This is a genomic window from Xanthomonas bromi (genome assembly GCF_900092025.1).
Lineage (GTDB): Bacteria > Pseudomonadota > Gammaproteobacteria > Xanthomonadales > Xanthomonadaceae > Xanthomonas > Xanthomonas bromi.
This window is the reverse complement of the sequence record NZ_FLTX01000011.1, coordinates 57,672-113,687: the sequence shown is the minus strand read 5'-3', so window position 1 is coordinate 113,687 and position 56,016 is coordinate 57,672. Positions and strand designations below refer to the sequence as shown.

The 56,016-nt window shown below is 64.2% G+C and carries 51 protein-coding genes, 1 tRNA gene and 3 pseudogenes (2 of these 55 running past the window's edge); 34 read left to right on the top strand and 21 right to left on the bottom strand.

The annotated features are described in order from the left end of the window. Positions 1-146 carry the start of a GntR family transcriptional regulator gene (locus tag XBLMG947_RS04660; protein WP_003483692.1) on the bottom strand. Its footprint begins 217 nt before the window's first position, so the window shows 146 of its 363 coding nt (coding positions 1-146); its start codon is at positions 144-146; its stop codon lies off the left edge, out of view. Between the two features lie 2 nt (positions 147-148). After that, complete coding sequence (locus XBLMG947_RS21095) at positions 149-397, bottom strand: hypothetical protein (RefSeq protein WP_083992856.1); 249 nt, start codon at positions 395-397, stop codon at positions 149-151. 133 nt (positions 398-530) lie between these two features. Here XBLMG947_RS21095 and XBLMG947_RS04655 point away from each other — a divergent pair, with 133 nt between their 5' ends. From XBLMG947_RS04655 to XBLMG947_RS04610, 12 genes are all read left to right on the top strand, one after another. Then, positions 531-1,088 carry a glutathione peroxidase gene (locus tag XBLMG947_RS04655; RefSeq protein WP_065466607.1) on the top strand — a complete coding sequence of 186 codons (558 nt, stop codon included), beginning with the start codon at positions 531-533 and terminating at the stop codon, positions 1,086-1,088. Positions 1,089-1,123: 35 nt separating this feature from the next. Continuing rightward, entirely contained in the window at positions 1,124-1,309 is a 186-nt protein-coding gene (locus tag XBLMG947_RS23475; protein WP_245228103.1) for a hypothetical protein, read from the top strand. Next, a complete protein-coding gene (locus XBLMG947_RS04650; protein ID WP_245228102.1) occupies positions 1,227-2,150 on the top strand; it encodes an FKBP-type peptidyl-prolyl cis-trans isomerase N-terminal domain-containing protein in 924 nt (307 codons plus the stop codon). The genes XBLMG947_RS23475 and XBLMG947_RS04650 overlap by 83 nt, the downstream gene beginning before the upstream one ends. A 24-nt stretch (positions 2,151-2,174) precedes the next feature. Next, the gene (locus tag XBLMG947_RS04645; protein ID WP_065466605.1) at positions 2,175-3,524 is read left to right on the top strand and encodes a UDP-glucose dehydrogenase family protein; all 1,350 of its coding nucleotides are present in this window, start codon (positions 2,175-2,177) and stop codon (positions 3,522-3,524) included. Further along, positions 3,517-3,753 carry a SlyX family protein gene (locus tag XBLMG947_RS04640; protein WP_010380178.1) on the top strand — a complete coding sequence of 79 codons (237 nt, stop codon included), beginning with the start codon at positions 3,517-3,519 and terminating at the stop codon, positions 3,751-3,753. Before XBLMG947_RS04645 ends, XBLMG947_RS04640 begins: the two co-directional genes overlap by 8 nt. Positions 3,754-3,771: 18 nt before the next feature. Beyond that, positions 3,772-4,506 carry a DUF2058 domain-containing protein gene (locus XBLMG947_RS04635; RefSeq protein WP_343123839.1) on the top strand — a complete coding sequence of 245 codons (735 nt, stop codon included), beginning with the start codon at positions 3,772-3,774 and terminating at the stop codon, positions 4,504-4,506. 37 nt (positions 4,507-4,543) lie between these two features. Further along, a complete protein-coding gene (locus tag XBLMG947_RS23115; protein WP_181093096.1) occupies positions 4,544-4,696 on the top strand; it encodes a hypothetical protein in 153 nt (50 codons plus the stop codon). A gap of 143 nt (positions 4,697-4,839) precedes the next feature. Further along, complete coding sequence (locus XBLMG947_RS04630; protein WP_065466603.1) at positions 4,840-5,679, top strand: transporter; 840 nt, start codon at positions 4,840-4,842, stop codon at positions 5,677-5,679. Positions 5,680-5,817: 138 nt separating this feature from the next. Next, on the top strand, positions 5,818-6,993 hold the full coding sequence (locus XBLMG947_RS04625; RefSeq protein ID WP_065466602.1) for a LacI family DNA-binding transcriptional regulator: 1,176 nt from the start codon (positions 5,818-5,820) through the stop codon (positions 6,991-6,993). A gap of 13 nt (positions 6,994-7,006) precedes the next feature. Continuing rightward, positions 7,007-8,317: an L-fucose:H+ symporter permease gene (fucP, locus tag XBLMG947_RS04620; protein ID WP_065466601.1), complete on the top strand. Its 1,311-nt coding sequence runs from the start codon at positions 7,007-7,009 to the stop codon at positions 8,315-8,317. After that, complete coding sequence (locus XBLMG947_RS04615) at positions 8,314-9,300, top strand: carbohydrate kinase family protein (RefSeq protein ID WP_065466600.1); 987 nt, start codon at positions 8,314-8,316, stop codon at positions 9,298-9,300. Before fucP ends, XBLMG947_RS04615 begins: the two co-directional genes overlap by 4 nt. Further along, on the top strand, positions 9,297-10,502 hold the full coding sequence (locus XBLMG947_RS04610; RefSeq protein WP_065466599.1) for an AGE family epimerase/isomerase: 1,206 nt from the start codon (positions 9,297-9,299) through the stop codon (positions 10,500-10,502). The genes XBLMG947_RS04615 and XBLMG947_RS04610 overlap by 4 nt, the downstream gene beginning before the upstream one ends. A 367-nt stretch (positions 10,503-10,869) precedes the next feature. Here the strand turns inward: XBLMG947_RS04610 and metH are convergent, their stop codons facing one another. The 3 genes from metH to XBLMG947_RS04595 all read right to left on the bottom strand — a co-directional run bounded on the left by metH (position 10,870) and on the right by XBLMG947_RS04595 (position 15,990). After that, complete coding sequence (gene metH / locus XBLMG947_RS04605; protein WP_065466598.1) at positions 10,870-13,623, bottom strand: methionine synthase; 2,754 nt, start codon at positions 13,621-13,623, stop codon at positions 10,870-10,872. A gap of 241 nt (positions 13,624-13,864) precedes the next feature. Next, positions 13,865-14,998 (bottom strand): homocysteine S-methyltransferase family protein, encoded by a 1,134-nt coding sequence (locus XBLMG947_RS04600; RefSeq protein ID WP_065466597.1) that lies wholly within the window; start codon positions 14,996-14,998, stop codon positions 13,865-13,867. Beyond that, positions 14,995-15,990, bottom strand: coding sequence for an ArsR/SmtB family transcription factor (locus XBLMG947_RS04595; protein ID WP_065466596.1), 996 nt, complete (start codon positions 15,988-15,990; stop codon positions 14,995-14,997). Before XBLMG947_RS04595 ends, XBLMG947_RS04600 begins: the two co-directional genes overlap by 4 nt. Positions 15,991-16,078: 88 nt before the next feature. Here XBLMG947_RS04595 and XBLMG947_RS04590 point away from each other — a divergent pair, with 88 nt between their 5' ends. After that, positions 16,079-17,260 (top strand): acyl-CoA dehydrogenase family protein, encoded by a 1,182-nt coding sequence (locus XBLMG947_RS04590; RefSeq protein WP_065466595.1) that lies wholly within the window; start codon positions 16,079-16,081, stop codon positions 17,258-17,260. Positions 17,261-17,407: 147 nt separating this feature from the next. Beyond that, entirely contained in the window at positions 17,408-18,931 is a 1,524-nt protein-coding gene (locus XBLMG947_RS04585; RefSeq protein WP_181093095.1) for a platelet-activating factor acetylhydrolase IB subunit, read from the top strand. Between the two features lie 344 nt (positions 18,932-19,275). Here XBLMG947_RS04585 and XBLMG947_RS04580 read toward each other — a convergent pair. Then, positions 19,276-19,362 (bottom strand) — tRNA-Leu (locus tag XBLMG947_RS04580). 121 nt (positions 19,363-19,483) lie between these two features. Between XBLMG947_RS04580 and rnr the strand changes: the two genes are divergently transcribed. The 4 genes and pseudogenes from rnr to XBLMG947_RS04555 all read left to right on the top strand — a co-directional run bounded on the left by rnr (position 19,484) and on the right by XBLMG947_RS04555 (position 27,101). After that, on the top strand, positions 19,484-22,009 hold the full coding sequence (gene rnr / locus XBLMG947_RS04575; RefSeq protein WP_065466593.1) for a ribonuclease R: 2,526 nt from the start codon (positions 19,484-19,486) through the stop codon (positions 22,007-22,009). A gap of 268 nt (positions 22,010-22,277) precedes the next feature. Continuing rightward, positions 22,278-22,751 carry a GFA family protein gene (locus XBLMG947_RS04570; RefSeq protein ID WP_065466592.1) on the top strand — a complete coding sequence of 158 codons (474 nt, stop codon included), beginning with the start codon at positions 22,278-22,280 and terminating at the stop codon, positions 22,749-22,751. 303 nt (positions 22,752-23,054) lie between these two features. Beyond that, the gene (gene rlmB, locus XBLMG947_RS04560) at positions 23,055-23,804 is read left to right on the top strand and encodes a 23S rRNA (guanosine(2251)-2'-O)-methyltransferase RlmB (protein WP_065466590.1); all 750 of its coding nucleotides are present in this window, start codon (positions 23,055-23,057) and stop codon (positions 23,802-23,804) included. 262 nt (positions 23,805-24,066) lie between these two features. Further along, positions 24,067-27,101 (top strand): annotated as a pseudogene (locus tag XBLMG947_RS04555) (diguanylate cyclase domain-containing protein). 227 nt (positions 27,102-27,328) lie between these two features. On the opposite strand, the gene rnt reads toward XBLMG947_RS04555, so the two are convergent. The 9 genes and pseudogenes from rnt to XBLMG947_RS04510 all read right to left on the bottom strand — a co-directional run bounded on the left by rnt (position 27,329) and on the right by XBLMG947_RS04510 (position 36,317). Continuing rightward, positions 27,329-27,970 (bottom strand): ribonuclease T, encoded by a 642-nt coding sequence (gene rnt / locus XBLMG947_RS04550; protein ID WP_083992853.1) that lies wholly within the window; start codon positions 27,968-27,970, stop codon positions 27,329-27,331. Between the two features lie 287 nt (positions 27,971-28,257). Next, positions 28,258-28,677, bottom strand: a pseudogene (locus tag XBLMG947_RS04545) (RcnB family protein). Positions 28,678-28,808: 131 nt separating this feature from the next. Then, the gene (gene phoU, locus XBLMG947_RS04540) at positions 28,809-29,519 is read right to left on the bottom strand and encodes a phosphate signaling complex protein PhoU (RefSeq protein WP_065466588.1); all 711 of its coding nucleotides are present in this window, start codon (positions 29,517-29,519) and stop codon (positions 28,809-28,811) included. Positions 29,520-29,647: 128 nt separating this feature from the next. After that, a complete protein-coding gene (gene pstB / locus XBLMG947_RS04535) occupies positions 29,648-30,478 on the bottom strand; it encodes a phosphate ABC transporter ATP-binding protein PstB (protein ID WP_065466587.1) in 831 nt (276 codons plus the stop codon). A gap of 22 nt (positions 30,479-30,500) precedes the next feature. Then, positions 30,501-31,370 carry a phosphate ABC transporter permease PstA gene (gene pstA, locus XBLMG947_RS04530; RefSeq protein WP_065466586.1) on the bottom strand — a complete coding sequence of 290 codons (870 nt, stop codon included), beginning with the start codon at positions 31,368-31,370 and terminating at the stop codon, positions 30,501-30,503. Then, positions 31,370-32,344, bottom strand: a complete 975-nt coding sequence (pstC, locus tag XBLMG947_RS04525) for a phosphate ABC transporter permease subunit PstC (RefSeq protein WP_065466585.1) — start codon at positions 32,342-32,344, stop codon at positions 31,370-31,372. Before pstC ends, pstA begins: the two co-directional genes overlap by 1 nt. A 111-nt stretch (positions 32,345-32,455) precedes the next feature. Continuing rightward, positions 32,456-33,547 (bottom strand): phosphate ABC transporter substrate-binding protein PstS, encoded by a 1,092-nt coding sequence (gene pstS / locus XBLMG947_RS04520; RefSeq protein ID WP_065466584.1) that lies wholly within the window; start codon positions 33,545-33,547, stop codon positions 32,456-32,458. Positions 33,548-33,889: 342 nt separating this feature from the next. Continuing rightward, positions 33,890-34,909 carry a phosphate ABC transporter substrate-binding protein PstS gene (gene pstS / locus XBLMG947_RS04515; protein WP_065466583.1) on the bottom strand — a complete coding sequence of 340 codons (1,020 nt, stop codon included), beginning with the start codon at positions 34,907-34,909 and terminating at the stop codon, positions 33,890-33,892. A 157-nt stretch (positions 34,910-35,066) separates the two neighbouring features. After that, entirely contained in the window at positions 35,067-36,317 is a 1,251-nt protein-coding gene (locus XBLMG947_RS04510) for an OprO/OprP family phosphate-selective porin (protein ID WP_065466582.1), read from the bottom strand. A gap of 337 nt (positions 36,318-36,654) precedes the next feature. On the opposite strand from XBLMG947_RS04510, the gene XBLMG947_RS04505 reads away from it, so the two are divergent. The 3 genes from XBLMG947_RS04505 (at position 36,655) to XBLMG947_RS04495 (ending at position 39,351) form a co-directional block, all read left to right on the top strand. Further along, a complete protein-coding gene (locus XBLMG947_RS04505; protein WP_181093103.1) occupies positions 36,655-36,975 on the top strand; it encodes a hypothetical protein in 321 nt (106 codons plus the stop codon). A gap of 115 nt (positions 36,976-37,090) precedes the next feature. Further along, on the top strand, positions 37,091-37,771 hold the full coding sequence (locus tag XBLMG947_RS04500) for a carbonic anhydrase (RefSeq protein WP_065466580.1): 681 nt from the start codon (positions 37,091-37,093) through the stop codon (positions 37,769-37,771). Between the two features lie 11 nt (positions 37,772-37,782). Then, positions 37,783-39,351 (top strand): SulP family inorganic anion transporter, encoded by a 1,569-nt coding sequence (locus XBLMG947_RS04495; RefSeq protein WP_065466579.1) that lies wholly within the window; start codon positions 37,783-37,785, stop codon positions 39,349-39,351. Positions 39,352-39,560: 209 nt separating this feature from the next. Here the strand turns inward: XBLMG947_RS04495 and nth are convergent, their stop codons facing one another. From nth to XBLMG947_RS04480, 3 genes are read right to left on the bottom strand one after another with little or no spacing between them, the layout of a single operon-like run. Beyond that, complete coding sequence (nth, locus tag XBLMG947_RS04490) at positions 39,561-40,271, bottom strand: endonuclease III (RefSeq protein WP_065466578.1); 711 nt, start codon at positions 40,269-40,271, stop codon at positions 39,561-39,563. After that, a complete protein-coding gene (locus XBLMG947_RS04485) occupies positions 40,268-40,648 on the bottom strand; it encodes a hypothetical protein (RefSeq protein WP_065466647.1) in 381 nt (126 codons plus the stop codon). The genes nth and XBLMG947_RS04485 overlap by 4 nt, the downstream gene beginning before the upstream one ends. Before the next feature lie 8 nt (positions 40,649-40,656). After that, entirely contained in the window at positions 40,657-41,439 is a 783-nt protein-coding gene (locus XBLMG947_RS04480) for an enoyl-CoA hydratase/isomerase family protein (RefSeq protein ID WP_065466577.1), read from the bottom strand. A 163-nt stretch (positions 41,440-41,602) separates the two neighbouring features. Here XBLMG947_RS04480 and XBLMG947_RS04475 point away from each other — a divergent pair, with 163 nt between their 5' ends. From XBLMG947_RS04475 to XBLMG947_RS04460, 4 genes are all read left to right on the top strand, one after another. Continuing rightward, entirely contained in the window at positions 41,603-42,301 is a 699-nt protein-coding gene (locus tag XBLMG947_RS04475; protein ID WP_004429231.1) for an FKBP-type peptidyl-prolyl cis-trans isomerase N-terminal domain-containing protein, read from the top strand. Positions 42,302-42,413: 112 nt separating this feature from the next. Continuing rightward, positions 42,414-43,235, top strand: coding sequence for a CoA pyrophosphatase (locus XBLMG947_RS04470; RefSeq protein WP_065466646.1), 822 nt, complete (start codon positions 42,414-42,416; stop codon positions 43,233-43,235). Continuing rightward, positions 43,232-44,104, top strand: coding sequence for a sulfurtransferase (locus XBLMG947_RS04465; protein ID WP_065466576.1), 873 nt, complete (start codon positions 43,232-43,234; stop codon positions 44,102-44,104). Before XBLMG947_RS04470 ends, XBLMG947_RS04465 begins: the two co-directional genes overlap by 4 nt. An 88-nt stretch (positions 44,105-44,192) precedes the next feature. Then, the gene (locus XBLMG947_RS04460; protein ID WP_065466575.1) at positions 44,193-45,146 is read left to right on the top strand and encodes a DUF1684 domain-containing protein; all 954 of its coding nucleotides are present in this window, start codon (positions 44,193-44,195) and stop codon (positions 45,144-45,146) included. Between the two features lie 376 nt (positions 45,147-45,522). On the opposite strand, the gene XBLMG947_RS04455 is transcribed toward XBLMG947_RS04460, so the two are convergent. Continuing rightward, a complete protein-coding gene (locus XBLMG947_RS04455) occupies positions 45,523-46,098 on the bottom strand; it encodes an N-acetylmuramoyl-L-alanine amidase (RefSeq protein ID WP_065466574.1) in 576 nt (191 codons plus the stop codon). Positions 46,099-46,121: 23 nt separating this feature from the next. On the opposite strand from XBLMG947_RS04455, the gene XBLMG947_RS04450 reads away from it, so the two are divergent. The 9 genes and pseudogenes from XBLMG947_RS04450 (at position 46,122) to XBLMG947_RS04415 (ending at position 54,656) form a co-directional block, all read left to right on the top strand. Next, a complete protein-coding gene (locus XBLMG947_RS04450; protein WP_065466573.1) occupies positions 46,122-46,613 on the top strand; it encodes an MOSC domain-containing protein in 492 nt (163 codons plus the stop codon). Then, positions 46,610-47,137, top strand: coding sequence for an alpha/beta hydrolase (locus XBLMG947_RS04445; protein WP_065466572.1), 528 nt, complete (start codon positions 46,610-46,612; stop codon positions 47,135-47,137). The genes XBLMG947_RS04450 and XBLMG947_RS04445 overlap by 4 nt, the downstream gene beginning before the upstream one ends. A 40-nt stretch (positions 47,138-47,177) precedes the next feature. Beyond that, positions 47,178-47,684 (top strand): GNAT family N-acetyltransferase, encoded by a 507-nt coding sequence (locus tag XBLMG947_RS04440; RefSeq protein WP_065466571.1) that lies wholly within the window; start codon positions 47,178-47,180, stop codon positions 47,682-47,684. Positions 47,685-47,869: 185 nt separating this feature from the next. Beyond that, a pseudogene (locus XBLMG947_RS22455) lies at positions 47,870-49,446 on the top strand (ABC-F family ATP-binding cassette domain-containing protein). 14 nt (positions 49,447-49,460) lie between these two features. Then, the gene (locus XBLMG947_RS21080) at positions 49,461-49,652 is read left to right on the top strand and encodes a hypothetical protein (RefSeq protein WP_083992852.1); all 192 of its coding nucleotides are present in this window, start codon (positions 49,461-49,463) and stop codon (positions 49,650-49,652) included. After that, positions 49,649-51,784 (top strand): bifunctional 23S rRNA (guanine(2069)-N(7))-methyltransferase RlmK/23S rRNA (guanine(2445)-N(2))-methyltransferase RlmL, encoded by a 2,136-nt coding sequence (rlmKL, locus tag XBLMG947_RS04430; RefSeq protein ID WP_065466570.1) that lies wholly within the window; start codon positions 49,649-49,651, stop codon positions 51,782-51,784. Before XBLMG947_RS21080 ends, rlmKL begins: the two co-directional genes overlap by 4 nt. 216 nt (positions 51,785-52,000) lie before the next feature. Further along, positions 52,001-52,777 carry an NAD kinase gene (locus tag XBLMG947_RS04425; protein ID WP_065466569.1) on the top strand — a complete coding sequence of 259 codons (777 nt, stop codon included), beginning with the start codon at positions 52,001-52,003 and terminating at the stop codon, positions 52,775-52,777. A gap of 173 nt (positions 52,778-52,950) precedes the next feature. Next, entirely contained in the window at positions 52,951-53,916 is a 966-nt protein-coding gene (locus tag XBLMG947_RS04420) for a 5'-nucleotidase (protein ID WP_065466568.1), read from the top strand. Further along, on the top strand, positions 53,913-54,656 hold the full coding sequence (locus tag XBLMG947_RS04415; protein ID WP_065466567.1) for a spermine/spermidine synthase domain-containing protein: 744 nt from the start codon (positions 53,913-53,915) through the stop codon (positions 54,654-54,656). The genes XBLMG947_RS04420 and XBLMG947_RS04415 overlap by 4 nt, the downstream gene beginning before the upstream one ends. Positions 54,657-54,909: 253 nt before the next feature. On the opposite strand, the gene XBLMG947_RS04410 is transcribed toward XBLMG947_RS04415, so the two are convergent. Together XBLMG947_RS04410 and XBLMG947_RS04405 are read right to left on the bottom strand one after the other, a co-directional pair. After that, positions 54,910-55,476, bottom strand: a complete 567-nt coding sequence (locus tag XBLMG947_RS04410; RefSeq protein ID WP_065466566.1) for a DUF2939 domain-containing protein — start codon at positions 55,474-55,476, stop codon at positions 54,910-54,912. A 97-nt stretch (positions 55,477-55,573) separates the two neighbouring features. Next, positions 55,574-56,016, bottom strand: partial view of a DUF2461 domain-containing protein gene (locus XBLMG947_RS04405; protein ID WP_065466565.1) — the 3' portion only. The gene runs 244 nt beyond the window's last position; the window shows 443 of its 687 coding nt (coding positions 245-687); its start codon lies off the right edge, out of view; it ends in the stop codon at positions 55,574-55,576.

Here is a 56,016-nt window from a genome sequence, read left to right as displayed (position 1 = left end):
GGGTTGAGTTGGTAGTCGGCCGCCACTTGGCGCACCGAGGGCAGGGCATCGCCGGGCTTGAGGATTCCATCGAGCATCATGGCAATCACCCGTTCCTTGAGCTGGCGGTAGATGGGAGCGCCGTCGCTCCACTGAATGTCATTCATGATCAGCTCCGTGGGCGCAGCGCTTGCGCGAAGGAGAAATAGGGCATCGACAGCGAAGCGCGCACATGCCGGCCAGGCCGGTAACGCGCTTCGGGGGGAGTTGTCGCGTTTTCCGTAACCGCCTCCGACACGCCATAATCGGCGTCGGACTCCGTCACCTGACTGGAAGCGGCTCCCAGGCAACCAACGGCAAACAGGGTGCTGCCGAACAGCAGTAGCGGAACTGGTCGCGTGAAGCGTGTGCTGTTCATGCTTTCCCCTGCGTTGGATGACTGGTGTTGTATTCAACTATAACACCGACACGCGGGCAGTCAACTGTTTGTCGTCCCCAACTGATGGCACCCCTCACCGGGGCGCCGCCTCAACTATCGAAGGGCATTGCTCATGTTGCTCAATCGTCTGTTAGTTATTGTATTCACTGGATTTTTTGCAACATTGGCGCTCGCTGCCGGTGCGCCGGTGCTGGATGTGGACTATCGGCCGCTCGCCGGCAAGGCGCCCATCAACCTGAATCGTACCTACGGCGGCAAGGTGGTGATGGTGGTCAACACCGCCAGCAAGTGCGGCTTTACGCCCCAGTACGAAGGGCTGGAAGCGCTCAACCAGCGCTTCGGCAGCCGCGGCTTCACGGTGCTCGGTTTCCCGTCCAACGATTTCCAGGGGCAGGAACCCGGATCTGAGAAGCAGATCCAGGAATTCTGCACGCTGACTTATGGCGTCAAGTTCCCGATGTTTGAGAAGGTGCATGTGCTGGGTGCCGAGGCAACGCCGCTGTATCAGCGCTTGACCCAGGCCACCGGCGTGGCGCCGGGCTGGAATTTCCACAAGTACCTGATCAGTCGCGATGGTCGCGTGGTTGCGCAGTTCCCCAGCAAGATCAAGCCGGACGATCCGAGCGTGCTGGCAGCAATCGAACGCGAACTCAAGGCGCCTTCGCGCTAAGCGCAGCGCTCGCATCGCCGCGCGCACATGCGACAATGCGCATTCAGCGCCATCGGTGGCGTGTCTTTTCACTTTTGGGAAGTGCATCGAATGAAGATGGGAAAGCGCGGCGCGGCGGCGTCGTTACTGATGGTGGCAATGTCGGCATCGATGCCGGCGATGTCGCAGCAACCGGCCACAGCGGCCACCAAGGAGAAGCCAGCTTTGAATGCATCGTCTGAGAAGAGCACGCGCGACAATGTCAGCTACGCCATCGGTATGGACGTGGCACGTTCGTTCGAGCCGATCGCTCAGGACATCGATGCGAACGCGATGCAACGCGCCATCGAAAATGCATTCAAGGGTGGCAAGCCGCTGTTGTCGGACGAGCAGACCCAGGCCACCGATACCGCATTGCGCACCGCGCTCGCTGCCCGTAATGGCCAGAAGGTGCCGGGCATGGCGCCGGGCGCCGCGCCAGCCGCACCGTCCAAGGAAAATGTCGGCCTGATGCTCGGCGATCGCGCGGTTGGTCCGTCGCTGGCCGGCATCAAGGACGAAATCGACCTGTCGATCCTGATGGAGGCGGTGCGTACCGTGTTCGCCAAGGGCACCACGCGTCTGACCCAGCAGGAAGCCGCCGCGACCATGCAGGCGTTCGCCTCTGCCAAGCAGGGCGCCGCCGGTGCCAAGAACCGCGAAGAAGGCAATGCCTTCCTGGCCAAGAACAAAACCGAAAAAGGCGTGATCACCACCGCGTCCGGCCTGCAGTACATGGTGTTGCGCCAGGGTAGCGGCGAGCGTCCGATGCGGACCAACAAGGTGCGTGTGAACTACGAAGGCAAGCTGCTCAACGGGCAGGTCTTCGACAGTTCCTACCAGCGCGGCCAACCGGCCGAGTTTGGTCTGGATCAAGTCATTCCCGGTTGGACCGAGGGCGTCGCCTTGATGCCGGTCGGTTCGAAATATCGTTTCTGGATTCCATCCAACTTGGCCTATGGCCCGAACGGCACGCAGGGGGGGCCGATCGGACCAGACGCAACGTTGACGTTCGATGTCGAACTGATGGGTATCCTTCCCTGATCCCCCACAGGAGTACCCCCACCCATGCGAGTTGCGATCTTTGGTACCGGTTATGTTGGTCTTGTCACCGGAACCTGTCTGGCCGAAGTCGGTCATCACGTTATCTGTGTAGATATCGATCAGGCAAAAGTTGATGGTCTCAATCGTGGGGTGATTCCCATCTATGAACCCGGCCTGGAGCCGATGGTGAAAGCCAACCACGCCTCTGGCCGGTTGCGCTTCACCACCGACGCTGCCGAGGCGATCGCGCACGGCGAAATCACCTTCATCGCCGTGGGCACGCCGCCGGATGAAGACGGTAGCGCCGACCTGCAGTATGTGCTGGCAGTTGCGCGTACGGTCGGCCGCCATATCGATGGGCCCGCGGTTGTGGTCAACAAGTCCACCGTGCCGGTCGGCACCGCCGACAAGGTGCGCGTGGCGATCCAGGAAGAGCTGGACGCGCGCGGCGTGGACCATGAGTTCGACGTCGTTTCCAATCCTGAGTTCCTCAAGGAGGGCGATGCGGTGGCCGATTGCATGCGTCCGGACCGGATCGTGATCGGTGCCAAGAAGCCGGCCGCCATCGCGCGCATGCGTCGTCTGTACGCACCGTTCAACCGCAACCGCGATCGCATCGTGGAAATGGACGTGCGTTCGGCCGAACTGACCAAGTACGCGGCCAATGCGATGCTGGCGACCAAGATCAGTTTCATGAACGAGATCGCCAATATTGCCGAGCGGGTCGGTGCGGACGTCGAGCACGTGCGTAACGGTATCGGCTCGGATCCGCGGATCGGCTGGCACTTCATCTATCCCGGCGCCGGTTACGGCGGCTCGTGCTTCCCGAAGGATGTGCAGGCACTGGCCAAGACGGCCGAGCAGTACGGCATGCAGCCGACCCTGCTCAACGCGGTGGAAAGCGTCAACAACGCGCAGAAGGGCCATTTGTTCGAGCTGGTGCAGCGTCATTACGGCACCGAAGGCACCGGCAGTGTCGCTGGCAAGACCTTCGCGGTATGGGGCCTGGCGTTCAAGCCCAATACCGACGACATGCGTGCCGCGTCCAGCCGTCGTCTGATGGAACAGTTGTGGGAAGCCGGTGCTAGCGTGCGCGCCTACGACCCGGAAGCGACCCATGAAGCCAAGCGCATCTTCGGCGAGCGCGACGATCTGATCTTCTGCGACGACGCCTTTTCCGCACTGAACGGCGCCGACGCGCTGGTCGTGGTCACCGAGTGGAAGCAGTTCCGCAGTCCGGACTTCGGCAAGATCAAGCAGGCGCTGAAGGACGACGTCGTGTTCGACGGCCGCAATCTGTACGAGCCGGAGGAAATCGAAGCCGCCGGTCTGGCCTACTACGCCATCGGACGAGGCCGTTCGTTGCATGCATGAGCAACTCTCGCCGCGCGACCAGGCATTGGAAGCGCGGTTGGTGGAACTGGAAACGCGCCTCTCCTTTCAGGAGCAGGCGCTCAACGAACTGAGTGAAGCACTTGCGGACGCCCGTTTGACGGGCGCCCGCAATGCCGAACTGATCCGCCACCTGCTCGAGGATCTGGGCAAGGTGCGCTCCACGTTGTTTGCCGATGCGGCCGATGAACCGCCGCCTCCGCACTATTGATTGCAGATTGCCACCGCCATGAGCGATACCTTACGTGACCAGTTGCTTGGGTTGGGCTTCAAGTCCGCGCCCAAGCCCGAACGCAAACCCGACGCACGGCCTGCCGCGCGCGCGCATGGCAATGGTGGCAAGTCAGACCCCGGGAGCAACAGGCCGGGCCAGGGCAGGGGACCGCAGCGGCCGCATGCCGCTGCGGCGACCGACGGCAATGGCGAGCGCAAACCCAATGGCAGGCCCGGGCGTCGTCATGACGGCAAACCGGGTGCAGCGCCGCGTCCGCAGCATTCCGCTGCAGACCGCCGTGGCCCCAGGCCGGCACGCACGCGCGAAGATATCGATCTGGCCAAGGCCTATGCGATCCGCGCGCAGCGCGAGAAGGACGAGCGCATCGAAGCCGAGCGACTGAAGCAGGAAGAAGCACGCCTGCGTCGCGAAGCCAAGGCCAAGCTCGAAGAGCTGCTCAAGGACAGGGGTCTGAACCAGGCCGATGCCGACATCGCCCGGCACTTCCCTTATGGCGGCAAGATCAAGCGGATCTACGTTACCGCCGATCAGCTCAAGGCGCTCAACGCCGGCGAGCTGGGTGTGCTGCAACTCAACGGGCGCTACGTGCTGGTGACCGCCGAAGTGCTGGCCGAAGCCGAAGCGGTGTTCGCTCCCTCGGTCGCATTGAAGGTGGATCCCAATGCGCCGGCCGGCGATGACCCGTACGCGGACCCAAAATATCAGGTGCCCGACGACTTGGTGTGGTAAGGCTGCGCTGCCTGGTGTGTGTTGTGGATGGGCGCCGATGGGCGCCCATTTTTCTTTGTGTTTTCCACAAGCTCAGGACAGGTGCGGCAGCAGCGTCATCCAGATAGCGGGCATCGAAGTGTCGGATGCACAACGCCTACCGCTTTTTGATGATGGTTTTTTTCATGCAGCGCCATCAAGCGCGCCATGACCGCCAGCGCGGAAGACAGGACGCATAGCGCCGCTATACAAGCCGGTCACGGCTGGCGCGGCACCATGCGCGCCCTTACTGATCGAGGCAGGCGGGCTTGTCTTGCCGTGCCATCGTCCTCTGCTTGCTCGCCCCGTCCTGCAATGGTGCTGCCTATGTCCATATCGTCGAAATCCTTGAAACCCCAAGCCGGGGCGGCCGTCGAATCGCGTGGGCTTGGTGCTGCGCCTGCGCTTGCGACCTGCCGGACGGTCGCGGTATCGCTCGCGCTGTGCGTGGCCAGCGGCCAAGTCGCTGCACAGGCGGACGATCCACCGGCATTCGACCGCCCGGGCATTCCGTTCGCCGCGGAGGTGTTGCAACCAGGTGCGTTCGCCTGGGAACAGGGCTTGCCGGATGCGAGTACCGATCGCAGCGACGGGCAGCGCATCACCCAGTACACGGCCGATACGTTGCTGCGCCTGGGGCTGTTCCAGAACGTCGAGCTTCAGCTTGGGAGCGACAGCTACAACTGGCAACATGGCGGTGGTGCGCGGGTTCGCGGCGGTGGCGACAGCACTGTCGGGTTAAAGCTGGCCTTGCCCTCGCGCTCGGACAGTTTCCATTGGGCCGCGCTGGGTGCCTATCACGTGCCGACCGGCCGCCCGGCATTCAGTGACGGCTATGCGCGCGAACTCGGTGTGACGGCATCCTGGGATCTGGCGCAGCAACGCGCCATGGCGTTGTACGTCAACTACGCGCGCGACGATGATGGGCATACGTGGACGTTTTCGCCCAATTACACGTTCTTCTCGGGCGAACATTTCAGTAGCTATGTGGAAGCGGGTTTCGACACGGGAAGCGAGCATTCGCGCGTCGCCGGTGCCGGTGGCGCCTGGCAGCTGCCGCATGCAATGCAGCTGGACGTGTCGGTGTTACGTGGCCTCACCTCGGAAAGCCCGGATTGGCAGGGCGGAATCGGGCTGTCGATCGCGTTCGAATGAGTCCGCGAAGCTGCGGCAGCTTGATCGGCGGCCACTCGGCGCTTGCTCTGAATCTCTGCCCACTTGCGTGCGTGTCTTTGTTGCACTGCCGCATGCAATGGCTGCACGGAAAAGGCCTAATTGGATCGATCCAATTTGATGCCAAAGCATGCGTCTGCCATCCACCACAAGGCTTGCCACGTGACGCCAGCCAAGCCGACATCCGAGCTCACCGCGGATGGCGCCGCGCTACGTGCGCGGCGCGGCGCAGTGACCTTGCGCGATATCGCCGGCGCCATCGGTGTGTCGCGGGCGACGGTGTCGCTCGTGTTGCGCGGTAGCCCGCTGGTGCATGCGAGGACGCGCGCGCGCGTGGAGGCCGAACTGGATCGGCAGAATTATGTCTACAACCGAGCGGCGGCGAATTTGCGCCAACGCACTTCATCCAGCATTGCGTTGGTCATCAACGATTTATCCAACCCGTTTTTTGCCGAATTCGCCGCTGGTGTCGACGAGGCATTGGGCGCGGCAGGCTATGTGACCTTGCTCGGTAGCACCGGCGAATCGACGCAGCGTCAGCAGGCAGTGCTGACCTCGTTGATGGAGCACACGCCGGCAGGAATCATCCTGTCGCCGGCCGAAGGCAGCCAGGCGCAGGCGCTGACCCAGGTGCTCGGCCGCCAACGCAACGTGGTGCTGTTCAACCGCGAAGTGGAAGGCACGCAGTGGGATCTGCTGGCGTTGGACAACGCGCAGGGCGCGTTTCTGGCCTGCACGCATCTGATCGCGCAAGGTCATCGGCGCATCGTGTTTTTCGGTGGGCATGCTGCATCCAGTTCCTGCCGGCAGCGCCGCGCCGGCTACGCGTGCGCGATGCAGGAGGCTGACCTGGAAACGCGGTACGTCGAGTCGGCCCCCAATCGGCAGGACGCGGCACTGTGTGGCGCGCGGCTGCTGAGCAGTGCTGCACAGCGTGCGACCGCAGCGGTCTGCTACAACGACAGCGTTGCGCTGGGCTTGATGGCGGCGTTGGCCAAGCACGGCATCGTGCCGGGCCGCGACTTTGCGGTGACCGGCTTCGACGACATCGCCGAAGCGGCGCTGTTCATGCCTGCATTGACCACCCTGGCGGCAGACCCGCGTGCACGCGGCAGACAGGCCGCGCAGTTGGTGTTGCAGCGGATCGGCAGCCCCGAGCTGGCTTTGCAACAGTTGACCGCCGCAGTCGCTTTGAACATTCGCGCGAGCAGCGCCTGCGCGCCGACAGTGCCAGGTTCATCGCCTCTCTCAAGCAGTCCATCCGTTCATTCCCCCACCAAGGCCTCAGGCCGCTGACCAGGCAACTCCTATGGTTTCCCTTTCCACGCAATCCTCCGTGCCTAGCGGCAACAAGGCGCCCGTCAATAACGGCGTCGCGTTGTCGGTGGTCACTACGATTTTCTTCATGTGGGGCTTTCTGACCTGCCTCAACGACATCCTGATTCCGCATCTGAAAGCGGTGTTCCAGCTCAACTTCGCGCAGGCGATGCTGGTGCAGTTCACCTTTTTCGGTGCGTACTTTCTGATGTCGCTGCCGGCCGGTTGGTTGGTGAATCGGTTGGGCTACAAGCAGGGCATCGTGGCTGGACTGGCAGTGGCGGCTGTCGGTGCGCTGGGCTTCTGGCCCGCAGCGGAATTGCGCGTCTACGGCGCATTTCTCGGTGCATTGTTCGTGCTGGCCACCGGCATCACCATCTTGCAGGTAGCGGCGAATCCCTACGTCGCCTTGCTGGGCCCCGAGCGCAGCGCCTCCAGCCGCTTGACCCTGGCGCAGGCGCTGAATTCGCTCGGCACCGCGATCGCGCCACTGTTGGGTGGCTGGTTGATCCTGTCCAACACGGTGATGAGCGGCGACCAGCTGAAAGCCTTGCCGGAAGCCGAGCAACTGGCTTATCGCGTACAGGAAGCGCAGGCCGTGCAAGGCCCGTACATCGGGCTGGGCATTGTGCTGTTCCTGCTGGCGATCTTCGTGTTTCTGTTCCGTTTGCCGGCACTGACCGATGCAAGCGCGCAGAAAGACGACACCAAGCACTCCTTGCTCGATGCCTTGCGTCACCCCCACGTGCGCTTCGGTGTGCTGGCGATCTTTTTCTATGTCGGCGCAGAAGTGGCGATCGGCAGCCTGATGGTCAATTACTTCTCGTTGCCGCAAATCGGTGGTTTCACCGAGCGTGAGGCAACCACGTACGTGTCGGCGTACTGGACGCTGGCGATGATCGGGCGCTTCATCGGCTCGGCGCTGCTGGCTAAATTGTCGCCGCGTGTGTTGTTGTCGGTATTCGCTGCGATCAATGCGCTGTTACTGGGCCTGACCATGGCCAGCGGCGGCATGCTGGCGGTGTACGCGCTGGTGGCGATCGGTCTGTTCAATTCGATCATGTTCCCGACCATCTTCACCCTGGGCATCGAGCGGCTGGGTCCGCTGACCGGACGCGCGTCGAGCCTGTTGATCATGGCCATTGTGGGCGGCGCCATCGTGCCGTATCTGCAGGGATTGCTGGCCGACAGCATCGGCCTGCATGGGTCGTTCGTCCTGCCGCTGCTGTGCTACCTGTACATCGTGTTCTACGGTATCTGGGGCTCGCGGTTGCGCGGTGCACTGGCGGAGGTGCGCGCATGAGTGCGGTCAAGCATCAGGTGGTGTGTTTCGGCGAAGCGCTGATCGACATGCTGGCACTGCCGCAAGCCAGCCCCGACGAGGCGTGCACCTTCGCGCAATACGCCGGCGGTGCGCCGGCCAATGTCGCCGTTGCGGTGGCGCGCCTGGGGGGCGCTGCGCATTTCGTCGGCATGCTCGGGCGCGACATGTTCGGCGATTTCCTGCTGCAGAGCCTGCAGCAGTCCGGCGTGGTGACCGATGGCATCGTGCGCACCGATCAGGCCAAGACTGCCCTGGCCTTCGTCGCACTGGACGAAGCGGGCGAGCGCAGTTTCAGTTTCTATCGCCCACCGGCAGCGGATCTGTTGTTCCGTCCCGAGCACTTCGCTGCGGACGGGTTTACGCAGGCCGCGGTGCTGCATGTATGTTCCAACAGCATGACCGAGCCGGAGATTGCTCAGTGCACGCTTGACGGCATGCGCCGTGCCCGCGCCGATGGCGCCATCGTCAGCCTGGATCTGAATCTGCGCCCGATGCTGTGGCCGCAGGATGTGGACCCGGCGCCGTTGCTGTGGGAGGCGCTGGCGCTGGCCGATGTGGTCAAGCTCTCGCGCGAGGAGCTCGAGTATCTGGCAGGGACGCTCGAGAGCGATGCCAGTGCGGTGACGCACAAACTGTGGCAGGGCAAGGCCACTTGGTTGCTGGTCACCGATGGTGGCGGTCCGGTGCATTGGCAGACACGCACCGATTCCGGCCAGGTGCCGGCATTCCGCGTGCAGGTACGCGACAGCACCGCCGCTGGCGATGCGTTCGTCGGTGGCTTGCTGTATCAACTGGCATCGCGCGCGTCCTCGCTGGAGCAGCTATGCGGCGATCCGGCAGCAATCAACGAGGTGATTCGCTTTGCTGCCGCTGTCGGTGCGCTGGCGGTGACGCGCAAGGGTGCGTTCGCCGCCATGCCGAGCGTCGATGAAGTCCATTCTTTGATCCAGGAACAATCATGAGCCGTTTGCCTGCAACACCTGCACCCGATTTCCGTTCGGCTGACGTCTTGCGCCAGCACATCTCCGATACCATGGCGTTCTATCATCCGCGCGCAATCGATCCGGCGGGCGGGTTCTTTCAGTATTTCCGCGACGATGGGTCGATCTACGATGCCGGGCATCGGCACCTGGTCAGCAGTACGCGCTTCGTCTTCAATTACGCGATGGCATATCGCGAGTTCGGCGATGCCGCGTATCTGCAGGCGGTGCGTCATGGGCTGGACTATCTGCGTGACGTGCACCGCAATCCGCAAACCGGCGGTTATGCGTGGACGCTGCGCGATGGCGTAGTCGACGACGACATGAATCACTGCTATGGCGTGGCCTTCGTGCTGCTGGCCTATTCGTGTGGTTTGAAGGCCGGCGTCGATGAGGCGCGTGCGTGGATGGACGAAACCTGGCAGTTGCTGGAAAAGCACTTCTGGGAAGCGGAGTTCGGGCTGTATCGCGACGAAGCCGACGCGCACTTCAACTTCACCAGCTACCGCGGCCAGAACGCCAACATGCATATGTGCGAGGCGATGATCGCTGCGTACGAGGCCAGCGGCGAGCAGCATTATCTCGATCGCGCACTGGTGCTGGCCGCTAACATGACCCGGCGCCAGGCGGCCAAGGCCGATGGGTTGGTGTGGGAGCATTACGACCTGCAGTGGAATATCGACTGGGACTACAACCGCGACAATCCCAAGCACCTGTTTCGCCCATGGGGTTTCCAGCCTGGCCATCAGACCGAATGGGCCAAGTTGCTGATGCTGCTGGATCGTTATGCGCCGGCCGAGTGGTTGCTGCCGACCGCGCAGCATCTGTTCGACGTGGCAGTGGAACGTTCATGGGATGCGCAGCGCGGTGGGTTGTATTACGGCTTCGATCCCGACGGCAAGGTCTGCGACGACGACAAGTATTTCTGGGTGCAGGCCGAGTCGCTGGCCGCTGCCGCATTGCTGGCCAAGCGCAGTGGCGACGATCGCTACTGGCAGTGGTACGACAAGCTGTGGGCCTATTCGTGGGCGCACATGATCGATCATCAGTATGGTGCGTGGTATCGCATTCTGGATGCGGACAACCGCAAGTACAGCGATGAGAAAAGCCCGGCTGGGAAGACCGATTACCACACCATGGGCGCGTGCTATGAGGTGTTGAACGTGTTGCGGCCGGTTGCGTGATGCGGTGAGTTCGGCGCGTTTTGCCGAGCTTTGGGTTTGGATCGCCGGGTTTTGCCCGGCGATCTGTTATTAGCACCCACAGTTGCACTATGCGCATCCGCTCGCGTGTCGTGCGTGACTGCTCTAACTTCTGTGGATCGCCCGATACAGTCAAAAGCGCGAGTCAAGAGCCTGGTCATTTGAGGGCGCGATGCCCTCACCGCTTGCGGGATACGCCGTGAACCCATCCCGGGGGGCTCGATGGCGGCAGCCATGCCGCCACCGGTCCCGCAATCGGCGAGGGCCCCGCGCCCGATAGGTTGCTGGTTGGTTTGTTGGAAGCGATGTACAACGATGGTACTTGCGGCTAGCTATACGTCGGTTGCTCTTATTCCGGGTCGTAATCCAGGTTGGATGCCAGCCAACGCTCGGCCAATGCCAGCGTGATGCCTTTGCGCTTTGCGTAATCGGCCACCTGTTCCTTCCCCAGCCGCCCGACCACGAAGTACTGGCTCTCGGGATGGCTGAAGTAATAACCGGAGACCGCAGCGGTGGGTAGCATCGCGAAACTTTCGGTCAGCGACATGTCGGCGTTGCGTTCTGCATCGAGCAGATCGAACAACGTGCGTTTTTCGCTGTGTTCCGGGCACGCCGGGTAACCCGGTGCCGGGCGAATGCCGCGATAGCGCTCGGCGATCAATGCTTCGTTGTCCAAGGTTTCGTCGTCGACATAACCCCAGAACTCGGTGCGCACGCGTTGATGCAGGCGCTCGGCCAATGCTTCTGCCAGACGGTCGGCCAATGCCTTGAGCAGGATGGAGTTGTAATCGTCGTGGGCGGCTTCGAAGCGAGCCACATGCGGGTCGATGCCAATGCCGGCGGTGACTGCGAATGCACCGATCCAGTCCTGCTTGCCGCTGCTTTTCGGAGCGATGAAATCTGCCAGGCAGAAGTCGGGGCGGTCAATGGGTTTGTCGACTTGCTGGCGCAGGAAGTGCAGGGAATGGGGAATGGAGAATCGGGAGTGGTCAGATGCGGAGGCATCGCCCTGCGATTCCCGATTCCCGATTCGTGATTCTGCCGGTTCGGTCAGGACGACGACATCGTCTCCCACACTATTGGCCGGCCACAGCCCGAACACCGCCTTGGCCGTCAGCCATTTTTCGTCGGCAATGCGCTTGAGCATGTGGCGTGCGTCGCGATAGAGCTCGCTGGCCTGGGTGCCGACGATCTCGTCGCTGAGAATCGCGGGAAACTTGCCGGCAAGCTCCCAGGCCTGGAAGAACGGCGTCCAGTCGATGAGTTCGATGAGTTCCTGCAGCGGGTAGTCATCGAACACGTGGATGCCTGGCTGGCGCGGGGCGGGTGGGGTGTAGGTATCCCAGTCGCCATCGAAGCGTTGCGCCCTTGCTTTTCCCAGCGACACCAAGCGTTTGGCGTCGCCGCGATTGCGATGGCGCGCGCGGATTTCCGCATAGTCGGCATCGTTTGCGGCGACGAAGGCCTGACGTAAATCGCGCGAAATCAGCGACTGCGCCACGCCCACCGCACGCGATGCGTCCTTCACCCACACGGTGGGCGCGGTGTAGTGCGGGTCGATCTTCAATGCCGTATGGGCGCGCGAGGTAGTGGCGCCACCGATCAACAACGGAATGTCGAAGCCCTGCCGCTGCATCTCGCGCGCCACGTGCGACATCTCTTCCAGCGATGGCGTGATCAGCCCGGACAGCCCGATCAGGTCCGCATTCTCGGCGCGCGCGCGGTCCAGGATCACCTGCGCCGACACCATCACGCCCAGATCCACCACGTCGAAGTTGTTGCAGGCCAACACCACGCCGACGATGTTCTTGCCGATGTCGTGCACATCGCCCTTGACGGTGGCCATGATGATCTTGCCGTTGGACTTGCCGACATCGCCGGTGCGCAACTTTTCCGCTTCGATGAAAGGCAGCAGGTAGGCCACCGCTTTTTTCATCACGCGCGCAGACTTGACCACCTGCGGCAGGAACATCTTGCCGGCGCCGAACAGGTCGCCGACCACGTTCATGCCGTCCATCAGCGGGCCTTCGATGACATCCAGCGGGCGCGTGGACTGCTGGCGCGCTTCTTCGGTGTCGGTTTCCACGAATGCGTCGATACCATGCACCAGCGCATGCGCCAGGCGTGCGCGGACCGGCTTGTCGCGCCAGGCCAGGTCTTCGACTCTTGCCGCGCCCTTGCTGCCCTTGTAGCGCTCTGCGATTTCCAGCAGGCGCTCGGTGCCGTCGCGGCGTCGGTTGAGGATGACGTCTTCCACGCGTTCGCGCAGTTCCGGGTCCAGCTCGTCGTAGATCGGCATGCCGCCGGCGTTGACGATGCCCATATCCATGCCGGCCTTGATCGCATGGAACAGGAACACCGAGTGGATCGCCTGGCGCACGGTTTCGTTGCCGCGGAACGAGAATGACACGTTGGAGACGCCGCCGGACACATGGCAATGCGGCAGCGTGTCCTTGATGATGCGGGTGGCGTCGATGAAGTCCACCGCGTAGTTGTCGTGTTCTTCGATGCCGGTGGCGACGGCAAAGATGTTCGGGTCGAAGATGATGTCTTGCGGCGGGAACCCCACCTGCTCGGTGAGCACCTTGTAGGCGCGCGTGCAGATCTCGACCTTGCGCGCGCAGGTATCGGCCTGGCCCGCTTCGTCGAAGGCCATCACCACCGCGGCGGCACCGTAGCGCAGCACCTTGCGCGCGTGTTCGACGAACACCGCTTCGCCTTCCTTGAGCGAGATGGAGTTCACCACGCTCTTGCCTTGCAGGCACTTCAATCCCGCTTCGATGACGCTCCACTTGGACGAATCCACCATCACCGGGATGCGTGCGATATCCGGTTCGGACATGATCAGGTTGAGAAAGCGCGTCATCGCTTTTTCCGAATCGATCAAGCCTTCGTCCATGTTGACGTCGAGGATCTGCGCGCCGCTATCCACCTGCTGCCGTGCGACCTCCACCGCTTCCTCGTAGCGTTCCTCCTTGATCAGCTTGCGAAACTGGGCACTGCCGGTGACGTTGGTGCGCTCGCCAACGTTGACGAACAACAGGTCAGGCGTAATGACCAGCGGTTCAAGACCGGACAAGCGGGTGTAGCGGGGAGTGCTCATGCAAGGCTCTGCTGGACGGTGACGGCGCGATCGGTCTTGGTGGGTTGCTGCTTACGGCTGGACGTTGCACCGCAATGAAATGCGGCCCTCATCCGGCGCTGCGCGCCACCTTCTCCCGTAGGCGGGAGAAGGGCGATGCACTGCGCACGGTGCTTCCGTGCGCCAAGCGAAACCATGCTGTGCCCTTCTCCCGCCTGCGGGAGAAGGTGCCCGAAGGGCGGATGCGAGCTCACTTGCCGCATCACGCCGCCAGCTCCTGCGCGCCAGGCAACTGGCGTGGCGGCAGATCTGCTACCGCCTCGGCAATCGCGCGGATATGGTCCGGCGAGGTGCCGCAGCAACCACCCACCAAATTGAGCAGGCCGGACTTGGCAAATTCGCGCAAGGTTTCTGCCATTTCTTCCGGTGTCTCGTCGTATTCGCCGAAGGCGTTCGGCAAGCCGGCGTTCGGATGCGCGCTGACATAGGCGTCGGCGATCTGCGCCAGCATTTCCACGTGCGGGCGCAGATCCTTGGCGCCGAGCGCACAGTTAAGCCCCACCGACAACGGCCGCCCGTGCGCGACGGATGCATAAAACGCTTCGGCTGTTTGTCCGGACAAGGTGCGCCCGGAGGCATCGGTGATGGTGCCGGACACCATCACCGGCAATCGCCCGCCGCGCGCCTCGAAGACCTCCTCGATCGCATACAACGCGGCTTTGGCATTGAGCGTGTCGAAGATGGTTTCCACCATCAGCGTGTCGGCGCCGCCATCGATCAAGCCCTCAATGGCTTCGCGATAGGTTTCGCGCAGCGCGTCGAAACTGGTGTTGCGGTAGCCGGGGTCGTTGACGTCCGGGCTGATCGAGGCGGTACGGCTGGTGGGACCGAGCACGCCGATCACAAAGCGCGGTTTCTGCGGCGTCAGCGCTTCGACGGCATCGCAGCATGCCCGCGCCACTTGCGCACCGGCCTTGTTCAACTCGTACACCAGATGTTCCAGATGATAGTCGGCCTGGCTCACCGAGGTGGCGTTGAAGGTATTGGTTTCCAGCAGGTCGGCGCCTGCATCCAGATAGGCGCGATGGATGCCGCCGATGATCTCCGGGCGCGTCAGCAGCAGCAGATCGTTATTGCCCTTCAGGTCGTGGCTTTCCGGTGTATGAGCGTGATCGCACCCCGGCCCATGCACGTGCACGCTGTCGTAGCCCTCGGCAAAGCGGGTGCCGCGATAATCCGGCTCCTGCAGATCGTGGCGCTGAATCATGGTGCCCATTGCGCCATCGATGATGAGGATGCGCTCGGCGAGCGCGGCAGTGAGCTTGGCGGCACGCTCCGGATGCAGCCACGGCAGCGAGAACGGGATTGGGGATTGGGGATTCGATGCCTGCGTCATGATTCAGTTCTCCGTGAAACGGCTTCTCTGCTTTCAACCAATTCCGAATCCCGATTTCCCAATCCCGGCTTCACAGCAATCAGCGAAATCACTTCGAAATGCGGCGGACGTTTTTCGCGCGTCACCGTTTCCAGGCTGGAGACATCCAGCCCGGCTTTTTCGACGAACTTGCGCAATTCCTTGGCGGCAAACCCCAGGTTCACATGGCCATACGCATGCACGGCCGCGCGATGTTCGTGCTTTGCCAGGCTGCACAGCAGCAGGCGGCCACCGGGGCGCAGCACGCGCGCCGATTCGGCCACCGCTTGCGCCGGTTTGGCGGCGTAGGTGAGCGCATGCATCAGCACCACCAGGTCGAAACTGGCATCGGGGAACGGCAGCGCATGCATGTCGCCTTCGCGCACTTCCACGTTGCGCAGTTTGCGCAGGCGCTCGCTGGCGGTGGCTACCACGCGTGCGCTGGTGTCGATGCAGATGTAGCGGGTGGCGTGCGGGGCCACCAGTTCGGCCAGCACGCCGTCGCCGGAGGCGATGTCCAGCACGTCGCCGGTTTCCAGCAGAGGCAGCGCGGTACGCGCCAGGGCCTCCCAGGTGCGTCCCGGCGAGTAATGCCGCTCCATGTCGCCGGCCACCGAATCGGCCCAGTTCTGGTCGGCGGCGCGGTTGGACAGCACGGCTGGCACGCGCTCGGCGTCCTGGCGCAGCAGCGGATCGTCGCTGCCGGTGCTCAGCGCCAGCCACAGGGCGCGCTGTGCCGGGTCCAGCGACACTTCATCGAAACGGTAATAGGCCGACACCCCGGCGCGACGATCACGGACCAGTCCGGCCTCCTTGAGTTTGGCCAGATGCGTGGAGACGCGCGGCTGCGCCAGCCGGGTGATGGCCGACAGCTCGGCCACGGTGAGTTCTTCCTGCTCCAGCAAGGTCAGCAGGCGGACTCGGGTGGCGTCGGCAAATACCTTCAGGCGGGCCGACCAGTCTTCCAGATCCATGAATATCTCTATATCGCGATATGGAGATATTTTCGGCCGGGCGGCAAGTGCGGTCAACTACATACGCATGCGAATGGTTGCCGCTACAATGGGGCTCAGCTCAGGTCTGGAGGGGTGCGACGTGGATTTCAACTTTACCGAAGAACAATTGATGATCCAGGATGTGGCGCGCCGCATCGCGCAGGAAAAAATCGCGCCCAGCGCCGAGCAGTTCGATCGCAGCGGCGAATTTCCGCTGGAAAATATCCGCCTGCTGGGCGAAAACGGCCTGATGGGCATCGAGGTGCCGGTCGAATACGGTGGCGCCGGCATGGACCCGATCAGCTATGCGTTGGCGATGATCGAAATCGCCGCCGCCGACGGCGCGCACTCCACCGTCGTGTCGGTCAACAACTCGCTGTTCTGCACCGGTATTTTGAAAAACGGTAGCGAAGCGCAGAAGCAGCTGTACGTGCGCGCGGTCGCAGAAGGCACCCACATCGGCGCATTTGCGCTGACCGAGCCGCAATCCGGCTCGGATGCGTCGGCAATGCGCTGCCGTGCGGTAAAGCAGGCCGACGGCAGCTTCCTCATCAATGGCAAGAAGAGCTGGATCACCTCCGGCCCGGTCGCCAAGTACATCGTCTTGTTTGCAGTGACCGAGCCGGACAAGGGCTCGCGCGGCATCACCGCATTCATGGTCGACACCGACCGCGCCGGTTTTCATCGCGGCAAGACCGAGCCCAAGCTGGGCATTCGCGCCTCGGCCACCTGCGAAATCGAGTTTGCCGATTACCTTGCGCAGCCCGACGAGGTGCTGGGCGTGGAAGGCGAGGGTTTCAAGACCGCAATGAGCGTGCTCGATGCCGGGCGCATTGGCATCGCTTCGCAGGCGGTCGGTATCGCGCGTGCGGCGTACGAGGCCACGCTGGCCTACGTGAAGGAGCGCAAGGCGTTCGGCGCGGCGATCGGCACCTTCCAGATGACGCAGGCCAAGATCGCCGACATGAAATGCAAGCTGGATGCCGCGCTGCTGCTGACGCTGCGCGCGGCATGGTTGAAGGGGCAGGGCAAGAAGTTCGGCACCGAAGCGGCGGTGGCCAAGCTCACTGCCTCGGAAGCAGCGATGTGGATCACCCATCAAGCCGTGCAGATTCATGGCGGCATGGGTTATTCGAAAGAAATGCCGCTGGAGCGGTATTTCCGCGATGCCAAGATCACCGAAATCTACGAGGGCACGTCGGAGATTCAGCGATTGGTGATTGCGCGCGGCGAGACCGGGTTGCGCTGAGTCGTCATCACTCCAGCGTCCCGCATAACGTGGTGACGCTGGAGGACTCTTCGCGAATCCGGCACCTGCGTGCACAGCGACGTCAGCGCTTGTCGCGTGCCGCACGCGCGGACCACAATCGATGCTTGTCCAGTGTCTGGTGCGCGCATGTCTCGGTCTTTGCACGCTTTTTCGTCTCGCGTTTCCCCGTCTGGCCTTGCACGCACGCTTTGGTGCTGGGGGCTATTGCTGGTCTGCACTGCGGCAAGCGCGCAAACGCCGCCAGCGTCTATCGTGCCCACCGACCGTCTGCAAGAAACCTGGTGGGCGCAGCGGCATGCGCAGGTGCTGGAGCAGGTGAAGCAGCATCCGGACACCAAGCTGCTGCTGATCGGCGATTCGATCACCCAGAACTACGAAGAAGCGAAAGCGCCGGACGAAGACTTCCAACCGACCTGGCAGACCTTCTACGGCATCCGCGGCGCGCTCAATCTGGGCTTCAGCGGCGACGGCACCGAAAACGTGCTGTGGCGGCTGGCCAACGGCGAAGTCGACGGGCTGCAGCCAAAAGTCGCACTGGTGCTGATCGGCACCAACAACACCGGCCATCTCGGTCAAACCGCCGAACAGACCCAATTGGGCATCGATGCGGTGGTCGCAGCGATCGAACAAAGGCTGCCGCGCACGCATATCCTGTTGTTGAGTGTGTTGCCCAGCGATCTTTCCAGCGAAAAGTCGCGTCGCGATGCGCAGATCAATCAGGGTTTGGCCGTGCGTTACGGCGACAACCCGCGCGTGACGTATCTGGATGTGAGCTCGATCTTCCAACGCGACGGCACGCTGCGCACCGCGCTGTTCTACGACACCCGGTTGCATCCAGCGGCCGGTGCGTTGCATCCGGACACGCAAGGGCAGCGCATGCTGGCCGAAGCGATCGAACCCACGCTGGCGCGGCTGCTGGACGAGGCGCCGGTCAAGCCGATGGCCGAACTCGGTCGTGACGCAGCGACCTCACTGATGCCGGTCGACTGGCTGGAGCAGGACTCCTATGACTGGTACGCGCGCCACCACGCAGCGCTTGCAGCTGCGCGCAGCCTGAAGCCGAAGGTAGTGATGATCGGCGACTCGATCACGCATTTTTGGTCCGGGCCGCCGCAGGCCACGCGGGTCAGTGGACCGGAATCGTGGCAATGGTTGTATGGCAAGCGGCCGGTACTGAATCTGGGCTTTGGCTGGGACCGCACGCAGAACGTGCTGTGGCGCATTCGCCAGGGCGAACTCGATGGCCTGGATCCGCGCTGGGTGGTGCTGCATATCGGCACCAACAACCTCACCGGCACCGCGCAATCGCGTGCCAGCACCCCGGCCGAAGCCGCCTTGGGCGTGCAGGCGGTGGTCAGCGAGGTGCGCCGCCGCCTGCCCAACAGCAAGCTGATCCTGATGGCGATCATGCCGCGTGGCCGCAATGCCGACGATGCGCGGCGCGCCCCGATCGCCGAGACAAATCGGCTGCTGGCCGCGCGCTACGCCAAGGATCCGACGGTGCGCCTGCTCGATATCGGACCGAGCCTGTTGCAGTCCGACGGCACGCTGCCCGAAGCGCTGATGCCGGACGGCACCCACCCGAGCGAAGCCGGTTATCGCATCTGGGCACAGGCGCTGCGTGACGCGGGGATTACCGCTGCGCCGTGAAGCAGGCGGCACTCAAGCGCTCATCGAAAGGTGAACGCAAGTGGTGCGCCGGCTCATGCGATCACCCGCGCTGCAGTGTCGGTTGTGTCGCTGATTCAGTCGCGCTGGCTTCAAAAAACAGAGGCCCGGCGTTGTTGCCGAGAGAGTGGTGAAGGTTTCGGGTGGCCTGACGGCCTCAAGCGAGGCCATCTTCGACCAAGGCAGAGCGCGGCACAATCTGGTCGCGCGTATTGAACGTCGGAACGCTGAATGTGTCTGGCTTGCGAGGCGAGGCAGTCCACGGCATTGCGTTTTCGAGCCCCAGAAACCAGAAGACCCCCGATTGCTCGGAGGTCTTTTTAAACTGGTGCCCAGAAGAGGACTCGAACCTCCACGAAGTTGCCCCCGCTAGCACCTGAAGCTAGTGCGTCTACCAATTCCGCCACCTGGGCAGGTGAGCCGCAAATTTTGCGGCCTCTCGCCAAGCTTGTCAACCGGTTGTGCGTGGCAATCGGCAGTCGCTGCCTCGACCCTGCTGCCCATCTCGCTGCGCCAACGGGTACCATGTAAGCAATGACAAAGAAAAACACCCCAGATTCCGATCGGCCGAGTCGCCGCAAATCCACCAGCGCAGGCGAGTCCAGCACCGCCGAGCAGCAGAAGTTGCCAGGCTGGATGCCGGACTTCCTGGTCCGCGCCGCCGCCGGTGCATCGACCAAGTCCGCCAATAAGCGCGCTGCCGACAAAGCCTCCAACGCCGCGCCGCAACCGCCGGCCGCATTGCCAACGCCGCCGGCCCCGCGCGCACCGCATCCGCGCAAGAGTGGTCCGCCTGCGCCGCCGCCGGAACGCTTCCAGGCCGCCGCGCCGCCTGCTGCCGAATTCAAGGATCCGCACGCCGACCGCGAGGCGCTGCGTTATGCAGAGCCGATCGCCAGCCGCGAGGCCATCCTGCAGTTGCTGGAAGCCTGCGACGGCCCGCAGACCGCCGAAGAAATTGCCGAGCAGTTGGGCCTGAGCGACCGCATCGATGCGCTGGGCAAGCGCCTGGCCGCGATGGTGCGCGAAGCGCAACTGGTGCAGAACCGCCGCGGCGGCTATGCGCCGGTGCAGCAGACCAGCCTGATCGCCGGCGTGGTGATCGCCAACCCGGAAGGCTTCGGTTTCCTCAAGCCGGACGAGGGCGGCGACGACCTGTTCCTGCCACCGTTCGAAATGCGCAAGGTGATGCACGGCGACCGTGCATTGGCCAACGTCACCGGCATCGACCGCCGCGGCCGCCGCGAAGGCGCCATTGCGCGCGTGCTGGAACGCCGCATGTCGCGCATGATCGGGCGCTTCTTCTACGAGCACGGTGTGGCCTACGTCGACCCGGACGACAAGCGCGTGCAACGCAACGTGCAGATTGCCCCGGATGGCATCGGCGAGGCGCGCGAAGGGCAGTTGGTGGTGTGCGAACTGATCGCGCCGCCGGACGCGCGCCGCCCGGCCATCGGCAAGATCATTGCGGTGCTGGGCGACAAGCTGACGCCGTCGCTGGTGGTGGAAATGGCCATCCACGGCCATGAATTGCCGCACGAATTCCCGCAGGACGTGCTGGACGAAGCGGCCGCCGTGCCGCTGGTGGTCGAGCCGCAGATGATCGGTGGGCGTGTGGACCTGCGGCAGATGCCGCTGGTCACCATCGACGGCGAGGACGCCAAGGATTTCGACGACGCGGTGTATTGCGAACCCAACGCCGACGGTTTCCGTCTGGTGGTGGCGATCGCCGACGTGTCCAACTATGTGCGTCCCGGTACGCCGCTGGACGACGAAGCGCAAAAGCGTGCGACCTCGGTGTATTTCCCGGGATTCGTGGTGCCGATGCTGCCGGAAACCTTGTCCAACGGCATCTGCTCGCTGATGCCCAAGGTCGACCGCATGTGTTTCGTCTGCGACATGCAGGTGGGACGCGATGGCGAAGTGACCGGCTCGCGGTTTTACGAAGCGGTGATGAATTCGCACGCACGCCTGACCTATAACCAGGTCTGGAAGGCGGTGGGCGAAGACGATGCTGATACCAAGGCCTTCATCGGCCCGTTGCTGCCGCAGGTGCAGCGCCTGCATCAGCTCTATCACCTGCTGTCGAAGGCACGGACGCATCGCGGTGCGATCGAGTTCGAAACCTCCGAAGTGCGCTTCGTGCTCGACAATACCGGCGAGGTGACCCAGGCCGGCATGCTGGTGCGCAACGACGCGCACAAGCTGATCGAAGAATGCATGATCGCCGCCAACGTCGAGGCGGCGCGTTATCTGCTGAGCATGCATGTGCCCGCACCGTACCGTGTGCATGAGCGCCCACCGGAGAGCAAGTTTGAGGACCTGCTGGAGTTCCTCAAGGAATTCCAGCTGAGCCTGCCGGCGTGGAGCAAGGTGCGTCCCGGCGACTACACCAAGCTGCTCAAGAAGGTGCGCGCGCGCCCGGACGCGGCGTTGCTGGAATCGGTGCTGCTGCGCAGCCAGAGCCTGGCGGTATATTCGCCTGAGAACAACGGCCACTTCGGTCTGGCGTTGGAGGCGTATGCGCACTTCACCTCGCCGATCCGCCGTTACCCGGACCTGCTGGTGCACCGTGCGATCAAGCACGCACTGACCGCCGCCAGCCCGGAAAAATTCATCTATACCCCGCGCCAAATGGCGGCGCTGTCGCTGCAGTGCTCCGAGCGTGGGCGACGTGCCGACGAAGCCGAGCGCGAAGTGGACGAGCGCTACCGCGCGGCGTGGATGGAAAAGCATGTGGGTGGCCAGTTCGATGGCGTGATCAGCGGCGTGACCGGATTCGGTCTGTTCGTGGAGTTGACGCAATCCAAGGTCAACGGCCTGGTGCATGTCACCCAGCTGCCGCAGGACTATTACCAGTTCGATCCGATCCGCAAGACGCTCAGCGGCGAGCGCCGTGGCCGCGAATTCCGTCTGGGCGACCCGGTCCGCGTGCTGGTGCTCAAGGCCAGCATGGAAGAGCGCAAGATCGACTTCCGCCTGGCCGAGGATGGCGCAGCGCCGGAAGCGCCGTTGCCGCCACGCGAGAAGCCGACCAAGCGCAAGAAGAAGTCGTACTGAGTGAAGGCGCTGCGGGCCGCCGAAACGGCAGCCCGCGCTGCGGCGAGGCGGTAATCAAGCGGCTACCAGAAGTTGGGACTAGTCCTTAGTGGGTGTGGGCCGCGCTGATAAACCGCCGCGTGCGAGCGGTAGCTGCCGACTCCGAGGACTGATCGCGCTCGCCTGACGGTGAGGGCAGTCGTTGTGACTGTTCGAATGCCGGTGTGGTCAGTGCGCGTGCTGTTGGTCGGCAATGGCGTCCGTAACAGGCTGACGTGTGGAGCAGGCGATGGAGACTTCAAGCGAATACAGCGGTGGCTGCCAGTGCGGGGCCGTGCGTTTTCACGTGCGCGGCGCGTTGGTGCACGCGTCGATCTGTCACTGCCGGATGTGCCAGAAAGCCTTCGGTGCGTATTACGCACCGCTGGTGTCTGTGCGTGGCACCGAGTTTCGCTGGACCCGTGGCGTGCCCAAGCGCTTTGCATCCTCATCGGTCGTGCAGCGCGGGTTTTGCGCCGATTGCGGCACGCCGTTGACGTACGAAGCGCCAGATGGCGTGGCGGTTGCGGCTGGTGCATTCGATACGTCAGAGCAGTTGCCGCCGCATATCCAGTACGGTTTGGATCGCAAGCTGCCCTTCGTCGATAGCTTGGCGCAGCTGCCCACGCGGCCACCTGAGGACGATGCCGCTGCCGAGGCTTTTTTGGCCAGCGTGGTAGCGCGGCAGCATCCGGATCACGACACCGCGCAGTGGCCGGCGTAAAGGGCCGTGCTGGTGTCGTTGTGCGGTTGATCGCTGCATGCGAGCATCAACGGCGTCACCCGGCTCTGGTCAGTCGCCGCGGAGAGATGCGCCAGTGCACCATCTGGCAGCCATCCATCGGCATGATCCTCTGCGCCGCGAGCATGCGTTCGATGCAGGCGCGCCAGCTAGACCCGCAAACTCTCTGTGTCCAGCGCCAGCGCGGTATCGCCTCGTTGACGTCGCCTAACTTCCATGCGCCGGCCGTGACGTGACAGGCCGCAGGCCCTACCATTCCCCTTTATCTCTTCCCATGCCCTCGCAATGAGCAAGCAAAACCAGTGGATCGTCGGCGTCAATGCCGTCGCCTCGTCCGTCGAGAACGACGCCGATAACGTGCGCGAAGTATTGATCGAGGCCGGCAGCAAGAACCCGCGTCTCACCGAGATCGAGGAACAGGCGCGCCGCAAGGGCATCGACGTGCGCCGGGTCAATACCCAGGCGCTGGACGGCGTGGGCGGGCAGGTGCGTCATCAGGGCGTAGCCGCGCGCTATGCCGCGGCGCGGCTATGGGCAGAGAACGAACTGGAAGGACTCGTCGAAGCCGCCGAAGGGCACGCGCTGGTGCTGATCCTCGACGGCGTGCAGGACCCGCACAATCTCGGTGCCTGCCTGCGCAGCGCGGCCGCTGCCGGCGTCACCGCAGTGGTGATTCCCAAGGACAAGTCGGCCACGGTGAATGCCACCGTGCGCAAGACCTCCGCTGGTGCGGCCGACCGCATTCCGGTGGTGGCGGTGACCAATCTGGCGCGTTGCCTGCGCGATCTGCAAAAACAGGGCGTGTGGCTGTATGGCCTGGCCGGTGAAGCAGAGGCGTCGTTGTACAGCGTGGATCTGCGCGGCAATGTCGGGCTGGTGCTCGGGGGCGAGTCCGATGGCCTGCGCCGTCTGACGCGCGAGCACTGCGACGGCCTGGTCAAGATTCCGATGCCGGGCGAAATCGAAAGCCTCAATGTGTCGGTTGCCACCGGTGTGACCTTGTTCGAAGCAGTGCGCCAGCGCCTGGGCGCGTAATGGCGCGTGCGTCAGGGTCGAGCGCACGGGTGCTGGCTTCTATGCCGCACGCGCATTGCGCGATGCGCATCGCCTTGCGTTCCTTCTCGTTCCGTTGCCCATGGGTCTGTGCGCACTATTTCGCGCGGTTGCCTGGCGCGAGGTGTTAGCCGGTCCACGCATAGGGCCTAGCAGCAAGCCTTTCGACTTAGAACTACCCGCGCGCGAACGCGTCGCAGCGTTTTTGCCCACCATACCGTCAGTGAATGGCGTGTTGTGTGTAATGAACGATGGGGTGGGCGTCTGGCAAACAGGCGAGAGCAGTTGCGGCGTCCAGGCGTCAGCACGACGAAAACACAGACCGCCGCGGCATTGGCTCGGTCTCAGCGCCTGTCTGCTCTTGGCGTTTTGGTCGCTTGCCGCAACTGCGGCGACCCCTGGAACCGCACGGTTACGCGACTACGCCATCGATAGTTGGAGCTCGCGCAACGGGCTGCCGCACAACTCCTTGCGTGGCATCGCCCAGACCCGCGACGGGTATCTGTGGTTTGCCACCTGGGAAGGCCTGGTGCGCTACCACGGGCTGGAGTTCAGCGTGATCGATCGCAGCACGCGCCCGGGGCTGCCCGATAACGGCGTCGGCGCGCTGTATGTGGATCGCGATGGCGCGCTGTGGCCGAGCGATGCGCGCGGCAATCTGGTCCGGCACGGCGCCGATGGGCAGTGGCAGCAGTGGCAACGGCGGGGGCAGTGGCCGCAGGCGTTGATCCACGCCATGACCATGGACGCCGAAGGCCGCATGTGGCTGTTGTTCGAAGGGCATGGGTTGTGTTGCCTATCGCCGGATGGGCGTTTCGATTATTTCCCGCCGGCCGATGGGGGGCCGCTGCAGAGCAGCTTTCAGCGCATGGTGTTCGATGCGCAGGGGCGCTTATTGATCGGCACCTTCGATGGGTTGATCTACCGCGAAGCGGATGGGCGCATGCATCGCGCGCCGGCCGCCTTCGGCTTTCCACCGAGGTTGGCATGGCCATATCGCGCCACGGACGGCACGGTGTGGGTGGTTGCAGGCGATCAGCTCTACCGCGTGCAAGGCGAGCGCGCCGAGCGGGTGCATCGGGTGCCGGGGCAGGGCCACTTCACCGCGATGCTGCAGGATCGCCACGGCGATCTATGGCTGGGTAGCGAAAACCAGGGATTGCTACGGATCGGGCCGTATGGCGTGGAGCATCTGCCGGCCGGTCGCAGCCTGCCGACAGGGCGCATCGTCAGCCTGCGCGAAGATGCCGAAGGCAATATCTGGGTCGGCGCCAACGGCGGTCTGTTCCGGTTGCGCGAAACCTTGTTCACGAGCTACAGCCAGCGCGACGGATTGAGCGGCGACTACAGTCGCGCACTGCTGGAGGACCGCGACGGCAGTCTGTGGATCGCCGGAACCGCCGGCCTGGACCGGATGCTGCCGGACGGGCGCATCGTGTCGATGCCGGTGGTCACACCGTCCGGACGGCGCCTGTCGGTGCTCAGTCTGGCGCTGGACCGGCACGGCGACCTTTGGGTGGGAACCTACGCCGATGGCGTCTTCGTGTTGCGCGGTGGACGGCTGCTGCGTCATTACGACGAGGCCGACGGCATTCCCCTCGGGCATATCCGCGCGATCGTGATCGACGACCACGATGCGGTCTGGCTGGCAACCCAGCGTGGCGTGGTGCAGCTGGTGGACGGCAAGCGCGCGGCCTTGGCGGTCGAAGGGTTACCCACGGGCGTGGTGACGGCACTGGCCAGCGTCGATGGCGCGTTGTGGATCGGCTCGGTCGACGGCGCGGCGGTGCTACGCAACGGCAAGCTGCAGCAGTTGAATCTGGAAGGCCTGGGCGGGCGCGCAGCGTGTTCGGTTTTCAGGCCATCGGCGACGCCATGTGGATCTCGACCGATCGCGGCCTGTATCGCGAGCGCAATGGCGTTCTCGCACGCGTGGGTCTGGAGCAGGGCATGCCGGTGGACACGGTGTTCCATGTCGTCGAAGACCGGCTTGGCAATGCGTGGATCAGCAGCAATCGCGGCATGCTGCGCATCCAATTCAAGGCGCTCGATGCCGTTGCCGATGGGCACGGCACGCTGGCCATCGAGCGCTATGGCGAGATCGATGGCATGGGCAATGCGCAGGCCAACGGCAGTTCCGGCCCCAGCATGCTGCGGCGTGCCGACGGCACGGTCTGGGTGGTGACAGCCGGCGGCGTGAGTATGGTCGACCCGGCACGTCTGCAGCGCTTCCGTGAACGTCGCTCGCCGCCGGCAGTGATCGAAAGCGTGCAGCAGGATGGCCGCCCGGTGTCGCGGCGTCAGCGCGAGCAACTGGCTGGCGGTCACCGCTTGAACGTGTCCTACGTCGGCATGAGCTTTCTGCTGCCGGAGCGGATCGAGTACCGCACCCGCCTGGATGGCCTGGACACCACCTGGACCGAACGTGGTCGGCAGCGCAGCGTGGAGTTCATCGGCTTGCCGCCCGGCCGTTATCGCCTGCACGTGGCCGCGCGCCATCCGGGCGTTGCGTGGAGCCCGCGCGAAGCGGTGTGGGCGTTCGAGGTGTTGCCGTTGTGGTGGCAACGCCAGGATGTGCGCCTCGCCGCGGTGCTCGGTGCGATCCTGGCGCTTGCCTTGCTGTATCGCCTGCTGCTGCATCGCTACACGACCCATAACGCGCGCTTGGCCGAGCTGGTGCGCAAACGCACCGAAGACCTGCAACTGCAGGCGCAGCGCTTGCTGCAGGCCAACCAGGAAAAGAGCGAGTCGTTGACGCGCCTGCGCATCAAGTCCGATGTCTTCGAGCGCCAGGCGCACGAGGATGCGCTGACCGGGCTGCCCAACCGTCGCCACTTCGATGAAGCGCTGGCGCGCGACATCAGCCGCGCACGGCGCAGTGCGCGGCCGCTGGTGCTGGCAATTCTGGATATCGATCACTTCAAGCGCATCAACGACCATTACTCGCACGCCAGCGGGGATGCGGTCCTGCACGAGGTGGGAGTGCTGCTCACCGCGGCCGCGCGCGCCTCGGATCTGCCGGCTCGCCTGGGCGGTGAAGAATTCGCGCTGCTCTTGGCCGACACCACGTTGGACGAAGCGCAGGCGCTCTGCCTGCGCATTCGCGCGCTATTCCACGCCCGTCACGACTGGCGCAGCGTGGAGGGCTTGCAGGTGACCTTCAGCGCCGGCGTGACCGAGCTACGCGATGACGACACCGGCTCTTCGCTGATGCAGCGGGCCGATCACGCCTTGTACGAGGCCAAGAGCGCTGGGCGCGACCGGATCTGTGTGGGTTAGCGGCGGGGAATCGGGAATGGAGAATCGGGAATCGCAAAAGCGGTGCCGGTATGTCCTTTTACTACGGGAGACGGCGCCCGCAGGGCGGATGAGGGAACGGAGGCGCGCAGTGGTGCAGCGTTGGCTAATTCGCGATCGCGATTGATGGGAGTGCGCGACTAGCGCTGCTAATGAAGGAAAGCTTTTGCGATTCCCGATTCCCGATTCCCGATTCCCGATTCCCGAACTCAAACCGGTCCCGGCCAGGCGTTGGCGATCTTGCAGAACAGGCGGGCGGTCTGTTCGGTGTCGTAGACCGCGCTGTGCGCGTCGGCGGCATTCCAGTCCAGGCCTGCGGCCTGGGCGGCGCGTGCCAGCACGGTCTGGCCATACGCCACGCCGGCCAGTGTCACCGTGTCGAACACGCTGAAAGGATGAAACGGGTTGCGTTTGTGGCCCACGCGCGCCACGGCAGCGTTGAGAAAATTCAGATCGAAATGCGCGTTATGGCCGACCAGGATCGCGCGCTGGCAGCCGTATTTCTTCACTGCCGCGCGGACCGGTGCGAATACATGGTCCAGCGCGTCCTTTTCCTGTTTCGCAAGGCGGAACGGGTGGTCGAGCACGATGCCGGTGATTTCCAGCGATTTCGGGTCGATCTCCAGCCCGGGTGCAGGGACCAGGTGCGCACTGGCGGTCTCGCCGGGGAAAAAGCGTCCGTCGGCATCCATTTCGATCGGCACGCAGGCGATTTCCAGTAATGCGTGCCTGTTCCAGTCGAACCCGCCCGTTTCTACGTCCACCACCACGGGCAGATAGCCGCGAAAGCGGCGCGACATCGGCAAAAAGGAGGGGGTAGGCTGCACATCGACCGGTTCGTTCATCCGCATAGCCTAGCAGGTCGCACCCCGGGCTCTGTCAGGGGGCGCAGGCTGCACTCGCTCTGGTGGAAAGTGCGATGCATCAAGAAGGCGTCGCAACCAAGCGCGTGTCGGGCGTTGTGAACTCGCATCACTGCCAGCCAGTGCCTGCGAGGCCTGAGCGCCGACCTGACGGCCTGACGGCCTGACGGCCTGAGCATCGATCATACAACGTCAGTCTCCCCAGACCGACCATTAAAAAGGCCCGATCCGCGTTATCACGGACCGGCCTTTCTAACGACCTGGTGAGCTGGCGCTTAGCGACCAGCGACGACGCTGGCGATCAGCCCGGTGGCCACTGCGATCAGCACGTAGGTGTTGTCCACGCGATGCCATTCGTGCCCACGCGGCGGCGGCTTGAGGTGGTGCCTGTGGTAGTCGGCAACGCGGCTGCCATGATGGTCAGGTGCCAGCCGCTCGCCGCGGCAATACGGCGGGCCAGGCGGTCGTTGCGGTGAGCATCATGATGCGCGTCGTGGCGATCATCGCGCCTGTCCTCGTGCCTGCCATCGGGATGGTCGTCATGGCGGTCTGGGCCATGGTCGTCGTGCCGCTGCGCGTCACGGTCACTGTCGTGATCGCGGTCGTCGTGCTGCTGCGGCGCTGCCAACGCTGCGCCAGAAGTCAGCAGCGACAACGCCATGAAACGCCATGAAAGATCCAACGAAACGTTTCATCAGCAGACTCCGCTTCACAGGAAATGCCTGCGCAATTCCACCGTAGGAATTTGAAGCTGAAGACGTAATGAAATAAAGCGTTCCCGCACCTGTTTCCGGCGAGCACGGCAGCGATGCAGCGCTGCCGCGGCTCAGATGACGCCGGTGCTGCTGGTGTCGTCGCGCTTCAGGCGCGGAGGCAGCGGCTGCTCGCCATGCACCAGGAACCACACGTTCTCGGCGATGTTGGTGGCGTGGTCGCCGATGCGTTCCAGATTCTTTGCCATGAACAGCAGATGCGTGCACGGAGTGATATTACGCGGGTCTTCCATCATGTAGGTGAGCAACTCACGGAACAGCGCGGTGTACTGCGCATCCAGGCGTGCGTCCTCGTCGCGGACACGGATCGCGGCATTGGCGTCCTTGTCGCGGTACGCCTGCACCGCTTCGCGCACCGCATCGGCCGCCATCTGGCCGAGTGCGCGCAGGCCCACGGTCTGCGGCAGCGGCGGTGCGGAATTGAGCGCGATCGAGCGCTTGGCGACGTTGGCTGCGTAATCGCCAATGCGTTCGATATCAGCTGGAATGCGCAGGCCGGCAAGAATTTCGCGTAGATCGCGCGCCATAGGGCCGCGCAGGGCCAGACGCATGACGTCATGGCTGATCGCATGCTCCAGCGCGTCGATCGCCTCGTCGTTGACCACGATGCGATGTGCGGCATTGTCGTCGCGACGCTCCACCACATCCAGCGCCGCTTCCAACTGCGCCACCGCCGTGTCGCCCATGCGCACGATCTCTGCGACAAGACGCTGCTGCTCCTCGTCGTAGCTTTTGACGATATGGTCGTTGAGGTGCTGGTTCATCGTGATCTCGATTCGTGGCAGTGGTGGATGTCCGCCGTAACCTTGGCGACATGGCAAAAGGTGCAAATGTCGTGCCGGGCGGTGCGACGGAACCGCGTCAATACGGCGTTGCGCTGGCGCGTCTTACATCAACCGAAACGGCCGGTGATGTAGTCCTCGGTCTGCTGCTTGGACGGCTGCGAAAAAATGGTTTCCGTGCGGTCGTGTTCGATCAGATCGCCCAGATACATGAAGGCGGTGTAGTCGGACACGCGTGCGGCCTGCTGCATGTTGTGGGTCACGATCACGATGGTGTATTCGCGCTTGAGCTCTTCCACCAATTGCTCGATACGGCTGGTGGAAATCGGGTCCAGCGCCGACGTCGGTTCGTCCAGCAACAACACGTCCGGGCGCAGTGCCACCGCACGTGCGATGCATAAGCGTTGCTGCTGGCCACCAGACAGGCCCAACGCGCTTTGCCCCAGCTTGTCCTTGACCTCGTCCCACAGCGCGCCCTGACGCAGCGCATGCTCGACGCGGTTCTGCATGTCGGCTTTGGACAATTTTTCGTGATGGCGGATACCGTAGGCCACGTTCTCGAAGATCGTCATCGGAAACGGCACCGGCTTCTGGAACACCATGCCCACCTTGCTGCGCAGGCGGTTCATCGGGTACTTCGGCGACAGGATGTTTTCGTTGTCCAGCAACACCTCGCCACGCGCTTCCATCTTCGGATAGAGCGCGTAGATACGGTTGAAGATGCGCAGCAAGGTCGACTTGCCGCAGCCCGAGGGGCCGATCAAGGCGGTGACGCGCTTCTCCGGGATCTCGATGTTGATGCCCTTGAGCGCGTGGTACTTGTCGTAATAGAAATCCAGATTGCGTGCCGCCACCTTCACCGGCGCCTGCGCCGTCTGCGCCCCCGTGGCGGCCGGAACCGCGATGCGATGCATCGGCTTGGCGTTTTGGAGATCGTTCATGTCGGGTGTCCGGAAGGAAAGGTCAGTCATTGGAGATCTTGTTGCGCAAGAGCAGGGCGCGCGCACTGGTGCTGACCAGCAACACGAACACGGTCAGCACCAGTGCGCCGGCCCAGGCCAGGGTCTGCCAGGTGTCGTACGGGCTGCCAGCGAATTGATTCATGATCACCGGCACGCTGGCCATCGGCTGGAAGATGTTGCTGTTCCAATACTGATTGCCGAATGCGGTGAACAGCAGCGGTGCGGTTTCGCCGCTGATGCGCGCCAAGGCAAGCAGGATGCCGGTGAGGATGCCGGCCGAGGCGGCGCGATACAGCACCTGTACGGTGACTTTCCACTGCGGGATGCCCAGCGACAGCGCCGCTTCGCGCATCTGCGCCGGTACCAGTCGCAGCATTTCGTCGGTGGTACGCACCACCACCGGCAGCACGATGAAGGCCAGCGACAGCGCACCGGCAAACGCCGAGAAGCGCCCGCCGGTCTGCATCACATACAAGGTGTAGACGAACAGACCCAGCACGATCGATGGCGCCGACAACAGGATGTCGTTGACGAAGCGCACCACCAGGCCAGTCTTGCGCGCATTGCCGTATTCGGCCAACCAGGTGCCAGCCGCGATACCCAGCGGCGTACCGATGGCCAGCGCCAGCCCGCACATCACCGCACTGCCGAAGAAGGCGTTGAGCAAGCCGCCTTCCTGCATCGGTGGCGGTGTCATCTTGGTAAACAGATTGAGATCGATCCCCGGCACGCCCTTGGACAACAGGGTCCACAGGATCCACGCCAGAAAGAACAGGCCAAACAACGCGGTGACGCACGACAGCAGCAACGCGATGGCGTTGGTCACCCGGCGGCGGTTGTACAGCGATTGCGAAACCGAAGCGGCGGACATCAGTTGCCCTCCCGACGCGACAGCTGCATCAGCATGAAACGTGCGATCGCCAGTACGATAAAGGTCACGATGAACAGCACGAAGCCCAACAGCAGCAACGCCGACCGATAGGTCTCGGTGGCCTCGCCGAAATCGTTGGCGATCAATGCCGCGATGGTCGTGCCAGGCTCCAGCAAAGACGGCGACAAGCGCACCGTGTTACCAACCACGAACGCTACCGCCATGGTTTCGCCCAGTGCACGGCCTAGTCCCAGAAACACCCCGCCGATCACCGCCGAGCGGGTGTACGGCAACACGATGTCCCAGCTCACTTCCCACTTGGTCGAGCCCAGCGCGTACGCCGATTCCTTCAAGCGTGTGGGGACGGTCAGAAACACTTCGCGCATCACTGAGGAGATGAAAGGAATCACCATGATCGCCAGCACGAAGCCGGCGGTCAGCAGGCCGATGCCCAGCGGCGGGCCCTGAAACAAGGGGCCAATCAGCGGCAACGTGCCGAGATGGTCGTTGAGCCATGGCGTCACATGCTCGGTCATCACCGGCACCAGCACGAACAGGCCCCACATACCGTAGATGATCGACGGGATGCCGGCCAGCAGTTCGATGGCAGTGCCGACCGGGCCACGCAACCAGCGCGGCGCCACTTCGGTGAGAAAGAACGCGATACCGAAACTCACCGGCACCGCAATCAGCATCGCGATCAAGGCAGTGACCAGGGTGCCGTAGATCGGTGCCAGTGCACCGTATTTGTTTTCGACCGGATTCCAGTCGGAGGAATAGAAGAAGCTCAGACCCTGCATCTGCAAGGCATGGCGTCCGCCCCACAGCATCGACAGCGCCGCGCTGCCGAGCGCCAACAGGACGAACACGACCGTGGCGGCCAACGCAAGCTTGAACAGGCGATCGGCGCGTGCGTCGCGCAGGTCGCGGCCGCGTGGTGCGGTCATCGCTTCGGGAATGGCGGTGGCATTCATTCGATTGGACTCGTCACCCGCGCAACGCGGGAGCGTGAGACAGCAGGAACAGCGAGGCGCCATCAGGCACCTCGCCGCAGCGCATCCCGCCGCATGGGCGGGTGCAGGGCATTACTTGAACTCGCTGCCCCAATAGGCTTCGATCTGCTTCACCAATTCCGGCGGCAGCGGCACGTAATGCAGTTCGCTGGCCTGAGCCTGGCCGTTTTCCAGCGCCCACTTGAAGAAGTCCAGCGTTGCCTTGCTGCGCGCCGCATCCTTGGCCTGCTTGTGCATCAGCATGAAGTTGGTGGCGGTGATCGGCCACGCCTTCTCGCCCGGTGCATTGGTGATCACCAGGTTGAAGTCCTTGGCATTGGCCCAGTCGGCGCTGGCGGCAGCGGCGGCAAAGCTGTCTGCATTCGGCTCGACCCACTGGCCTGCCGCGTTCTGCAGCGAGGTGTACGGCATCTTGTTCTGCAACGCGTAGGCCAGCTCGACGTAACCGATCGAGCCCTTGATCTGCTGCACGTACGAGGCCACGCCTTCGTTGCCCTTGCCGCCCACGCCGCCCGGCCACTGCACGGAGGTGCCTTCGCCGACCTTGCTCTTCCACTCCGGGCTGACCTTGGACAGGTAGTTGGAGAAGTTGAAGGTGGTGCCCGAACCATCCGAGCGATGCACCAGGTTGATCTTGGTGGCCGGCAGGGTCACGCCCGGGTTGGCCGCGACAATGGCCGCGTCGTTCCACATCGTGACCTTGCCCAGGAAGATGTCGCCCAGCAGGGCGCCGGTCAGGCGCAGCTTGCCCGGTGCCATGCCTTCCAGATTGATCACCGGCACCACGCCGCCAATGGCGGACGGGAACTGGCCCAGGCCGGCCTGCTGCAATTCAGCGCTGTCCAGCGGCTTGTCGGTCGAACCGAAATCCACCGTGCCGGCCTTGATCTGCGCAATGCCGCCGCCGGAACCGATCGACTGGTAGTTGACCTTGTTGCCGGTGGCGGCGTTGTAGTCAGCCGACCACTTGGACACCAGCGGATAAATGAAGGAAGCGCCGGCACCGGAGATCTCGGCGCCCTTGCTGTCGCTGGCGGAGGCGCCTGCGGTTGGCGCTCCCTTTGCGGCGTCGCCGGACTGAGCGTCCTTGCCGGGCGAGCACGCGGCCAGGGCAAGGGCGATGGTAAGGGACAGGGCGGTCAGGCTGGCCGACTGCAATTTCATGGAAGCTCCGAGGCTGGATTGGCCGGGTACCCGGCAGACCACGCTATGAAATGATGTTTTTGTTACACGTGCATGACAGTGCCTTTCGGCCAAGGCATCACAAAAAAAAGAACGCGGACCGCGGAGGGCGTCGTACCCTCCGGGATCCGCGTCCCGGGGCCGACGCCGGGGAGAGAGACGGCGTCGTTCCTTTGCTCGTTTTCGTGTCTGCCGCCAGGGCGGCAATACACGCTGTAGCCGTGTCAGCTTGGGTGGGGCAGGGCAGTCGGCATGGGGCGATGGCCCATGCCGGTTGCTGCGGCATCGCTTGCCGCGCCTACGCCACCTGGCCCGCGTTTGTGCTTAGTGCGGCAGGTTCTTGGCCCAGTACGCTTCGATCTGGGTCGCCAGGGTGTCCGGCAGCGGCACGTAGTCCAACTGCTTGGCCTGCGCATCGCCCTTGGTGTAGACCCAGCGGAAGAATTCCAGCGTGTTCTTCAGACCAGCCGGGTTCTTCGGCTTCTTCTGCACCAGGATGAAATTGGTCGCCGTGATCGGCCAGGCGTTATCGCCCGCAGCGTTGGTCATCACCAGGTAGAAGTCCTTGCTGTTGGCCCAGTCGGCGCTGTTGGCAGCGGCGGCGAAGGTTTCATCGGACGGCTGCACGAACTTGCCGGCCGCATTCTTCATCGCGGTATAGGCCATCTTGTTCTGCAGCGCATACGACAGCTCGACGTAGCCGATACCGCCCTTGATCTGCTTCACGTACGCGGCGACGCCTTCATTGCCCTTGCCGCCGATACCGGTCGGCCACTGCACGGCGGTGCCTTCGCCGACCTTGCTCTTCCAGTCCGGGTTGACCTTGGACAGGTAGTTGGTGAAGTTGAAGCTGGTGCCCGAACCATCGGAGCGATGCACCACGGTGATCTTGCCTTCCGGCAGCTTCACGCCCGGGTTGAGCGCAGCGATCGCGGGGTCGTTCCAGGTGCTGACCTTGCCCAGGAAGATGTCGCCCAGGGTCTTGCCGTCCAGCTTGAGCGCACCGGCGGCGACGCCGGGCACGTTGACCACCGGCACCACGCCGCCGATCACCGAGGGGAACTGCGCCAGGCCGGCTGCTGCCAGTTCTTCCGGCTTGAGCGGAGCGTCGGAGGAACCGAAATCCACGCTGGCCGCCTTGATCTGGGCAATGCCGCCGCCCGAACCGATCGACTGATAGTTGACCTGCTTCTTGGTGGCAGCGTTGTAGTCGGCCGACCACTTGGACATCACCGGGTAAATGAACGATGCACCGGCGCCGGTGACATCGGCGGCCTGGGCGCACAGCGCCAGCGAGGCGGCGAGGATGCCGACGGCCAGACGGGCCTTGAAGGAGTGGATCACGGAACAGCTCCTGTAGCGAAGGGATGAGGACGGCCCGCAGTGGTGACATTGCAGGGCAACGGCATGAGCACGCGGTGTCTGGAAAATGACACGGCGATGACGACGTTGCGCCGTCGGATGTTCAGAACAGTAAAGAGTGGCGGCTGCCGCGTTGCGCTTACCAGTAGAACTGCGCGCGTGCTTCGATGATCGACGGGTTGTCGTCGACCAAGCCACGCGTGGAGCTGTTGTAGCGCGTGCTGTCGACCTTTGCGTAGTCGAGGGCGAGCTTGAAGTTGGAGCGCCAGTACCAGTTTGCGCCAACCGTCCAGACGTTCATCTTGCCGCCAAGCACGCCATCGACGAACGGCGTGTTGCCGTTGGCGACCAAGTGGCCGTCGTTGAGGTCCAGGCTGTCGTAACGCACTGCCAGCTGCCACATGCCCGATGCCGGTTCGTTGGGCAGCGGGGTGGTGGGCACGCCGGCCTTGTAACCCCAGGTTTCGCCGGTGAGGTTCCAGACGCCGCTCACGTACCAGCCATCGCTCTTGTAGTCGTGTGCATTGGCTCCGATGCGATTGGCATTCTCCTGGAAGTACTCGCTCTGCACCTTGAACGGCCCGGTGATCCACATCGCTTCGGCACCGGCGACACCGACGTTGTCCACATTCGTGATCGCGCCGCTGTCGATCAGGCGAACGGTGGTCAGGTCGGCGTCGGGACGGGCGCGCAGGCGCAAGGTGTCGTCGTCGGTGTCGTAGGCCAGGTAGCTGAGACCGAAATGCAGCACGTTGCCGGTCTCGTTGATCGGCGCCCAGGTGCCGCGCGCGCCATAGCCGCTGCCGTGCGCCTGGTTACGGGTCAGCTCGCGGCCGAACGCACTGGCGGTCACGCTCCAGTTGTTGTCGCCCATGCCATAGGCCACGCCCAGGCGGCGCGAGATGCCATAGGTATTGGTCACCGACGCCTTGGAGACGAAGTCGTTGTTCTTGGTGCTGGACAGTTCTTCCAGGCTGTTGGGCTGCTTGAACTGACCGATCTGCAGGTAGTTGTTCGCATTGCCGCCGAACTTGTACTTGACGTTGTTGTCCAGGAACCGGCCTGTGCTGCGAATGGTGGTGCCGCGGACGGTCACTTCCTTCAGCACGCTCGGGTCGTACCCGGCCACCCATTCGAAGTTGCCCGGACCCTTGCCCTTGAGCACCAGTTCGGCGCGGCGGATGCTGAATTCGGAATTGTCGCCGTTGGCACCGATCGGACCGTTGAGGTCCTGCACATCGTTGTGGAACCAGTTGCCGTCGGCCTGCACCAGGCCTTCCAGCGAGATTTCCGAACCGCCGATCACATCGATGGCGATTTCGGCGTGTGCCGCTGGAGCGGCGAGCGCCAGCAGCAGCGCGGAACCAAGCAGGGTGGGAGCGAGTTTCATAGATGCCTTGCGACCTGAGAAAGTGGGCGCAGGCTATGATGTGAAAGTTGCGTTAATGTGACAAAGCGACAGAAATGCAACAATTGATTTTTGCCAATAAAGACAAGAGTTTACGAGTTTTTTAACTGTGTCGCTGTGTGTCAAAATACTGAACGAGCACGTTGTATGACAGCGCCTCGCATTCGTCCTAATCGCTTGAATTTACGGGCTGCATGACGAAAGGCTTGAACTGCGGTCATTGCAGCCTGAACATATGTGTCAATTTGTGCGATGCACCACTTGCATACACACTCTCTAAATTGTTAAATTCGAGGCAATGTTTCCTCGATTCCTCCAACTGCTGCTGGTCTGCCTGCTCGCGCTTACCGTGTGGTTGGCAGCCAACGACCACGTGCGCGTTCAAGACGCGTTGGTGGGCGACGGTTTGGCGGTGATGGTGGATGCTGGCGAAGAACGCGATGCAGCTGAAGATCCGCAGGTCGATGGCGATACACAGAGCCAAGTCGATACACACCCTGCAGACGATATCCCCTTGCTCTCCCAAGCATGGCCGATGCTGGTGCGGTATTCCCCTTCTTGGCACGCGCATCATGCGCCGGCAAATCAAAAACGCGACCTGATCCCACAACTGCGTCCTCCAAACGCACTGCTTGCCTGATCCCCGCTGTCGCTGTACCCGGTGCTTTCTGCGCCGGATTTCCGATTGATTTGTTGTCTTTGCAATTCGCGGTTTGCGCCGCGAACGGCTATTTCGTTGCCCAGAGGAATCTCCCATGGAAAGTTTGCTAGAAGGTTTTCGTCATTTCCGTAAGGAAGTGTATCCGCGCCAGAGTGCGCGCTTTCAGGAACTGGCAGGCGGCCAAAGCCCGCATACGCTGTTCATTACCTGCGCAGATTCGCGCGTCATGCCGGAGTTGATCTTCTCCGCGCAACCAGGCGAGCTGTTCGTCTATCGCAACATCGGCAATGTGGTGCCGCCTTATTCGCAGCACGTCAGTGGCGTGGTGGCCGCGATCGAATACGCCATCGCGGTGCTGGGCGTGCGCCATATCGTGATCTGCGGTCATACCGATTGCGGCGCGATGAAGGCCGTGCTCAAGCCGGAGTCGCTGGAAGACGTGCCCTCCGTTGCAGCGTGGCTCAAGCACACCGATGCGGCGCGTCACGTCACCGCGCATCACGGCCACGATCCGCACAGTCAAGAAGCGCTGAGTTGCATGACCGAAGAGAACGTGGTCTCGCAATTGGATCATCTGCGTACGCAGCCGGTGGTCGCAGCGCGTCTTGCCGCAGGCACTTTGCGGATCCATGGTTGGATCTACGATATCGCCCATGGCGATATCCGCGCCTTCGATGCCGAAAAGGGTGGCTTCCGGCCGCTACTTGACGAAAGCACTCCCGAAGCCACTCCACGTCCGCGACTGCAGCAAGTCGTGCGCGCTGAACTGGCCTGACGGAGCCCACCATGAACACATCAGGTATCGGCGGATATTTCCGTCAGGGACTGTTTGGGCGTGATTTATTGGCGTCTGTCGTGGTCTTTCTGGTCGCGCTTCCGTTGTGCATGGGAATTGCGATCGCATCCGGCATGCCGCCGGCCGCAGGCCTGATCACCGGCATCATCGGGGGTTTGGTTGTCGGCTTTCTGGCGGGGTCTCCGCTGCAGGTGAGCGGGCCGGCCGCCGGCCTGGCTGTGTTGGTGTTCGAACTGGTGCGTGAGCACGGCGCTGCCGCGCTTGGGCCGGTGATTCTGGTGGCCGGTGCAATTCAGTTGGTGGCCGGTCTGTGCCGCGCAGGTGTGTGGTTCCGGATGACATCGCCGGCCGTGGTGGCCGGCATGCTGTCGGGCATCGGCATCCTGATCGTGGCGTCGCAGGCGCACGTGTTGATGGATGCCGCGCCCAAGGCGCGTGGTCTGGAGAACTTCGCTGCCTTGCCTGCCGTGTTGTGGCAGGCCATCAGCGCAGGCACCGGCCGCACCGCGTTGTTGGTGGGTCTGGCCACGATCGGCATCATCCTGGCGTGGGACAAGCTGCGTCCGCAGCGTCTGCGGTTCTTGCCGGGTGCGTTGATCGCGGTGGTGGTGGTGACGGCGACCGTGCAGCTGCTGGGCTTGAACGTCAACAAGGTCGATGTGCCGACCAACCTGTTCTCTGCGATCAGCATCCCCAGCATTTCCGACATCTTTGGCGTGTTCAATCACGCCTTGCTGGTCTCGGCAGTGACCTTCGCCTTCATCGCCAGCGCGGAAACCTTGCTGTCGGCGGCGGCGGTGGACCGCATGCATCAGGGCGCACGCACCCACTACGACCGTGAACTGGCGGCGCAGGGTGTGGGCAATATGCTGTGCGGCTTCCTGGGTGCATTGCCGATGACCGGCGTGATCGTGCGCAGCGCGGCCAATGTGCAGGCCGGTGCGGCCACGCGTGCATCGACCATCCTGCACGGCAGCTGGTTGCTGGTGTTCGCCATGCTGCTGCCGTGGCTGTTGCGGATGACGCCGGTGGCGTGTCTGGCCGGTATCCTGGTCTACACGGGCGTGAAGATGATCAAGATCGGGCAGGTCAAGGAGCTGGCGACCTACGGTCGTGGAACGGCTGCGATCTACCTGGCCACCACCTTCGCGATCGTGGCGACCGACCTGCTGACCGGTGTGCTGATCGGCTTCGGTCTGTCGTTGTTTCGTCTGGCATTGCATTCCTCGCGTCTGAAGGTCGAGGTGCACGAGCACGCCGAAAAGAAGGACGAGATGCATTTGACACTGCAGGGTTCGGCCACCTTCCTGAAGGTGCCGGCCATGGCGCGTACCCTGGAAAGCGTGCCGCCGAACACTGCGCTGCATCTGGATGTGGCCAAGCTGCATCACGTCGACCATGCCTGCATCGAGTTGTTGCGCGACTGGAGCCGGAATGCAGCTTCGCGCGGCTGCGAGCTGGTGGTGGACTGGAAGGAGCTGGAGCGACGTGTCGAAGGGCGGCGAACAGTGGAGCGTCCGTCGGCCGAGCCACACGTAAAACAGGCAGAAGCTGCGTAAGTCGTTGTAAACGCCTGGCGTTCGCGCCGGGTGGCCCCCGTCGCGACCGGATGATGCATGGCGCCGAAAGACGCATCATCCGGTCGCGATTTTTTTTGGGCGGGGATTGGGGATTGGGGAATCGGGAATCGTAAAAGCTTGCGACCTTGCGGTTGCTGCGTGTGGATCTGAGCTCGCTGTTGCGCCGTTGCTGTGACCCCACCGCTGCATCAAATTTTGGTTTTTGTCTGCCGGTCCGAAGCCGGCTGCGTCTTGTCGCGGTAGCGGCACAGGTCGTGGATCACGCAGCCCGGGCAATCCGGTTTGCGGGCCTTGCAGACGTAGCGGCCGTGCAGGATCAGCCAGTGATGCGCGTCGTGCAGGAACTCGGCCGGAATCACCTTGACCAGCTTGTCTTCGACAGCGCGCACGTCCTTGCCTGGCGCAAGACCGGTGCGGTTGGCCACGCGAAAGATATGCGTATCCACCGCCATGGTCGGTTCGCCGAAGGCGGTGTTGAGCACCACATTCGCGGTCTTGCGGCCAACGCCCGGCAGCGCTTCGAGCGCAACGCGGTCGTGCGGCACTTCGCCGCCGTATTGCTCCAGCAGAATGCGGCAGGTGGCGATGACGTTCTTGGCCTTGGCGTTGAACAGGCCGATGGTGGAGATGTAGCGCTTCAGGCCTTCTTCGCCCAGGTCCAGGATGTCGCGCGGGGTGTTGGCCTCCGGATACAGCTTGCGGGTGGCCTTGTTGACGCCCACATCGGTGGCCTGCGCCGACAGCAACACGGCGATCAGCAATTCGAACGGGGTGGTGTATTCCAGCTCGGTGGTCGGATGTGGATTGAGCTCGCGCAGGCGCTCGAACATCTCCTGTATTTCGGGCTTGCGCATGCTGCTGCCACGACGCGCCGGTGCCATTGCCTGCGGTGTGTTCATGGCTGCGCTCCGCCGGCGGCTTTGGCCTTGGCGCGCGCCAGGATGGCAGCGGCCAGCGGCGGCAATGCCGGCGTTGCCGGTTGGCTGGGTGCCGGGGCGGGCGCCCTGCGCGCGTCGCGTTCTGCGGCGCGGCGTTGCAGGCGCGCGGCGCGCGCGCGATAGCGGTCGCGCGCGGCCCATGCAGCGCGCAAACGCCGTTGCGCGCCTAGCAAGGTGGCGCAGACCTGCGGGCAGTCGACGTCCAGCGCGTCATGCTGCGGGTCGGGCAGATACGCCATCAAGCCAAGTGTCAGCGCACGATCGAGATCGTCGGCTTGCACGCATTCGAACAACTGCAATGGCAACGGACGCGGTGCCGGGGTGGGGTCGAGCGTCATGGCGATGATCAACGGTTGCGGAACTGGGCAGGGCGCTTGTCAAGAAACGCGCGGGTGCCTTCGCGCATGTCGTCAGTGGCGAATAGCAGCGCAAATTGGGCGGTTTCCAGCTGTAGACCTTCTTCGATGGCGCATTCGCCGCCGAACACCACCGCATCCAGAATACCGCGCAGGGCCAGTGGCGCGGCGGCCGCGAGACGATGTGCCAGCGCCAGGGTTTCTTCCTGCAAGGCGTCCGCTTCGACCACGCGATTGACCAGTCCAAGCTGCAATGCGCGTGCGGCGTCGATGGGCAGGCCGAGCAGGCACAGTTCCAGCGCGGCGGCGCGCCCGGTCAGGCGCAGCAGGCGCTGCGTACCGCCGAAGCCGGGGATCAGGCCGAGGTTGATTTCCGGTTGCCCCAGGCGCGCGGTTGCCGCGGCGATGCGCAAATGGCAGGCCATTGCCAGCTCCAGGCCGCCGCCAAGCGCAAAGCCATTGATCATCGCGATCACCGGCTTGGGCATGCGCTCGATCCGGCGCATCAGCTGCTGACCCAGTAGCGAGAATTCGCGCCCCTGGATCGCCGACAGACCGCTGATTTCGGCGATATCCGCCCCCGCCACGAACGCTTTGGGGCCGGCGCCGGTGAGAATCACCGCGCGCACATCGTCTGTGGCGGCTGCGTTCTGAAACGCCTGATCCAGAGCCTGCATGGTCTGCTGGTTCAATGCGTTCAGTTTGTCCGGCCGGTTGACCGTAATCGTCCGGACGCTGGCGTGATCGGCGATCAGAATGACGTGATTGGACATGTGAACCCTCGCGAACGTAAAAAAATAGTAAATGCGGAACTTCCGAAAGCCTTGCTGGTCCTAGCTTTCGCGGTAAGTAGCGGTTCGGTATCGTGGCCGTTATCCTAGCGCGTCATCTCAGGCGGCAGACCCGTCCTGTGCCACCACCCTGGAGAATTGTTTGATGAAGTTGCGTTCTATCGCGGTCGCTGTGGCGGCCCTGGCCCTGACGGGCAATGCACTGGCCCAGGACACAACGTCCGAGAAGGGCAAGTTGAGCTACTACTTCGGCTATGACTACGGCAACAACCTTGCCGAGCTCACCGGTCGCGGCGAGCAGCTCGACATCAACTCGGTGGTAAAGGGTCTGCAAGACGCCTATGCCAAGAAGCAGCCGGCGATCACTGCCGACCAGCTGAAGCCGGCGGTTGAAGCGTTCCAGAAGCGCGAGCAGGGCCGTGCCCAGCAGGCCAAGGCCGAGTACGACAAGGCCGCTGCAGCCAACAAGACCAAGAGCGATGCGTTCCTGGCCAAGAACAAGAGCACCGCCGGCGTGCAGACGTTGCCGAGCGGCGTGCAGTACCGCGTGATCGAAGCGGGCAAGGGTGCCAAGCCGACCCAGGCCAGCACGGTGCAGCTGGAAGTAGCAGGTCCGTTCCCGTTCGGCGACCGCGAGAAGGCACGTCCTGCGCAGCAAATCCCGGCGATCAAGGTCAGCGAAGTCGAAATGCAGGCCATGCGCGACACGCTGTTGCAGATGCCGGCCGGCTCGAAGTGGGAAGTGACCCTGCCGCCGGAAAAGGCCTACGGTGCCGATCCGCGGACCCCGTTCCCGCCGAACGTGGCTGTGCAGTTCGAGATCAAGCTGGTCAGCGTCAAGTAATTGCATTCGATGTTGCGACCGCAACGCCGGCCACCAGGCCGGCGTTGTCGTTTGGGTCGACCGATTGCCTGAAGAGAGCGATGAAACGATGCAGCGGCCGCAGGACCCAGCGATGACCGGCAACGATGTCCCACCCGACGCCGATCCCGATTTTGCTGCAGATCGTCTGCCTAGTCCGTGTATCGGTGTATGTTCGCTGGACGCGCAGTCGCATTGTGTCTGCTGTTTGCGCAGCCTGGATGAAATCGCACGCTGGATGAGCATGAGCGACGCCGAACGCCAGAACTATCTGCACACGGTGCTGCCCGCACGCGCGCTGACGGCACGGCTGCCCGAGTACGCGCAGCTGAGGCGAGCGTTGTATCCGCTGGACACCGCGCCGGGCGGGCCGGGCTGGAACCATGCCGAACTGATCGATCTGGCCGATGGCGACGCCTCTTCCGAGGCGGCAGTGCTGTGCGGGTTGGTGCCGCGCGAACAGGGCACCATGGTGTTGCTGACGCGACGCACCGACAGTCTGCGCCATCACGCCGGGCAGGTCAGCTTCCCCGGCGGACGCATGGAGCCGTCCGATGCCGATGCCGCCGCCGCGGCGCTGCGCGAGAGTTGCGAAGAAATCGCGCTGGGTGCGCAGCAGGTGCATGCAATGGGGTATCTGGATCCGTTTCTGACCGTCAGCGGATTCCGGGTGACGCCGGTGGTGGCGGTCATCGACCCGGCATTCGTGGCGGTGCCGCAACCGGAGGAAGTGGCGGACGTCTTCGAAGTGCCGCTGGCTTACCTGATGGACCCGGACAATCTGCGCAGTGTGGAACTGGAATTCCGCGGGCGTCCGCGTCGCGTGCTCGAATACGACTGGCCTGCGCACCGCATCTGGGGCGCCACTGCAGCCATTCTTCTCAATCTTCGTCGTCGCCTGGAGCAGGTTGCATGAGTGCCGATCCGAACTGGACCACGCTGGTCGATGCCGCCACGTTGGCGGCCACGTTGCGGCATCCGCACCTGCGTCTGCTCGATGCGCGCGCCGCGCCACCGACTGCGCCAGACCCGGACGCAGCGCGAAAGGCGTATGCGCAGGGCCATTTGCCCGGCGCGCATTACGCCGATCTCGACCACGACCTGGCAAATCTGTCGCAACCGGCGCAGGGACGGCATCCGCTGCCGCACAGCGCGGCATTCGCCAAACGTCTCGGCGAATGGGGCATCGATCCGCACTGCCAGGTCGTGGTGTACGACGCCGGCGATGGCAGCATGGCGGCCGCACGCGCGTGGTGGATGTTGCGACTGATGGGGCATCGCCGGGTAGCGGTGCTGGACGGCGGACTGGCCGCATGGCGTGCGGCCGGTTTTTCGGAAAGCACCGAGCCACCTGCATTGCACGGCGGCGCCGCCTATCCTGGCAGCTTCGATAGCGCCGCAGTGGTGGACGCCGAGCAGATCGTGGAGCGACTGCAACTGGCGCCGGGCTGGTTGCTGGATGCGCGCGCAGGCGAGCGTTTTCGCGGCGAAGTCGAGCCGATCGACCCGGTGGCCGGGCATGTGCCGGGCGCGGTGAGTCGCCCGCTTGGACTGAGCCTGCGCGATGGTCGTTTCAAGCCGGCCGCCGACTTGCGCGCAGAGTTGTCCGCGCTGCTGGGTGCGTATCGGCCCGAGCAGGTGGTGGTGATGTGCGGATCCGGCGTCACGGCATGCCATGTGTTGCTGGCATTGGAAGTGGCGGGGCTGTCCGGTGCGCGCGTGTACGCCGGTTCCTGGAGCGGCTGGCTGCAAGACGCGTCGCGACCGGTCGCGACCGGCCCCTGATTGCAGGCACAATAGCGGCAGGAACGGTGGCCTGTGGGGACGCAGGTTCGCTGCGCGGAGCGCAGTTTCTTGCAGTGCTGGGTGAGCCATGCGGTTGCAGTTATGGGTTGGCGCGCTGTGCGTCGCGGTGTGGACGCTGGCTGCCTGTTCGGCGGGGTCGACCGCCGATGTCGGCGATGCGTCTGCTGCCGGTCATCGAGATCTGGCGCAGCACGATGTGTATCAGGTCGAGCTGGCGCGCGCGCGCGCGGAGCGATTGACGCAGCTGCGTGCGTCGGACGGGTGGCTGAGCTATACCGGTTCGGGGCGCGTGCGCGCCGGTCAGTATCGTGTGGGCAGCGACCCGCATAGCGATATCGTCTTGCCGGCCGGCCCTGCGCAGCTCGGCCAACTGACGTTGGATGCTGCCGGCCAGGTGCGCTTTCGCGCAGACACCGCCGTGTCGGTGATGCTTGATGGGCAGCGGATCGATGAGGTGCGCCTGCAACCAGAGCGAGCAGGCCATCGCGGCGACCGGCTGGACGTGGATGGCCGGCAGTTCTATCTGGTGCAGACCGGCGCCCTGTACGGATGGCGCTTCCGCGACCCGGCAGCGCCGGCGCTGACGCAGTTCGAGGGGCTGGAATATTTCCCGACAGATCCGCAGTGGCGCATCCAGGCGCAGTGGCAACCCTATGCAACGCCGCGCACGATGACCTTGCTGACGTCGATTGGTACGCCACTCACCGTGCAAGTGCCGGGAGAGGTGGTGTTTTCGCGCAATGCCCACGAATACCGCTTGCAACCGCTGCTGCAGGAGGATGGCCAGGGCCTGTTCTTCCCGTTCGCCGACCGCACCAGTGGCAAGGAAAGTTACGGCGGTGCGCGCTATCTCTATACCGCCTTGCCCCGCGATGGCCGGGTGGTGCTCGATTTCAATCTGGCCGAAAATCCGCCATGCGCACTCACGCCGCATGTGGTCTGCCCGATCGCGCCACCTGACAACCGGCTGGATGTGGCCGTGAATGCAGGCGAGAAAACCTACCGCGTGCCGGAACGCTGAGCGCTGCACAAGTGGACGGTGCGCGACGGAGCAGTTTTTTCACTGGGGAATGCACGCAGTCGACCGCGATGGCGCGCATGTTCGGCGTGTGATGCTGTTTTTCGAAGGAGGATCCGCGCACGCCGAATCGCCTGCAGCAGCTGTCTATGCTGCCCAGTGCGATCAGACGTGGACTGAAAAGTAGCGCGCAGTCATCGGTTGGTGGCTGGCGGCCCGAATAAGCCCACATCCAGGAGGAGGGGTAGATGCCGATCCCGAGCACCGGTCACGTTGGCCTCTTTGCTGCACAGCAGCTCAGTGAGCCGCTTCAGATTCGACGCTGTTCCGGACCACGAGTTTTACACGCGCCCGCGTTGAGCCTTGCCTGAAATGCCGTCTAACGCGGCATATGCGCCCAGCTGACCGCCGCTTCGATGCGCGACCACGGAAATAACGGGCCGGGGTCGAGCTTGCGCTGAATCTTGCGCGATGGATCGTCGCTGGCTGCTTCCTGGGTGGTATCCAGCGCCTGATGGCCGGCGATGCGCCGCACCGAAGGGAGTTGCTGCTGGAGCCATTGCAACAAGGTGATCAGCGCGGCGATCTGCGCTTCTGGATAGGGTTCGGTCATCTCCTGATGACGCGAATCCAGCCAGTGCGGGTAACGGCCACGATTGACCAGTTCGATGCCCAGCGTATGCGGGTTATGCCCGCGCACATGATGCGCAACGCGCTCCAGGGCGACGTACTGCTGGATGCTGCCGTTGCGATCGAGGTAGTAATGCCCGCTGTTGCCGGTGCCGCTGTCGTAGAGCACGCGCTCGCCGTATTCGCGTGCCAACGTCATGTCCGGCAATTCGGTGCAGTGGATGACCACCATGTCGATCTGGGTGAGCGCGCGTTTTGTCAACCGCGATTCGTAGGACAACGGCGCGTAGGTGATCGGCGGCGACGGCAGGACGGCATCGGACATGGAGCGGATGCTAGCATTCGACGATGGCTTTGAATCCCGACAGCCCTCTGGGCAAATTGATGGCGACGCTGCCGCAGACCGGTCAGGTGACCTGGATCGGCGTGCGTCCGGCGCGCGACGTGGCGATGCTGGAGGTGGACGCGGCGCAGGTCATCACCGGCATCGGCTTGGTGGGAGACCGCTACAAGGGTGGCAGCGGCAAGCGTGGCGCGACCCTGATCCAGGCCGAGCATCTGCCGGTGATCGCGGCGCTGGCAGGACACGCGACCATCGCACCGGCGACGCTGCGGCGCAATCTGGTGGTGTCTGGTATTCCGTTGATCGCGCTGAAAGGGCGGCGTTTTCGCATCGGTGAGGTCGAGCTGGAAGGCACCGACCCGTGCGACCCGTGTTCGCGCATGGAAGATGCCCTGGGCGCGGGCGGCTATAACGCCATGCGCGGTCACGGCGGGCTGTGCGCACGCATCCTGCGCGGCGGCGTGTTGCGCATCGGCGATACGGTGCAGGCGCTATGAGTCGCGGGCACTGCATCCTCTCGCATGGCTTCGAAAGCGGCCCGGACGCGTTGAAAGTGACTGCGCTGGCGAATGTGGCCGAGCAGTTCGGCTGGACCCACGAACGCCCCGATTACACCGACCTGGATGCACGCCGCGAGGTGAGCACGCTGGGCGACGTGCAAGGCCGGCTGCAGCGCCTGCTGGAGATCGCGCGTGCGGCGGCCGACAAGGGGCCGTTGGTGTTGGCCGGCTCCAGCCTGGGTTCGTATATCGCCGGGCTGGTGTCGTTGCAGGTGCCTACGCGCGGTCTGTTTCTGATGGTGCCGCCGACCCGAATGGGCCCGATGCCGGCGCTGGACGCCGCACCGGTGCCGATCTCGATCGTGCATGCCTGGCGCGACGAGCTGATTCCGGCCGCCGACGTGATCGCCTGGGCCCAGGCACGGCACGCGCGTTTGCTGTTGGTCGACGACGACCATCGCCTGGGCTCGCATGTCGACGCGTCGGCACGCGCGTTTGCAGAACTATTGCAGAGCCTGTGATGCGGACACTTCCGAGCTTCGGCTGCGCGCGGTGCCACCCATGAACGTGTTGATCCGCGAAGCCACCGAAGGCGATGCCGCCGCCATCGAACTGCTGACGATGGTGGCCTTCATGCGCGCCGAGCACAGCCGGCATGACGAGCAGCAGGTGATTGCCGGCTTGCGTCAGGACGGCGCGCTGGCGTTGTCGCTGGTGGCCGACCACGACGGCTATGTGGTGGGGCATCTGGCCGTATCGCCCGTGGCGCTGTCGGACGATTCGCCCGGCTGGTTCGCGCTTGGTCCGCTGGCCGTGGGCCCAGGCCACCAACGACAAGGGCTGGGCACGCGGCTGGTGCAGGCAGCGCTTGCCACCTTGCGCGAGCGCGGCGCCGCAGGCTGCCTGGCGCTGGGCGAGCCGGCATTCTTCCGGCGGCTGGGCTTTGCGGTCGAACCCGGCCTGGTGTTGCCCGACGTGCCCGCATCGGAACTGCAGGCCCTGGCCTTCGGCGACCGGCTGCTGCCGCTGGCCGATGTGTCTTACCACCCGGCGTTCGGGCTGGGTTGAGCGTGGGCTGCCTGCGCCCGATGTGGTGCGCAAATGTCGCCGCTGGAGCGGCAGGGTAGACTGGCCGCAGGTCACCTTTTGAGGGTTGGTCCAATGCGTCATTGATGCCGCCGTCGTGATGACGGCCTGATCCGCTGCTGATCCGCTTGGATCGGCGCGTGCGCTGGCATGCAATGGAGACCCGTATGACCTGTCCGTCGCTGACGCTGGAAAGCGTTGCGTATGTGCTGCCCGATGGCAGCCCGTTATTTTCCGATCTGACCATCCACATCGACCAGCGCCCCACCGGGCTGGTCGGGCGCAATGGCGTGGGCAAGAGCGTACTTGCGCGCCTGCTGGCCGGTGAGCTGCTGCCCAGTGCCGGACGTTGTGTCCGCAGTGGCGGCGTGCATTACCTGCCACAGCGGGTGAGCGTTGCGCCGGGGCAGCGCATTGCCGAATTGGCCGGTGTTGCGCCGCTGCTGGATGCCTTGGACCGCATCGCCGCCGGCAGCGTTGCGCCCGCCGATTTTGAATGCGTCGGCGAGCGCTGGACCGCGCATGCGCAATTTGCCGCCGAACTCGAACGACAAGGCCTGGGTGGGCGCGATCCGCGTGCACCGGCCGCGCAACTGAGCGGCGGCGAAGCGATGCGTGTGGCGCTCGCCGGTGCGTTTCTGACCCGACCGGACCTGCTGATCCTGGACGAGCCCAGCAATCACCTGGATGGTCCGCAACGCCAGCGGCTGATGGATCAGTTGCTGGCGTGGAGCGGCGGCTTGCTGGTGATCAGCCACGACCGCAGCGTGCTTGACGCGATGTAGCGCACGCTGGAGTTGTCCGCGCAGGGGCTGCGCAGCTACGGCGGCAACTATGCGTTCTATGCGCAGCAGCGCGCCATCGAACAGCAGGCAGCCAGCGATTTGCTGGCCCAGCGCAAACAGGCGCGCGCCCGCGGCGAGCGGGCGCTGCGCGAGCAGCAACAGCGTCAGCAGCAACGCCAGGCACGCGGCGCGCGTGCGGCGGGGCAGGCCAATCAGGCCGCGATCCTGCTGGGCGTGCAGAAGCAACGCAGCGAAGTCAGCGCAGGACGGTTGCAACAGCACTCTCAGGCGAACAGGTGCGGCTGAGCGAAGCAGTGGTGCAGGCTGCAGCGCGGGTGGAGGCCGATCAGGCCATTGCTGTCTTGGCGCCGACATCGCCTGCAGGCACATCGCGGCGTCTGGCCACGCTGCGACAGGTGGAACTGGCAGGCGGGCGGCTGGGCGGGCGACGGGTGGAGCTGCTACTGCAGGGGCAGCCGCGGATCGGCCTGGTCGGCCCCAATGGCAGCGGCAAGTCCGCGTTGCTGCAGTTGCTGGCAGGGCGCTTGCAGCCAAGTGCCGGGCAGTGCGAGGTGTACGTGCCGGTGGCCTATCTGGATCAGGGCCTGGGGCTGCTGGACCCGATGCGCTCGGCCGCTGCGCAGCTGCAGGATGCAGCCCCGGGTGCGCCGGCCCATGCACAGCGGCTGCGGCTGGCGCTGCTGGGGCTGGACCAGAGGCATGCCGACCTGCCCACCGGCCAGCTCAGCGGTGGCCAGCGACTGAAAGCGGCGCTGGCCTGCGCGCTTTACCGGGCGCAGCCGGCACAACTGCTGTTGCTGGACGAGCCGACCAACCACCTGGATCTGGCCTCCGTGGAGGCGATCGAATCGCTGCTGCGCAGCTACCAGGGAGCGCTGATCGTCGCGTCCCACGATGCGGCCTTCCTGCAACGGTTGGGCCTGCAGCAGCGCCTGTAGACCGCGCAGGCGCAGTGGCGGCTGGCGCCGTGGTGAACCGTGCGGTGCGCGCTCCGGCGGTCGGGCTGGTAATGCCGGCCGCGATGGCCGACCATTTGCGGCCTCTCCACGGCGGCCACGGGATTGCCCTCCAGGGCGCCGGCCCGCTGTCCTGTTCCCACGCTCGCCACCACGGCCCGCGTCTTTATCGATACCTGCCTACGTGAAATTCTTCGCATCCTGCGCCAAGGGCCTGGAATACCTGCTTGCCGACGAGCTGCTGACGCTCGGTGCGAGCAAGGCCACCGCCACCATTTCCGGTGTCAACGTCGAAGGCGAGCTGCGCGATGCGCAGCGCGCCGTGCTGTGGTCTCGCCTGGCCAGCCGCGTGCTGTGGCCGCTGACCGAATTCGATTGCCCGGACGAAGACGCGCTGTATGCCGGCGTTGCCGAAGTGCCTTGGGATGAGCATCTGTCGGTAGGACATACGTTGTCGGTGGACGCGCATGTGTCCGGGACCGCGATCACGCACGCGCGCTACGCGGCGCAGCGCATCAAGGACGCCGTGGTCGACACCATGCGCCGGCAGGGGCTGGAACGTCCGTCTGTGGACGTGGACAGCCCGGACCTGCGCTTGAACCTGTCGCTGCGCAAGGGCCGCGCCACCATTTCGGTGGACCTGGGCGGCGGCCCGCTGCATCGCCGCGGCTGGCGCATGGCGCAGAACGAGGCGCCGTTGAAGGAAAACCTGGCCGCGGCGGTGCTGATGCGTGCCGGTTGGCCGCGCGCCTATGCCGATGGCGGCGGGCTGCTGGACCCGATGTGCGGCAGCGGCACGCTGCTGATCGAAGGCGCGCTGATGGCCGCCGATGTCGCGCCCGGCCTGCAGCGCTACGGCAGCGATGTGCCGAGCCGTTGGCGCGGTTTCGACCGCGATGGCTGGCAGCAGCTGGTCAGTGACGCGCGCGAACGCGACAGCGTCGGCCGCGCTGGGCTCAAGCAGGTGATCCACGGCAGCGATATGGACCCGCACGCAATCCGCGCGGCCAAGGAAAATGCGCAAGTGGCGGGCGTGGCCGAAGCGATCTGGTTCGGCGTGCGCGAGGTCGGCGAGTTGCAGACGCCGCCGCAGGCCACCGGCGTGGTGGTGTGCAATCCGCCCTACGACGAGCGCCTGGTGGCCGACGCGGCGCTGTATCGCCGCCTGGGCGATACCTTGCAACGCGTGGTGCCGCAGTGGCGGGCCAGCCTGTTGTGCGGCAACGCCGAGCTGGCTTACGCCACCGGCCTGCGCGCGGGCAAGAAATACCAGCTGTTCAATGGCGCGATCGAATGCGCGTTGATCGTCTGCGACCCGATCGCAGTGCCGCGGCGCACCCCGTTGGCAGCGCCCACCGCGCTCAGCGAAGGCGCGCAGATGGTGGCGAACCGCCTGCGCAAGAATCTGCAGAAATTCAAGAAGTGGCGCGCGCGCGAAGGCATCGAATGCTTCCGCGCCTACGACGCCGACTTGCCGGAATATTCCGCCGCCATCGACGTGTACCAGCAAGCCGATGGCGACCGGCGCATCTTCCTGCATGTGCAGGAATACGCCGCGCCGGCGACGATTCCCGAAGCCGACGTACGTCGCCGTCTCAACGAATTGCTGGCCGCCGCACGCGAGGTCTTCGAAGTGCCGGCCGAGCGCGTTGCGCTGAAGTCGCGCGAACGCGGCAAGGGCGGCAGCAAGTACGGCCGTTTCGAACAGCGCAACGAGATCATCCATGTGCGCGAACACGGCGCGTTGCTGCGCGTGAATCTGTTCGATTACCTGGACACCGGGCTGTTCCTGGACCATCGCCCGCTACGCGGCACCATGGCGCAGCAGTCCAAGGGGCGCCGTTTCCTCAATCTGTTTTGCTACACCGGCGTGGCCAGCGTGGAAGCGGCCGTGGCCGGTGCGGCGTCCACCACCAGCGTGGATCTGTCGGCAACGTACCTGCAGTGGTGCGCCGATAATCTTGCGTTGAACGGGCTGGCCGGCAGCAAGCACACGTTGGTGCACGCCGATGCATTGGCGTGGCTGGAAGCCGAACGCGCGCATTTCGACGTGATTTTCTGCGACCCGCCGACCTTCTCCAACTCTGCGCGCGCAGAAGATTTCGATATCCAGCGCGAGCACGTGCGTCTGTTGCGCGCGGCAGTGGCACGGTTGGCGACCGGTGGCGTGCTGTATTTCTCCAACAACTTCCGTCGCTTCAAGCTGGACGAGGCGCTGGTGGCGGAGTTCGCGCAGTGCGAGGAGATCAGCCCGCGCACCATCGACCCGGATTTCGAGCGGCATGCGCGCATCCACCGAGCCTGGCGGTTGACTGCCTGAGTGCAGGCCGGTTGCGTCCGATGGCGTTGTCTTGGCTCGCGCAGAGGCTAGCAAACGCGGTTGCCAGGACGGCAGGCGCGAAGGCGCAGTAGCGCTTGATCGCGAAGACGCGACCGTTGCCGTGCATGCGACGAGGGTGGGGCATGGCCACAACAAACCCGCAACAAGCCCGGCACAGGGCTGCGGTATGCTGATTCGCATGCTTTGGAGTCGACGATGACCGCACCACCTCGCATCGCTTTTCTTGCCAGCCCCACTGAACCCGCGGTGGCCGCGCGCGCGCTCCTGGTGCAGCGCTATGGCGACCATGCGCTGGACAACGCCGACATCGTCTGCGCGCTGGGCGGCGATGGGTTCATGCTGCAGACCCTGCACCGGCATGGCGCCTCCGACAAGCCGGTGTTCGGCATGAAGCTGGGTTCGGTCGGCTTCCTGATGAACCACTACCGCGACGACGAGGACGATCTGCTGGCGCGCCTGCAACGTGCCGAGCCGGCGTATCTGCGGCCGCTGGAAATGCAGGTGCAGACCGAATCCGGTGCCAGTGCCGGCTCGTTGGCCTACAACGAAGTCTCGCTGCTGCGGCAGACCCGGCAGGCCGCGCATCTGAGCGTGGATCTCAACGGCCAGACCCGCATCGCCGAGCTGATCGGCGATGGGGTGATGGTGGCCACGCCGGCCGGCAGCACGGCGTACAACTATTCGGCGCACGGGCCGATCCTGCCGCTAGGCTCGCATACGCTGGCGCTGACGCCGATTGCGCCGTATCGCCCGCGGCGCTGGCGCGGGGCCATTCTCAAGGCCGATACCGAAGTGCGCTTCCGCGTGCTGGATCCCTACAAGCGCCCGGTGAGCGTCACTGCCGACTCGCACGAAATCCGCGATGTGGTCGAAGTGACTATCCGCGAATCCACGCAACGCCAGGTCACGTTGTTGTTCGATCCCGAACATAACCTGGAAGAACGCATCTTCAGCGAGCAGTTTGCGGTGTGAGGGCGGGGATTGGGCGTTGGAGATTCGGGATTGGCAACGGTAGAAGCGCGCGACGCCGTCCGCTTGCGATCGCATTGGCACGTTACGATGCGGCGCACGTCATACAACGCCTGATCTCATCGTCCCGATCGCTGCTCCAAACCACTCCCCACTCCCCAATCCCGGCCTCTCCAATGCCCGACAACTCCCCAAGATTATTGACCGTCGCGGTGACCTCGCGCGCCCTGTTCGATCTTGAAGAAGGCCATGCGTTGTTCGAGGCCGATGGGGTGGAGGCGTATTCGGCGTTCCAGCGCGAGCATGAGGACGACGTCCTGCAGCCCGGCGTGGCGTTTCCGGTGGTGCGCAAGCTGCTGGCGCTCAATCACGATGTGCCTGAAGACGCGCCGCGTGTGGAAGTGATCCTGCTGTCGCGCAATTCCGCCGATACCGGTCTGCGCATCTTCAACTCGATCCAGCATTACAACCTGGGCATCGTGCGTGCCACGTTCACCTCGGGCGAGCCGACCTGGCCGTATGTGAAACCATTCGGTACCGATCTGTTTCTGTCGGCCAATCCGGAATCCGTGCGCCGCGCACTGAGCCATGGCATTGCCGCAGCGACCATCATGCCGCGCGCGCCCGGTGAACGCGCGGAGGCCGCCGCGGCCATCGTGGACAACGACGAAACCCGTTTGTCCACACAGTTGCGTATCGCCTTCGACGGCGACGCGGTGATCTTCGGCGACGAGAGCGAACGCATCTCGCGCGAGCAGGGCGTGGAAGCCTTCGGGCGTCACGAGCGCGAACGCGCGCGCGAGCCGTTGTCGGTGGGGCCGTTCCGCAATTTTCTGTCCGCGCTGCACACCTTGCAGGCGGCATTTCCGCCCGGCGAGGCCTCGCCGATCCGTACCGCGCTGGTCACTGCGCGCTCGGCACCGGCGCACGAGCGGGTGATCCGCACCTTGCGCGAGTGGGGTGTGCGTCTGGACGAGGCGCTGTTTCTTGGCGGGCGCCATAAGGGGCCGTTTCTGGAAGCGTTTGGCGCGGATATCTTCTTCGACGATTCGCAGCACAACATCGACAGTGCGCGCCAACATCAGCACGTTGCCGCCGGCCATGTGCCGCACGGCGTGGCCAACGATCCGCCACCGACGTGAGCGACACGCCGCGCACGCCGGGACACGCCATGCTGCGTCTGAACTGGCGGACGCGGGAACTGTGGTTCGTTGCGGATACCGTGCAGACACGGATGTCGCGCTGGGCGCCGCATCGGTTGGTGTTGCCATACACGCGCACCATGTTGGCCGCGCTGTGGTTGCAGCCGTGCCCGCAGCGTATCGGCATCATTGGTTTTGGCGGCGGTGCGCAGACCAGGTTTTGCCACCGTTATCTGCGTAACACCCGCATCGAAGCGGTGGACGCCGATGCGCAGGTGCTGGCGTTGCGCGATGCATTCGGTGTGCCGCCGGACGATGCGCGGCTGGAGGTCACCCACGGCGACGGCGCGGACTGGGTCACCTCACGCGCAGGACGCTACGACCTTCTGCTCCTGGATGCCTACGACGCCGATGGCATTCCAGCGGCGCTGCGGACGCCCGCGTTCTACGCCGATTGTCGCGCTGCGCTGACCCCGGACGGGGTGCTGGCATTCAATCTCTTTCAGGTGCCGCTGGCCGAGCCGTTGGCGCACCTGCGTGGGCTGTTCGACGGCCTGGTCCTGGTCTTGCCGGAGGAGGATCCGCGCAATCAGGTGGCGTTCGCCTGGAGCGGTAGACGCACACCGGGGTCGCCGGACGATGCACTGGCTGGGCTGGCATGGTCGGCACGCCGGCAGTTGCGACCGGCGATGCTGCGGCTGCAAGCGGCGTGGATGGAACGCGCCTGGCGGTTTTCCTGAGCCGGTGTCGTGTGCGTCGTTGAGTCGCGTGGGCCTCGAACAGGCGCAGCGCTCCCAAGCCGCTGATGGATGCGCAATCATTCGAGCACGGTGGATTGGGAATGCAGGCTGCATCGCTCTGGATGTCATTGCGATGTGTCGCGGTACATGCCGGCTGGAAGTGCGCCGAAGCGCGTCTTGTCAGCCGCGCCGGAACCTAGTAATTCCCGATCGACGGCGCTGCGATTCGTCACACACGCGTCGCGGCAAGTCGCTAGCGTGCCCGCACAGCCTGCGTGTCTGCCAACGGCAGGCGGATATCGGTCAGCCGCCAGCGCAAGCCTTGTCGGCTCAGCACGAACACCACCGGCGCGCCGGTGGCGGTATGCGTGGTGGCGGTAAAGCGGCGGGTGGATTCGAAGCGCTGTTCGGCGCCTTGCAGCGGCCGCGCGGGCGCCGGCGCGGCGTAGGTATCGGCGCTGACGGTGTCGCCGGTGACGCGGTTCCAGACGCTGTGGCCTTGCAGCAGCGCGCCGATGCCGAGCGGCGTCACCAAGCTGTCCACGCCGACGCCGCCAAGGCCACTGGCAAGCTGTAAGGCGAAGCCACCGAGCAGACTCGATTGCAGGCTGCTGCCCGCCTGGCGGACCAGATAATCGTCCAGCTGTGCCTTGAGGTTGACGCGCAGGCTGGGGAAATCCACGTGCCTCTCCAGCTGCCCGGAATCGCGATCGGCCACCGCCTGGCTGATGCCGCGGATGGCCAGGTACGGCCCGGCAACGACATACCCGGCCAACAGCACGATTGCCAGCACCGGCAGCAGCAACCAACGCTTTTTCATCGTGCGCACTCCATGGCTGTTGGCGGCGGAAGATGCGGCGCGACACCGGCGTGCGTGACCGGCGCAGTGCTGCACGCGACGCGCAACAGCTGCGTCATCAGAATTCCAGATCCAGCGCCGCGCACAGGTAATCCACGAATGGGGCGAGAATCACCAGGTCCGCCTCGATGGTCTGACGCAGCCGCGGCCCGGTCATGATGCTGTCGTCCAGATGACGCAGATACGCCCAGTTGCGATGCTTGAGATCGTCGATGAACTCGAAATCGTTCGGGAATCCACGCGGCGCACGCACCAGTTTTTCGCTGTCGTCCAGGGTGAATTTGCGCAGCAGTTTCGGGTTGTGCGCGGCGGCTTTCCAGCTGCCGGGGTTGTCGAAAATGAACTGGCGGAGCTTGCGTTGCGTGTCCGGCTCCGGATGCCACAAACCCGCACCGACAAAACTTTCGCCTGGCTGCAGGTGGATATAAAACGATGGCGCCGGCATCTGGCGGCGGCGCTCATGAAACAGGCGCGCCCCCTGCCAGTTCTTGTACGGCGATT

Bases quoted from the DNA above. Each gene is read 5' to 3' on its own strand.
- nth (WP_065466578.1), bottom strand. From the start codon at position 40,271: ATGAACACACCGCAGGCAATGGCACCGGCGCGTCGTGGCAGCAGCATG.
- rlmB (WP_065466590.1), top strand. From the start codon at position 23,055: ATGAGCAAGCAAAACCAGTGGATCGTCGGCGTCAATGCCGTCGCCTCG.
- pstA (WP_065466586.1), bottom strand. From the start codon at position 31,370: ATGTCCGCCGCTTCGGTTTCGCAATCGCTGTACAACCGCCGCCGGGTG.
- XBLMG947_RS04440 (WP_065466571.1), top strand. From the start codon at position 47,178: ATGAACGTGTTGATCCGCGAAGCCACCGAAGGCGATGCCGCCGCCATC.
- XBLMG947_RS04640 (WP_010380178.1), top strand. From the start codon at position 3,517: ATGCATGAGCAACTCTCGCCGCGCGACCAGGCATTGGAAGCGCGGTTG.
- XBLMG947_RS21095 (WP_083992856.1), bottom strand. From the start codon at position 397: ATGAACAGCACACGCTTCACGCGACCAGTTCCGCTACTGCTGTTCGGC.
- XBLMG947_RS04590 (WP_065466595.1), top strand. From the start codon at position 16,079: ATGGGGCTCAGCTCAGGTCTGGAGGGGTGCGACGTGGATTTCAACTTT.
- XBLMG947_RS04450 (WP_065466573.1), top strand. From the start codon at position 46,122: ATGGCTTTGAATCCCGACAGCCCTCTGGGCAAATTGATGGCGACGCTG.
- XBLMG947_RS04610 (WP_065466599.1), top strand. From the start codon at position 9,297: ATGAGCCGTTTGCCTGCAACACCTGCACCCGATTTCCGTTCGGCTGAC.
- XBLMG947_RS04630 (WP_065466603.1), top strand. From the start codon at position 4,840: ATGGTGCTGCCTATGTCCATATCGTCGAAATCCTTGAAACCCCAAGCC.
- XBLMG947_RS04425 (WP_065466569.1), top strand. From the start codon at position 52,001: ATGACCGCACCACCTCGCATCGCTTTTCTTGCCAGCCCCACTGAACCC.
- XBLMG947_RS04570 (WP_065466592.1), top strand. From the start codon at position 22,278: ATGGAGACTTCAAGCGAATACAGCGGTGGCTGCCAGTGCGGGGCCGTG.
- XBLMG947_RS04465 (WP_065466576.1), top strand. From the start codon at position 43,232: ATGAGTGCCGATCCGAACTGGACCACGCTGGTCGATGCCGCCACGTTG.
- pstB (WP_065466587.1), bottom strand. From the start codon at position 30,478: ATGAACGATCTCCAAAACGCCAAGCCGATGCATCGCATCGCGGTTCCG.
- XBLMG947_RS04410 (WP_065466566.1), bottom strand. From the start codon at position 55,476: ATGAAAAAGCGTTGGTTGCTGCTGCCGGTGCTGGCAATCGTGCTGTTG.
- pstS (WP_065466584.1), bottom strand. From the start codon at position 33,547: ATGAAATTGCAGTCGGCCAGCCTGACCGCCCTGTCCCTTACCATCGCC.
- XBLMG947_RS04445 (WP_065466572.1), top strand. From the start codon at position 46,610: ATGAGTCGCGGGCACTGCATCCTCTCGCATGGCTTCGAAAGCGGCCCG.
- XBLMG947_RS04470 (WP_065466646.1), top strand. From the start codon at position 42,414: ATGACCGGCAACGATGTCCCACCCGACGCCGATCCCGATTTTGCTGCA.
- XBLMG947_RS04585 (WP_181093095.1), top strand. From the start codon at position 17,408: ATGTCTCGGTCTTTGCACGCTTTTTCGTCTCGCGTTTCCCCGTCTGGC.
- XBLMG947_RS04615 (WP_065466600.1), top strand. From the start codon at position 8,314: ATGAGTGCGGTCAAGCATCAGGTGGTGTGTTTCGGCGAAGCGCTGATC.
- phoU (WP_065466588.1), bottom strand. From the start codon at position 29,519: ATGAACCAGCACCTCAACGACCATATCGTCAAAAGCTACGACGAGGAG.
- XBLMG947_RS04645 (WP_065466605.1), top strand. From the start codon at position 2,175: ATGCGAGTTGCGATCTTTGGTACCGGTTATGTTGGTCTTGTCACCGGA.
- XBLMG947_RS04460 (WP_065466575.1), top strand. From the start codon at position 44,193: ATGCGGTTGCAGTTATGGGTTGGCGCGCTGTGCGTCGCGGTGTGGACG.
- XBLMG947_RS04635 (WP_343123839.1), top strand. From the start codon at position 3,772: ATGAGCGATACCTTACGTGACCAGTTGCTTGGGTTGGGCTTCAAGTCC.
- rnr (WP_065466593.1), top strand. From the start codon at position 19,484: ATGACAAAGAAAAACACCCCAGATTCCGATCGGCCGAGTCGCCGCAAA.
- XBLMG947_RS23115 (WP_181093096.1), top strand. From the start codon at position 4,544: ATGGGCGCCCATTTTTCTTTGTGTTTTCCACAAGCTCAGGACAGGTGC.
- fucP (WP_065466601.1), top strand. From the start codon at position 7,007: ATGGTTTCCCTTTCCACGCAATCCTCCGTGCCTAGCGGCAACAAGGCG.
- XBLMG947_RS04600 (WP_065466597.1), bottom strand. From the start codon at position 14,998: ATGACGCAGGCATCGAATCCCCAATCCCCAATCCCGTTCTCGCTGCCG.
- XBLMG947_RS04650 (WP_245228102.1), top strand. From the start codon at position 1,227: ATGTCGGCATCGATGCCGGCGATGTCGCAGCAACCGGCCACAGCGGCC.
- XBLMG947_RS04495 (WP_065466579.1), top strand. From the start codon at position 37,783: ATGAACACATCAGGTATCGGCGGATATTTCCGTCAGGGACTGTTTGGG.
- XBLMG947_RS04475 (WP_004429231.1), top strand. From the start codon at position 41,603: ATGAAGTTGCGTTCTATCGCGGTCGCTGTGGCGGCCCTGGCCCTGACG.
- XBLMG947_RS04485 (WP_065466647.1), bottom strand. From the start codon at position 40,648: ATGACGCTCGACCCCACCCCGGCACCGCGTCCGTTGCCATTGCAGTTG.
- XBLMG947_RS04595 (WP_065466596.1), bottom strand. From the start codon at position 15,990: ATGGATCTGGAAGACTGGTCGGCCCGCCTGAAGGTATTTGCCGACGCC.
- XBLMG947_RS04510 (WP_065466582.1), bottom strand. From the start codon at position 36,317: ATGAAACTCGCTCCCACCCTGCTTGGTTCCGCGCTGCTGCTGGCGCTC.
- XBLMG947_RS04655 (WP_065466607.1), top strand. From the start codon at position 531: ATGTTGCTCAATCGTCTGTTAGTTATTGTATTCACTGGATTTTTTGCA.
- XBLMG947_RS04420 (WP_065466568.1), top strand. From the start codon at position 52,951: ATGCCCGACAACTCCCCAAGATTATTGACCGTCGCGGTGACCTCGCGC.
- XBLMG947_RS04500 (WP_065466580.1), top strand. From the start codon at position 37,091: ATGGAAAGTTTGCTAGAAGGTTTTCGTCATTTCCGTAAGGAAGTGTAT.
- XBLMG947_RS04625 (WP_065466602.1), top strand. From the start codon at position 5,818: ATGCCAAAGCATGCGTCTGCCATCCACCACAAGGCTTGCCACGTGACG.
- pstC (WP_065466585.1), bottom strand. From the start codon at position 32,344: ATGAATGCCACCGCCATTCCCGAAGCGATGACCGCACCACGCGGCCGC.
- XBLMG947_RS04455 (WP_065466574.1), bottom strand. From the start codon at position 46,098: ATGTCCGATGCCGTCCTGCCGTCGCCGCCGATCACCTACGCGCCGTTG.
- metH (WP_065466598.1), bottom strand. From the start codon at position 13,623: ATGAGCACTCCCCGCTACACCCGCTTGTCCGGTCTTGAACCGCTGGTC.
- XBLMG947_RS04480 (WP_065466577.1), bottom strand. From the start codon at position 41,439: ATGTCCAATCACGTCATTCTGATCGCCGATCACGCCAGCGTCCGGACG.
- rnt (WP_083992853.1), bottom strand. From the start codon at position 27,970: ATGCGGATGAACGAACCGGTCGATGTGCAGCCTACCCCCTCCTTTTTG.
- XBLMG947_RS23475 (WP_245228103.1), top strand. From the start codon at position 1,124: ATGCGCATTCAGCGCCATCGGTGGCGTGTCTTTTCACTTTTGGGAAGT.